At 41.1% G+C, this 57671-nt stretch carries 45 protein-coding genes (2 of these 45 only partly in view); 18 read left to right on the top strand and 27 right to left on the bottom strand.

Going from position 1 to position 57671, the window contains the following annotated elements:
- On the bottom strand, positions 1 to 1479 hold the 5' portion of the coding sequence (locus EHW67_RS17065; protein WP_126163599.1) for an aldehyde dehydrogenase (NADP(+)). Its footprint begins 105 nt before the window's first position; only the first 1479 of its 1584 coding nucleotides appear in the window; its start codon is at positions 1477 to 1479; its stop codon lies beyond the left edge, outside the window.
- Between the two features lie 518 nt (positions 1480 to 1997).
- On the opposite strand from EHW67_RS17065, the gene EHW67_RS17060 reads away from it, so the two are divergent.
- The 5 genes from EHW67_RS17060 to leuB all read left to right on the top strand — a co-directional run bounded on the left by EHW67_RS17060 (position 1998) and on the right by leuB (position 8697).
- Complete coding sequence (locus EHW67_RS17060) at positions 1998 to 3560, top strand: M28 family metallopeptidase (protein ID WP_126163598.1); 1563 nt, start codon at positions 1998 to 2000, stop codon at positions 3558 to 3560.
- A gap of 311 nt (positions 3561 to 3871) precedes the next feature.
- Positions 3872 to 5278, top strand: a complete 1407-nt coding sequence (gene leuC, locus EHW67_RS17055) for a 3-isopropylmalate dehydratase large subunit (protein ID WP_126163597.1) — start codon at positions 3872 to 3874, stop codon at positions 5276 to 5278.
- 70 nt (positions 5279 to 5348) lie between these two features.
- Positions 5349 to 5945 (top strand): 3-isopropylmalate dehydratase small subunit, encoded by a 597-nt coding sequence (gene leuD / locus EHW67_RS17050; protein WP_126163596.1) that lies wholly within the window; start codon positions 5349 to 5351, stop codon positions 5943 to 5945.
- A 117-nt stretch (positions 5946 to 6062) separates the two neighbouring features.
- Positions 6063 to 7580: an alpha-isopropylmalate synthase regulatory domain-containing protein gene (locus EHW67_RS17045; protein WP_126163595.1), complete on the top strand. Its 1518-nt coding sequence runs from the start codon at positions 6063 to 6065 to the stop codon at positions 7578 to 7580.
- A 61-nt stretch (positions 7581 to 7641) separates the two neighbouring features.
- Positions 7642 to 8697, top strand: coding sequence for a 3-isopropylmalate dehydrogenase (gene leuB, locus EHW67_RS17040; RefSeq protein WP_126163594.1), 1056 nt, complete (start codon positions 7642 to 7644; stop codon positions 8695 to 8697).
- Positions 8698 to 8810: 113 nt separating this feature from the next.
- Here the strand turns inward: leuB and EHW67_RS17035 are convergent, their stop codons facing one another.
- Positions 8811 to 10010: an MFS transporter gene (locus tag EHW67_RS17035; RefSeq protein ID WP_126163593.1), complete on the bottom strand. Its 1200-nt coding sequence runs from the start codon at positions 10008 to 10010 to the stop codon at positions 8811 to 8813.
- Positions 10011 to 10445: 435 nt separating this feature from the next.
- On the opposite strand from EHW67_RS17035, the gene EHW67_RS17030 reads away from it, so the two are divergent.
- Together EHW67_RS17030 and EHW67_RS17025 are read left to right on the top strand one after the other, a co-directional pair.
- Complete coding sequence (locus EHW67_RS17030) at positions 10446 to 11573, top strand: FIST signal transduction protein (RefSeq protein ID WP_126163592.1); 1128 nt, start codon at positions 10446 to 10448, stop codon at positions 11571 to 11573.
- Positions 11570 to 13333: a PAS domain-containing hybrid sensor histidine kinase/response regulator gene (locus tag EHW67_RS17025; protein ID WP_126163591.1), complete on the top strand. Its 1764-nt coding sequence runs from the start codon at positions 11570 to 11572 to the stop codon at positions 13331 to 13333. Before EHW67_RS17030 ends, EHW67_RS17025 begins: the two co-directional genes overlap by 4 nt.
- A 119-nt stretch (positions 13334 to 13452) precedes the next feature.
- Here the strand turns inward: EHW67_RS17025 and EHW67_RS17020 are convergent, their stop codons facing one another.
- The 11 genes from EHW67_RS17020 to EHW67_RS16970 form a co-directional block, all read right to left on the bottom strand.
- Positions 13453 to 15039 (bottom strand): NADP-dependent glyceraldehyde-3-phosphate dehydrogenase, encoded by a 1587-nt coding sequence (locus tag EHW67_RS17020; RefSeq protein ID WP_126163590.1) that lies wholly within the window; start codon positions 15037 to 15039, stop codon positions 13453 to 13455.
- 157 nt (positions 15040 to 15196) lie between these two features.
- Positions 15197 to 16450, bottom strand: a complete 1254-nt coding sequence (gene ilvA, locus EHW67_RS17015; RefSeq protein WP_126163589.1) for a threonine ammonia-lyase IlvA — start codon at positions 16448 to 16450, stop codon at positions 15197 to 15199.
- Positions 16451 to 16518: 68 nt separating this feature from the next.
- The gene (gene ilvC, locus EHW67_RS17010) at positions 16519 to 17994 is read right to left on the bottom strand and encodes a ketol-acid reductoisomerase (protein ID WP_126163588.1); all 1476 of its coding nucleotides are present in this window, start codon (positions 17992 to 17994) and stop codon (positions 16519 to 16521) included.
- A gap of 45 nt (positions 17995 to 18039) precedes the next feature.
- The gene (gene ilvN, locus EHW67_RS17005; protein ID WP_126163587.1) at positions 18040 to 18564 is read right to left on the bottom strand and encodes an acetolactate synthase small subunit; all 525 of its coding nucleotides are present in this window, start codon (positions 18562 to 18564) and stop codon (positions 18040 to 18042) included.
- Positions 18565 to 18626: 62 nt separating this feature from the next.
- Positions 18627 to 20360, bottom strand: coding sequence for a biosynthetic-type acetolactate synthase large subunit (gene ilvB, locus EHW67_RS17000; protein WP_126163586.1), 1734 nt, complete (start codon positions 20358 to 20360; stop codon positions 18627 to 18629).
- A 79-nt stretch (positions 20361 to 20439) separates the two neighbouring features.
- Positions 20440 to 22116 carry a dihydroxy-acid dehydratase gene (gene ilvD, locus EHW67_RS16995; protein WP_126163585.1) on the bottom strand — a complete coding sequence of 559 codons (1677 nt, stop codon included), beginning with the start codon at positions 22114 to 22116 and terminating at the stop codon, positions 20440 to 20442.
- Positions 22117 to 22535: 419 nt separating this feature from the next.
- Positions 22536 to 23375: a 5-oxoprolinase subunit C family protein gene (locus EHW67_RS16990; protein WP_126163584.1), complete on the bottom strand. Its 840-nt coding sequence runs from the start codon at positions 23373 to 23375 to the stop codon at positions 22536 to 22538.
- Positions 23368 to 24105 (bottom strand): 5-oxoprolinase subunit PxpB, encoded by a 738-nt coding sequence (gene pxpB / locus EHW67_RS16985; protein WP_126163583.1) that lies wholly within the window; start codon positions 24103 to 24105, stop codon positions 23368 to 23370. The genes EHW67_RS16990 and pxpB overlap by 8 nt, the downstream gene beginning before the upstream one ends.
- Entirely contained in the window at positions 24102 to 24839 is a 738-nt protein-coding gene (gene pxpA, locus EHW67_RS16980) for a 5-oxoprolinase subunit PxpA (protein WP_126163582.1), read from the bottom strand. Before pxpA ends, pxpB begins: the two co-directional genes overlap by 4 nt.
- A 9-nt stretch (positions 24840 to 24848) precedes the next feature.
- The gene (locus EHW67_RS16975; protein ID WP_202912001.1) at positions 24849 to 26042 is read right to left on the bottom strand and encodes an Nramp family divalent metal transporter; all 1194 of its coding nucleotides are present in this window, start codon (positions 26040 to 26042) and stop codon (positions 24849 to 24851) included.
- A gap of 1 nt (position 26043) precedes the next feature.
- Entirely contained in the window at positions 26044 to 27144 is a 1101-nt protein-coding gene (locus EHW67_RS16970) for a DUF2891 domain-containing protein (protein ID WP_126163580.1), read from the bottom strand.
- Positions 27145 to 27375: 231 nt separating this feature from the next.
- Between EHW67_RS16970 and EHW67_RS16965 the strand changes: the two genes are divergently transcribed.
- From EHW67_RS16965 to EHW67_RS16955, 3 genes are all read left to right on the top strand, one after another.
- On the top strand, positions 27376 to 27819 hold the full coding sequence (locus tag EHW67_RS16965) for a hypothetical protein (protein ID WP_126163579.1): 444 nt from the start codon (positions 27376 to 27378) through the stop codon (positions 27817 to 27819).
- Between the two features lie 100 nt (positions 27820 to 27919).
- A complete protein-coding gene (locus tag EHW67_RS16960; RefSeq protein ID WP_126163578.1) occupies positions 27920 to 28462 on the top strand; it encodes a hypothetical protein in 543 nt (180 codons plus the stop codon).
- 151 nt (positions 28463 to 28613) lie between these two features.
- The gene (locus EHW67_RS16955) at positions 28614 to 29702 is read left to right on the top strand and encodes a Gfo/Idh/MocA family protein (RefSeq protein WP_126163577.1); all 1089 of its coding nucleotides are present in this window, start codon (positions 28614 to 28616) and stop codon (positions 29700 to 29702) included.
- Positions 29703 to 30073: 371 nt separating this feature from the next.
- Here the strand turns inward: EHW67_RS16955 and EHW67_RS16950 are convergent, their stop codons facing one another.
- Positions 30074 to 30901 carry a sialate O-acetylesterase gene (locus EHW67_RS16950; protein ID WP_126163576.1) on the bottom strand — a complete coding sequence of 276 codons (828 nt, stop codon included), beginning with the start codon at positions 30899 to 30901 and terminating at the stop codon, positions 30074 to 30076.
- A 58-nt stretch (positions 30902 to 30959) separates the two neighbouring features.
- On the bottom strand, positions 30960 to 31430 hold the full coding sequence (locus tag EHW67_RS16945; protein WP_126163575.1) for an OsmC family protein: 471 nt from the start codon (positions 31428 to 31430) through the stop codon (positions 30960 to 30962).
- Between the two features lie 269 nt (positions 31431 to 31699).
- Between EHW67_RS16945 and EHW67_RS16940 the strand changes: the two genes are divergently transcribed.
- The 5 genes from EHW67_RS16940 to EHW67_RS16920 all read left to right on the top strand — a co-directional run bounded on the left by EHW67_RS16940 (position 31700) and on the right by EHW67_RS16920 (position 39815).
- Positions 31700 to 33004, top strand: coding sequence for a serine hydrolase domain-containing protein (locus EHW67_RS16940; RefSeq protein WP_238389976.1), 1305 nt, complete (start codon positions 31700 to 31702; stop codon positions 33002 to 33004).
- A 365-nt stretch (positions 33005 to 33369) separates the two neighbouring features.
- Positions 33370 to 34638 (top strand): sialidase family protein, encoded by a 1269-nt coding sequence (locus EHW67_RS16935; protein WP_126163574.1) that lies wholly within the window; start codon positions 33370 to 33372, stop codon positions 34636 to 34638.
- A gap of 45 nt (positions 34639 to 34683) precedes the next feature.
- Complete coding sequence (locus tag EHW67_RS16930) at positions 34684 to 35259, top strand: DsrE family protein (protein WP_202912000.1); 576 nt, start codon at positions 34684 to 34686, stop codon at positions 35257 to 35259.
- A gap of 314 nt (positions 35260 to 35573) precedes the next feature.
- Entirely contained in the window at positions 35574 to 36776 is a 1203-nt protein-coding gene (locus tag EHW67_RS16925) for an exonuclease SbcCD subunit D (protein ID WP_126163573.1), read from the top strand.
- Positions 36777 to 36779: 3 nt separating this feature from the next.
- Positions 36780 to 39815, top strand: a complete 3036-nt coding sequence (locus tag EHW67_RS16920) for an AAA family ATPase (RefSeq protein WP_126163572.1) — start codon at positions 36780 to 36782, stop codon at positions 39813 to 39815.
- A 114-nt stretch (positions 39816 to 39929) separates the two neighbouring features.
- Here EHW67_RS16920 and EHW67_RS16915 read toward each other — a convergent pair whose 3' ends face one another.
- From EHW67_RS16915 to EHW67_RS16870, 10 genes are all read right to left on the bottom strand, one after another.
- Positions 39930 to 40217, bottom strand: a complete 288-nt coding sequence (locus EHW67_RS16915) for a type II toxin-antitoxin system RelE/ParE family toxin (protein ID WP_126163571.1) — start codon at positions 40215 to 40217, stop codon at positions 39930 to 39932.
- On the bottom strand, positions 40210 to 40449 hold the full coding sequence (locus EHW67_RS16910; RefSeq protein WP_126163570.1) for a ribbon-helix-helix domain-containing protein: 240 nt from the start codon (positions 40447 to 40449) through the stop codon (positions 40210 to 40212). The genes EHW67_RS16915 and EHW67_RS16910 overlap by 8 nt, the downstream gene beginning before the upstream one ends.
- Before the next feature lie 195 nt (positions 40450 to 40644).
- On the bottom strand, positions 40645 to 42180 hold the full coding sequence (locus tag EHW67_RS16905) for a YifB family Mg chelatase-like AAA ATPase (protein WP_126163569.1): 1536 nt from the start codon (positions 42178 to 42180) through the stop codon (positions 40645 to 40647).
- A 212-nt stretch (positions 42181 to 42392) separates the two neighbouring features.
- Positions 42393 to 44789 (bottom strand): penicillin acylase family protein, encoded by a 2397-nt coding sequence (locus tag EHW67_RS16900; RefSeq protein ID WP_126163568.1) that lies wholly within the window; start codon positions 44787 to 44789, stop codon positions 42393 to 42395.
- 161 nt (positions 44790 to 44950) lie between these two features.
- Positions 44951 to 46771, bottom strand: coding sequence for a CocE/NonD family hydrolase (locus tag EHW67_RS16895; RefSeq protein WP_238390000.1), 1821 nt, complete (start codon positions 46769 to 46771; stop codon positions 44951 to 44953).
- Positions 46772 to 46937: 166 nt separating this feature from the next.
- Positions 46938 to 48920, bottom strand: coding sequence for a protein-disulfide reductase DsbD family protein (locus EHW67_RS16890; protein WP_126163566.1), 1983 nt, complete (start codon positions 48918 to 48920; stop codon positions 46938 to 46940).
- Entirely contained in the window at positions 48917 to 50224 is a 1308-nt protein-coding gene (gene tilS, locus EHW67_RS16885; RefSeq protein WP_126163565.1) for a tRNA lysidine(34) synthetase TilS, read from the bottom strand. Before tilS ends, EHW67_RS16890 begins: the two co-directional genes overlap by 4 nt.
- A gap of 32 nt (positions 50225 to 50256) precedes the next feature.
- Positions 50257 to 51096: an alpha/beta hydrolase gene (locus EHW67_RS16880; RefSeq protein ID WP_126163564.1), complete on the bottom strand. Its 840-nt coding sequence runs from the start codon at positions 51094 to 51096 to the stop codon at positions 50257 to 50259.
- Positions 51097 to 51185: 89 nt separating this feature from the next.
- Complete coding sequence (gene pabB, locus EHW67_RS16875) at positions 51186 to 52484, bottom strand: aminodeoxychorismate synthase component I (RefSeq protein ID WP_126163563.1); 1299 nt, start codon at positions 52482 to 52484, stop codon at positions 51186 to 51188.
- Between the two features lie 6 nt (positions 52485 to 52490).
- Positions 52491 to 53021 carry an NADPH-dependent FMN reductase gene (locus tag EHW67_RS16870; protein ID WP_238389975.1) on the bottom strand — a complete coding sequence of 177 codons (531 nt, stop codon included), beginning with the start codon at positions 53019 to 53021 and terminating at the stop codon, positions 52491 to 52493.
- 134 nt (positions 53022 to 53155) lie between these two features.
- On the opposite strand from EHW67_RS16870, the gene EHW67_RS16865 reads away from it, so the two are divergent.
- Entirely contained in the window at positions 53156 to 54352 is a 1197-nt protein-coding gene (locus tag EHW67_RS16865; RefSeq protein WP_126163561.1) for a heparan-alpha-glucosaminide N-acetyltransferase domain-containing protein, read from the top strand.
- A gap of 55 nt (positions 54353 to 54407) precedes the next feature.
- Entirely contained in the window at positions 54408 to 54644 is a 237-nt protein-coding gene (locus EHW67_RS16860; RefSeq protein WP_126163560.1) for a CDGSH iron-sulfur domain-containing protein, read from the top strand.
- A gap of 107 nt (positions 54645 to 54751) precedes the next feature.
- Here EHW67_RS16860 and lpdA read toward each other — a convergent pair whose 3' ends face one another.
- Both lpdA and EHW67_RS16850 read right to left on the bottom strand, forming a co-directional pair.
- Positions 54752 to 56158: a dihydrolipoyl dehydrogenase gene (lpdA, locus tag EHW67_RS16855; protein ID WP_126163559.1), complete on the bottom strand. Its 1407-nt coding sequence runs from the start codon at positions 56156 to 56158 to the stop codon at positions 54752 to 54754.
- A 112-nt stretch (positions 56159 to 56270) separates the two neighbouring features.
- On the bottom strand, positions 56271 to 56729 hold the full coding sequence (locus EHW67_RS16850) for an Lrp/AsnC family transcriptional regulator (protein ID WP_126163558.1): 459 nt from the start codon (positions 56727 to 56729) through the stop codon (positions 56271 to 56273).
- Positions 56730 to 56884: 155 nt separating this feature from the next.
- Here EHW67_RS16850 and EHW67_RS16845 point away from each other — a divergent pair, with 155 nt between their 5' ends.
- Positions 56885 to 57671, top strand: partial view of an aminotransferase class I/II-fold pyridoxal phosphate-dependent enzyme gene (locus EHW67_RS16845; RefSeq protein WP_126163557.1) — the 5' portion only. 434 nt of this gene lie beyond the right edge of the window; only the first 787 of its 1221 coding nucleotides appear in the window; the start codon lies at positions 56885 to 56887; its stop codon lies off the right edge, out of view.

Here is a 57671-nt window from a genome sequence, read left to right as displayed (position 1 = left end):
AGAAACAGGGCGCACCCATCTTTTTATCGCAGCAGTACCCACTGAGGTAAACCTGCTATCCGATGTAGCCGGAAACGGCCCACCGTGCAACATTGAAGGGCACACTTCCACCCCCGTAGGGACTCCATTAAAAATTATACGCCCTACCCTGTTCACCAATGCATCCACTACATCACTATAAGATTCCAGTTCAGACGAAGAGCCTAAAACGGTCCCAGTAAGCTGACCTTCCAAATGCTGCACTACAGTAATCAATTCGGCCTTGTCCCCACATTCTACAATTACGGAAAATGGCCCAAAGACTTCCCTATGCAATATGGGGTTGTCCAAAAAATCTGAAGCAGCGACCTTTAAAACCATTTGCTGGGCAAAATTGGGCGCCACCTCTTTGGTGTAGGTGGCAATTTCTTCGGTTTTTGGTTGTGTGGACAACTCCTTTTTCCCCCTTTCATAATTCTCATGAATATTTGGGTGCAACATACTGGAGGGCTCAATTTCCTCAATTTTCTCCCTCAACACAGAAGCAAAATCATCAAGAGCATCACCTTTAATTCCTAATATTAGCCCAGGATTAGTACAAAACTGGCCCGCACCCAGGGTAATGGACCCGGCGTATTGCGAAGCCCAATCAGCCCCCTTCTCCTCTAAGGCAGACGGCAAGAGTACCACGGGATTAATACTGCCCATTTCTGCAAACACCGGTATAGGCTCCTTCCGTTGTGTTGCCAGTCTATATAAGGCCATTCCTCCTGTGGTACTTCCTGTAAAACCAACCCCTTTTACTTTAGGGTGCATCACCAACAACTGCCCCACTTCCAGATCACTACTATTAAGGTTAGAAAAAACCCCATCGGGCATTCCAGTGCTTTTTGCCGCTTTCACCACTGCCGATGCCACTAATTCCCCGGTACCTGCATGCATGGGGTGACTTTTAACAATAACAGGGCACCCTGCTGCCAAGGCACTGGCCGTATCACCTCCGGCCGTAGAGAATGCCAAGGGAAAATTACTGGACCCAAAGACTACAATAGGCCCTATAGGCATTAACATTTTTCGAAGGTCCACTTTTGGCAAGGGTTGCCTATTTGGCTGAGCTGTATCAATGGTAGCCTCTACCCAAGAGCCCTCCTTCAACAAGGAAGCAAAAGCCCTGAGCTGTCCCATGGTCCTGCCCCGCTCACCTCTGGCCCTACCTTCGGGAAGTCCAGATTCCTCAACATAGGTTGTTACCAACTCATCACCCAATAATTCTATTTCGTCCGCAATTGCATTTAAGAAGTCAGCTTTTTTTTGACCCGAAAAATTGCGGTAGACCTCAAAGGCCGCTGATGCTTTTTGTACCGCCCCCTCTATTTCTTCATGGGAAGCCTCATAAAACGTCCATTTCGTTTGTAAATTCAATACAGGGTTGAAAGTAGTATATGTTTTGTTGCTTTTGGCAGACATATCGGTGCCAATAAAATTTTTGCCTGTTATCATTATAAATTACTTTTTTATATAATTCGCTGTTTTCCAATTTGGAATTTCACTACTAATTTAACACTTTAGAAATTTCTGACCCATTTTAGAAAGTACACCTTTGTGTTCACATACCCACCACTAAAGCAATGCATTAGCTGACACCAATCTTTAAAGTCAACTACAAAAATAAAGTCCACCCCCTTTTTTCTCTTTTCCCCTTGTTAATCCGTAACTCTTAAACAACACAAAATTAAGCTTTAAATAAAGCATTAACTTAAGGAATATTGACCATTAATAGGAGATTTTTGACACTAATTAAAGAAATCCCACAACCACTACAGATTGTCATTGACAAAATTGCAACATAGTTCATGTTTATTTTGCTTAAAACATTAAAAATCAATACCGTTGTCACCCCTAACTGCAAGCAGGGCCCAACTTTTAGCAGCAACCAATACAGTTTTATAAAAATAGTAAGATTGTTTCCTTGGGATTTCCCTATTTTTGAAAAATTCTGAATTATTTAAATATTACCAATGAAAAAAATATTGCTAGTTGCAGTAGGCCTATCCATGGCTTGCAACTCTTCACAAAAGACCGTCTCCCAACAAACAGAATCGGCAAAAAAAACGGTTAACCCAGAGGTTTACGCTTCCTCCATTACCGAAGCAGACCTAAAGGAACACCTATATATTTATGCCTCAGATGAATTTGAAGGCAGAAATACAGGAGAGCCGGGCCAAAAAAAGGCGGTAGAATACCTAAAGGCCAGATATATTGAACTGGGAATACCAGCGGCCAAGGCAGATGGCGACTATTTTCAAAACGTACCCTTGGTCATCAGCAAATTACCAGAAGGCAATGTAAGCATTAACGGCAAGGAATTTAGCAATGGAGATGGCTTACTTACTTTTTCAGCAGCAAAAGCCAACTTAAACAACATAGCTTACGTAGGCTATGGTATTGAGGAGAACAATTACTCCAATTATTCCGATGTGGACGTCAAAGGAAAAATTGTCTTGATAAAATCAGGAGAACCAATGAATGATGATGGCACCTATACACTCTCTGGAACCACTCAAAAATCAGTATGGAGCAATATGTCCGAGTCCTTAGGGAAAAGAATGGAACTGGCTGCAAGCAAAGGAGCTATTGGGGTGTTTTATTATGACGAAGACAACTTTGCCCGATTTAAGAACAGATTTAACCATATGAAAAAGAGGGACAATGGCAGTATGGTCCTTAAAGATGAAGTGGAGCAAGATTTTTTCCAATTCTATATAGACGCCACAGTTGCCAATCAACTTCTTCCAAATATTAAATCGGAAAACAAATCTAAAATTATCACCACAGATTTATCACTAAACATAGTGAGCAACAGCAAGGACGTTGTTTCCGAAAATGTTGCCGCTATTATCAAAGGTAGCGAAAAACCCAATGAGTACATCATTATTTCGGCCCACTTGGACCATGTTGGTGTTGGCAAGGACGGCCAGATATATAATGGTGCAGATGACGATGGATCCGGAACCGTTGGGGTATTGGAAATTGCAGAGGCCTTTAAAAAAGCAGCCGATCAAGGAGACGGTCCAAAGCGATCAATTGTTTTTCTCCATGTTACCGGGGAAGAAAAAGGATTATTGGGATCTAAATATTACGCAGACCACGATCCTATTTTCCCATTGTCTGAAACGGTGGCCGACCTGAATATTGATATGATTGGAAGGATAGACCCTAAGCGAGATGGCGACAGGAACTACATCTACCTAATTGGTTCGGACAAATTGAGCACCGAACTACATGATCTCTCAGAGGAGGTAAACCAAAAATATATGAATATAGAATTGGATTATACCTATAATGATGAAAACGATCCCAACCGCTTTTATTACCGAAGCGATCACTACAATTTTGCAAAAAACAACATTCCAATTATTTTTTATTTTAACGGAACCCACGAAGACTACCACCAACCTGGGGACACGCCTGATAAAATAAATTACGACCTACTACAGAACAGGACAAGATTGGTATTTTATACGGCTTGGGAAATAGCAAATAGGGAGGCCCGACTAAAAGTAGATAAGGCTGCCAAATAAACAAAGAGAATATTTAATGTGGTGCCAAACCGCTTCCTGTCCAAAAAAAAGGTGGCCGATAGAAAATCGGCCACCTTTTTTTTTGCCATTGACCCCTACCAAAGCCAGAAATTTACAGTGATTACGAAATAAAAAACAAATCAGGTTATATTCCCAACAATCGCTAATATTTCTGTTGAACATCGTAATTATTCCAATTATAATTTCAATGATTTCCAATATAGTCTTAATTTTGCATGCTAGTAAAAAAGTAGGTTTTTGCCTTTCTTTTGTAATATTTTTAATCAGATCATAAATCATAACCCTATAAAATGAAGAAAACGTTATTTGATAAAGTATGGGATTCCCATGTTGTTCATAAAATTGAAAATGGGCCGGATGTATTGTTCATAGACCGCCATATGGTGCATGAAGTTACCAGTCCGGTTGCATTTCTTGGCATAAAGAATAGGGATATTCCAGTAATGTACCCAGAGCGCACGTTTGCTACTGCAGATCACAATACCCCTACCATTAACCAGCATTTGCCGGTAAAAGACCCACTTTCAGCCAATCAGCTAAAGGCATTGGAAGAAAATTCCAAGGCCTATGGTATTTCTTATTGGGGGCTGGGACATGAAAAAAATGGTATTGTTCACGTTGTTGGTCCGGAATATGGTATAACCCAACCAGGGGCCACTATTGTATGTGGGGACTCGCATACCTCTACCCATGGAGCCTTTGGAGCCATTGCCTTTGGCATAGGTACCTCTGAGGTAGAAATGGTATTGGCCACCCAATGCATCATGCAGCAGAAGGCAAAGTCCATGCGGATCAATGTAAACGGGAAACTGAACAAAGGGGTTACCCCAAAAGATGTTGCCCTATATATCATCTCCCAGTTAACAACCTCTGGTGCCACAGGGTACTTTGTAGAATATGCCGGTGATGTATTTACCAACATGAGCATGGAAGGTAGGATGACCGTATGTAATTTAAGTATTGAAATGGGTGCCCGTGGAGGGATGATAGCCCCAGACGAAAAAACCTTCGAATATATAACTGGACGTGAATTTACGCCTGTTGGTGCCGATTGGGACAAGGCTATGGAATACTGGAAAACCCTTAAAACAGATGAGGGAGCCGAATTTGACAAAGAGGTAACTTTTGACGCTTCGGCCATAGAACCTATGATCACTTACGGAACCAACCCGGGAATGGGTATCGGAATTTGTAATGGCATCCCATCCGCAGAAGCCGTCGAAGGTGGGGTAAGCACCTATAAAAAGTCCTTGCAATATATGGACTTTAACGAAGGGGACAATATGATTGGCAAACCCATTGATTTTGTATTCTTGGGGAGCTGCACCAATGGTCGGATAGAAGACTTTAGAGCCTTCGCATCCATTATAAAAGGTAGAAAAAAAGCAGACAATGTAACGGCTTGGTTGGTCCCTGGGTCCCACAAAGTAGAAGCGGCCATCAAGGAAGAGGGAATATTGGACGTCTTGCATGAAGCAGGTTTTGAACTTCGTGAACCAGGATGCTCTGCATGTTTGGCCATGAACGACGATAAGGTACCGGCAGGAAAATACGCCGTTAGTACCTCCAACCGTAATTTTGAAGGTAGACAAGGACCTGGCTCCAGAACCCTATTGGCCAGCCCATTGGTAGCTGCTGCTGCTGCCGTGACCGGAAAGGTGACCGATCCTAGGGAATTGATGCAAGAACTGGTCTAAAAACAAACATTAAGTAAATTAAGTTAAACTCCGTTTGGCGTATTACGCCAAGCACATTTGTAACAACAACATGGCATACGATAAATTCAATATACTTACCTCCACGGCCGTTCCACTTCCTATAGAAAATGTGGATACGGATCAGATAATCCCGGCCCGTTTTCTCAAGGCTACCGAGCGTAAAGGATTCGGTGACAATTTGTTTCGCGACTGGCGTTATAACTCGGACGATAGCCCTAAGGAAGACTTTGTACTAAACAATCCTACCTACAGTGGAAAAATATTGGTAGGCGGTAAAAACTTTGGGTCAGGTTCCTCAAGGGAGCATGCTGCATGGGCCGTATACGACTACGGATTTAGATGTGTCGTATCCAGCTTTTTTGCCGATATTTTCAAAAATAACTGTTTGAACATAGGGGTATTGCCTGTTCAGGTAAGTGCTCCTTTCCTGGAAAAAATATTTGCAGCAATTGAAGCCGATCCTAAAACGGAATTGGAAATAAACCTTCCCGAGCAGACCATTACGCTGAGCACAACAGGAGAATCTGAAAGTTTTGATATCAACGATTATAAAAAACAAAACATGCTCAATGGCTTCGACGATATTGATTACCTATTAAATATCCAAGAAAACATTAGGGAATTTGCCAAGGACACCCCATTATAGTAAAATACACCTAGATTAATCCCAATTTCTGGAGAGATATTCCACGTTTTCATAAGAATAGGGTGCAATCAAGATTGCCTATTGGACACAATAATTGTTGAAACCAGCTCATCATAAATGGAAAGAAGAGACATAGAAATCATGGATACCACCCTTCGGGACGGAGAACAAACCTCTGGGGTATCCTTTTCTGCATCCGAGAAGCTGACACTGGCAAAATTACTGCTGGACGAATTAAAGGTAAATAGGATTGAAGTGGCTTCTGCAAGGGTGTCCGAGGGTGAATTGGCTGCCGTACAGCAAATTACGGAATGGGCCTCTTCCAAAGGGTATTTAGAACGCGTAGAGGTGCTGACCTTTGTAGACAAGGGGGTTTCCTTGGATTGGATGAAAAAATCTGGTGCCAAGGTACAAAACCTTCTTACCAAAGGTTCCATAAACCATTTAACACACCAATTAAAGAAAACACCCCAGCAGCATTTCGAAGAAATCAAGAATACTATCGCATTGGCGGCAGAGCAAGGAATTGCTACTAATGTATATTTGGAAGATTGGAGCAATGGTATGAGAAATTCTAAGGATTACGTGTTTCAATTCTTGGATTTCCTATCTACTCAACCCATAAAAAGGGTCCTATTACCAGACACTTTGGGAGTACTTACCCATACAGAAACATTTGCCTTTGTTTCAGAAATTGCGCAGGCCTACCCAAAATTGCATTTGGATTTTCATGGCCATAACGACTATGACCTAAGCGTTTCCAATGTCATGGAAGCCATTAAAGCTGGTTGTCATGGACTTCATTTAACCGTTAATGGTATGGGCGAGAGGGCAGGTAACGCCCCAATGGCAAGTGTAATAGCGGTCATAAATGATTTTATGCCCAATATAAAGGTATCCGTCAACGAATCCTCTCTCTACAAAGTAAGTAAGCTGGTATCTGCTTTTACAGGTTTTGGCATTCCCGCCAATAAACCAATTGTGGGTGAAAATGTATTTACACAAACAGCTGGTATACATGCAGATGGAGACAGCAAAAAGAACCTTTACTTTAACGACTTAATGCCAGAACGATTTGGCAGGAAGCGAAAGTATGCTCTAGGAAAAACTTCAGGAAAAGCCAATATCCAAAAAAATCTACAGGAATTAGGGCTTACGCTGAACGATGATGAACTCAAAAAGGTAACAGCCCGTATTATTGAGTTGGGAGACAAAAAGGAGAAAGTCACCAAGGAAGATTTACCCTATATTATTTCCGATGTACTGGATAGTGACACTTTTCAACAAAAGGTTTTTGTAAAGTCTTATGTACTTACCCACTCTAAAGGATTAAAGCCTTCCACTACCCTAGCCTTGGAAATTAACGGTGAACGCATTGAAGCGCATGCCCAAGGTGACGGACAGTATGATGCATTTATGAATGCATTGAGAAAAGTTTACGAATCCAAAAACATGGAGTTGCCTATTTTGGTAGATTATGCCGTACGGATCCCTCCAGGGAGCAACTCGGACGCCCTTTGTGAAACAATTATCACGTGGAAAAGTGGGGATACGGAATTTATTTCCAGAGGCTTGGATTCTGACCAAACCGTATCGGCCATAAAGGCAACCGAAAAAATGTTGAACATTATCTAAGAACAACAGAAACAATTATAACCATGCCAGTTGCAGGTCATCTGGCAAAAAGCAAAACTGAATGAAATTAAATATTGCCCTTTTAGCAGGAGATGGAATTGGTCCTGAAGTAATTGACCAAGCGGTAAAAGTATCCAATGCCGTTGCAAAGAAATACAATCATGAAATTAGCTGGTCACCAGCCTTAACAGGGGCTGCTGCCATTGATGCGGTTGGGGAGCCTTACCCGGATGAGACACACGCTGTTTGTGAAGCGGCAGATGCCGTTTTATTTGGAGCCATAGGACACCCTAAGTTTGACAACGACCCCTCTGCCAAGGTTCGCCCAGAACAAGGTTTGTTAAAAATGCGTCAAAAATTAGGATTATTTGCCAATGTGCGCCCTACCTTCACCTTTCCTTCGCTTATAGACAAGTCTCCTTTAAAAAGGGAGCGCATAGAAGGAACAGATTTAATCATATTAAGGGAGCTAACTGGCGGTATCTATTTTGGAAAAAGAGGCCGTGAAGATAATGGGGATACAGCTTATGACACTTGTACGTATACACGTGCTGAAATACAGCGTTTAGCAAAAAAAGGATTTGAAATGGCCATGTCCCGTTCCAAAAAACTTTGCTGTGTAGACAAGGCCAATGTTTTGGAATCCTCTAGATTATGGAGAGAGACCGTACAAGCCATGGAAAAAGACTACCCAGAAGTAACTGTCACCTATGAATTTGTTGACGCAGTTGCCATGAGACTGGTACAATGGCCAAATTCCTATGACGTAATGATAACGGAAAACTTGTTTGGGGACATCCTAACCGATGAAGCCTCTGTTATTTCAGGTTCCATGGGGCTCATGCCCTCTGCTTCGGTAGGCACCAAGACCAAACTTTACGAGCCTATTCACGGGTCTTATCCACAAGCTGCCGGGAAGGATATTGCCAATCCTTTGGCAACCGTTCTATCCGCTGCCATGATGTTCGAGGACTTTAACCTTAAGGAAGAAGCCCAGGCCATCCGAGATGTAGTAAACAAGTCCTTATCAGAAGGAGTTGTTACCGAGGATTTGGCCGAAGGCGGTAAATCTTATAAAACAAGTGAATTAGGCGATTGGTTGGCCAAGAACATTTAACCAATTCCATATAGCAGCTGGCTAAATGCCATAACTGAACTTCTAAAAACAAAATCCCCAATAATGACAATCATTATTGGGGATTTTTAGTTTGTATAAATATATCCATGCAATTAATTGAATGCCATCTTTCTTTTGGCATTCACAGTCCTTTTTCTGGAAACCACTATTATCAATAGGGCAATTCCTATACCTATACTAGCCATAAAAGCCCCCACTAGACTGGCAGAAGTAAAACCATACCCCATAGCAATTGGCAGTCCCGCAAAAAAAGCACCGGAGGCATTCCCCATATTAAAGGCACTTTGATTCATGGAAGATCCCAAGCTTTCAGATCCCTTTGATGCTTTAATAATAGCCAACTGTATAGGTGTCCCAACCATAAAGGAAACTATTCCAATTATGAAAGTAAGTATTAGAATGGCCACGGGATTGGCTGCAACCAAGGAATTGATCACCAATACCAACACCATCAATGATAGGCTGATGATGACTGCTTTTAAGGGTTTAAATATTTCAGCCATTTTAGCACCTATGAAGTTACCAAAAACCATACCCACACCTGCCAAAATCATAGCATAACTAACCATACTTTCGGAATGCCCAGATACTTTGGTCAACAATGGAGCTATATAACTATACCAAGCAAAGAACCCACCGGTACCTATAGTGGTTAGCAAAATCAACATCCAAATTTCCATTCGCTTAAATACTTTTAAATCCTTGAAAAATCCACCTGAGGACGACTTTCCAAGTTTAGGGATCCAGAAGTATATACTTAGCATAGCAAAAACCCCTACAACCCCTACCAACAAGAAGGAAAGGTTCCAATTGTAGTGATGCCCCAAATAAGTCCCAACAGGTACTCCTATTACATTTGCTATTGTAAGTCCGGCAAACATTGTAGCTATAGCTTGAGCCGCTTTCCCTTCTTTTGCCAGCTTTCCGGCCACAACAGCGCCAATACCAAAAAAGGCCCCATGAGGTAATCCAGACAAAAACCTAGCTATCATCAAGGTGGTGTAACTTGTGGAAAAAGCCGATAGTGTATTAAACAAGGTAAACCACACCATAAGATACAGTAACACTTTATGTGCAGGCCACTTACCACTTAAGGCTGTCAGCGTTGGTGCTCCAATCACAACCCCCAAAGCATAGGCCGAAATAAAATGGCCCGCCTGTGGAATACTTATCCTAAGTGAATTGGCCACATCCGGCAGGATGCCCATAATAACGAATTCGGTCATCCCAATTCCAAACCCTCCTACCCCTAGGGCAATAAGGGCTTTTTTGTTCGATTTGTCCGCTTTCATAACATTTTAATTTAGAAAATTATTACAGTACAATATTACAGCAATGCAAGTAGGATGTGATATGGAGAATTATCCTATTTATATTCATTTATATCCCTTAAAAAAGTTTGCAAAAGTAATACTCTTTATATAATAATAACGCCTAACTTCTATTGTTTACTGTATTTTGAAAATATTCAAAGTATTTTTCACCCTACATATCTTTATTATTTACCAATGTTATGTACACGCATATATACCTCTGGTCCTGTTATACCAATAATATTAGGGCCTTAGGCCAAAGCATGATCCCCTTACCCAGTCAAAGCATCTAAATAATTAACAATTAAATTGTTAGGGTCAATACGATTTTGTACAAAATACCGTTGTTTAATAGATTACAAACATAAAATTATAACCTACAATAGATAGAGTATTTTCTTACAACTAAATAAAATGAAGATTTACCAACATATAGTTCTCAACAGCAATGATGTTAAGGATCTGGCACTCGAATTTTCGCCGGATGTATTTTTTCTTTTTGCCTCTCCAAAATTTCAGGGAACCCAGGAATTCGTCAAGGCCTTGGCCCAACACTATCCTGAAGCTATATTATTTGGATGCTCCACTGCCGGTGAAATCCTGGGCAACCAGGTCATGGATTCGTCCATTGCCCTAACGGCAGTTCAGTTCAGCCATACCAAGATTAAATTCAGGGAAGTAGATCTCAACACCTACAATCATGATAGCTATGAGGCCGGAAAGGCCGTTAGCAACTCCTTAATGGCTGCCGATTTGAGGCATATCTTTGTACTGAGTGACGGATTGTTCGTAAATGGTGCCGACCTGGTAAAAGGCCTGCATGCCGATCTGGACAAGCAGGTAAGTATCACCGGTGGACTGGCAGCCGACTGTTCGGACTTTAAGGACACTTTTGTGATTGCCGGAGACCGCCTGGCCTCCAAAAAGATAGTGGCTTTAGGCCTATATGGTCCGGAGTTGCAAATTGGATTTGGTTCCAAAGGAGGCTGGGACAGTTTTGGAGTAGAACGCCTGGTTACCAAATCACAAAATAATATTCTCTATGAATTGGACGGACAACCCGCCCTAGCTCTCTATAAATCCTTTTTAGGCAATAAAGCCAAGGATCTTCCCAGCTCGGGGCTATTGTTCCCGTTAAGTATGAGAGACGAGGACAACCAAATTCCGGTTGTAAGGACCATATTGGCCATTGACGAAGAAATGGGAAGTCTAACTTTTGCCGGTAACATCCCCCAAGGCTCTTATGTTAGATTAATGAAGGCGAATATTGATAGGATAATTGGAGGTGCGGAACAATCGGCCATTACCGCTGTAAACAATAACGAAAAGCAAGGTCAACTGGCATTTCTAATCAGCTGTGTGGGAAGACGTTTAGTGATGAAGCAGTTAGTTGAAGAGGAAGTGGAGGCCGTAAACCAAGTACTGGGAGATGAAATCAACACCACCGGATTTTACTCCTATGGAGAGATAGCCCCATTTGATAAATTCTCTCCCTGCACCTTGCATAATCAAACGATGACCATAACCACTTTTTCCGAATGAACACTTATCACCGACTTCTAAAAAGGCAACTCAAAAAAGCCGATCTGGATGCTGGGACACTTCGTCTAATTGCGCCATTTTTGCTTCAAGTCAACGAAGCCTACACCACTTTTGACAGTGACTTACAACAAGTAGAAGGCATTCTTGAAAAAAGTTCCCAAGAGTTGTTTCAAACCAACCAGCAATTAAAAAACAATATAGAGTCCATTTCCGGTCAACTATCCAAAGTTGCCGGAAATATTAAGGATGTTATATTTGAAATGGACCTTGATGGCAACTGGTCCTACCTTAACCCTGCATGGTATACCCTTACAGGTTTTAAGGTAAAGGATTGTTTGGGTAAACCGTACCACACATTCCTTAGGGATGACCAAGGTAAGCCCTATACCAATTTAATTAACCTCAGCTCCCCAAACTTTAAGACCTTAAGCAAGATCTTTAAATCCCAGCAATTGGACGGTAAACACAAATGGCTGGACTTTTCGCTAAAAGTGATTAAGTCTGAAAAGGGTCAGAATGAAGGATATATAGGGACAATTGTTGACATAACTAAGATAAAGGAAACAGAGTTAGCACTAATTGAAGCCAAAGAAAAAGAATCCCACGCCAATAAAGCTAAGGATGAGTTCCTGTCCACCATGTCCCATGAAATCAGGACCCCTTTAAATGCAGTTATCGGAATTAGCCATTTGTTATTGTTGGAAAACCCCAAGCCAGAGCAATTGGAAAACCTAAATACCCTAAAACACTCCTCCGAGCATCTTTTATGTTTGGTAAATGACATTTTGGATTTTAACAAAATTGCCTCCGGGCAATTGGAATTGGAAGAAAGGGACTTTAACCTTGGCCAGGTACTAAATGGCCTACAAAGCATATTCCACAATACGGCAAAAGAAAAAGACTTGAGGTTAATCATTAAAAAAGATACTACCCTACCAAAGACTTTTATTGGGGACAGCACCAGATTGTCTCAAATCCTAACCAATTTGGTAAGCAACGCCATTAAGTTTACCGAGGAAGGTAAGGTAAGTGTTGACATTGAAGCAATAGAGGAGTCCAAAAACTACTGTGTACTGGAATTTATTATTACCGATACGGGTATTGGCATTCCTGAAGACAAAAAGGATAAAATATTCCTTTCGTTTGCCCAGGCCAATTCCGATACCACACGAAAATATGGAGGAACGGGATTAGGACTTGCCATATGCAAACAACTATTGGAACTAATGGACAGTGAATTACATTTAGAAAGTGAAGTAGGAAAAGGATCCACCTTTAGTTTCAAAATAAAATTAACCAAAAGCACCAAGGCAGATTATAAGGAAGAACTTAATATTTTTGACGTTAGTGCCATCCATCAACAGGACAACCTAAAAGGCGTAAAAATCCTGGTTGCCGAAGACAACAAGGTTAATATTATGGTCATAGAAAAGTTTCTTTCCAAATGGCAGGTAGACTATGATATTGCAGAAAACGGATTGCTGGCACTTAACAAGACTTTGGAAAACACCTATGACATGATTCTAATGGATCTTCAAATGCCGGTTATGAACGGTTTCGAAGCCAGTAAGGCCATAAGGGAATCCAACAATCCACTGCATAAAGTAATCCCTATTTATGCGCTCTCTGCTTCTACAGGTATGGATATCAAGAATCAATTGTGGGAATATGGAATAGATGGACTTATATGCAAGCCCTTTAATCCTACGGATCTGTTTAAAAAGTTAATTGGTATTCTACATCAAAAATATATCCATTAGACCTTTTTATATTATTTATATTCCCAGTTGTTCCACAGATACGAAATGTGATCATCACAATTAAAAAAGCCCGCCCAGTGTTAGTGGGCAGGCTAATAAATATATTCACCTTTAATGTACTACAAAATATAGTCGGTACTAATAAAATTCGACAATTTGGATTCCAGCAATTGCTCTACGGTTTCTGTATTAAGGCTATTATCTTTAAAGGCCACAAATGTACGTACCGAAAAAGAACGCAAGGCATCATGTACACTTAGGGTAGCCTGTGCAGAATCTTTTCTTCCTGTAAATGGATATACATCAGGACCGCGCTGGCAAGAACTGTTGAGGTTCACCCTACAGACCAAGTTCACCAAGGTATCTATTAATGGAGCTATGGCATACACATCCTTACCGAACAAACTTACCTGTTGCCCGTAATTGGATTCCGCCATGTCATCCAATGGTTCTTCAATATCCTTAAAAGTAAGAATAGGAACAACAGGACCAAACTGCTCTTCCTTATAAACCCTCATATCTTTATTTACCGGATACAGTATGGCAGGCCATATATAATTTTCTGAATGTTGCCCTCCTTTTTTATTCAATATCCTGGCTCCCTTTTCCCTGGCATCATCAATCAATTCCTGTATATAAGCCGGTTTTCCGGGTTCGGGCAAGGGCGTTAACTTAACCCCTTCTTCCCATGGATTACCAAATTTTAAGGCATCTACCCGTTTGGCAAAGCGTTTGTTGAATTCTTCGGCAATATCCTCATGAACGTATATCACTTTTAAGGCAGTACAGCGTTGTCCGTTAAAGGATAGGGTTCCCGCTATACATTCATCTACTGTAAGGTCCAGATCTGCATCGGGGAGTATAATAGCCGGATTTTTCGCTTCCAAACCTAATACCAAACGCAATCTATTGCTCTTAGGATGCTGATTCTGCAGTGCATTGGCCGACTTACTGTTGCCTATCAATGCCAAAACATCTACTTTGCCTGTTTTCATTATGGGAGCCGCCACTGCCCTACCTCGACCAAAAACTATATTGACTACACCTTTGGGGAAGCTAGACTGAAAAGCTTCCAGTAGCGGGGTAATAAGCAACACCCCGTGTTTGGCAGGCTTAAAAATGGTAGTATTTCCCATGATTATTGCAGGAATGAGCAGGGCAAAAGTCTCGTTCAAGGGGTAATTGTAGGGCCCCAAACAAAGTACTACACCCAATGGCCCCCTTCTTATGTGGGCATACACCCCATCGTTCTTTTCAAATTTGGCCGCATCGCGGTCCAATTGTTTATAATCCTCAATGGTGTCATTGATATATTCTACGGTACGATCAAATTCTTTTTGTGAATCTGGTAGTGATTTGCCTATTTCCCACATCAAAAGTTTTACGATCTCCTCCCTTTTGGACTGCATTTTCTTTACAAAAAGCTCCATGCATTCAATTCGTTCGTTCACCCTCATGGTTGGCCAAGCTCCTTTTCCTTTATCAAAAGCCTTTAGCGCCGCACCCAAGGCTTCCAAAGCCTCCTTTTCTTCCATATCCGGAATACTTCCCAATAAGGTAGGCGCATATTCATCAGTGCTGGAAATAGTGGAATATACCTCAGAAGTTTTTCCGTCCCAAGTCTTCAACTCCCCGTTGATCAGGTACTGTTTTTGGTGGATGACTTCTTTTATTTCGTATTCTGCCGGGATATTTGTTTTTACCATAGTTGTGTTTTATAATTAATAATGCGACTTGCACAGCTTAGGCACTAAATTAATAAAACGGCAATTGTAATTCTCCATAATTTTGGGGAAATATTCGAAATATCACTACAAAAAGGCTTACGCAAATAGGTATATCACAATAAACACAAAGGAGATATCATATTAAATACTGAAATAAATCGGGCTTATCGTTAATATAATCCCCATAAAAATTATTGTCTTTCATTCGTTTTATCAAGGGCGCCAAATCATCTGGGCTTTTTAGTTCTATACCCACAACGGCGGGGGCGTTTTCCTTGCTCGATTTTTTGGAGTATTCAAAATGTGTAATATCGTCTGTGGGTCCAAGAATTTCCGCCACAAACTGTTTTAGGGCTCCTGGGCGCTGTGGAAAACGTATTATAAAATAATGTTTTAGTTTACCATAGAGCAATGCTCTTTCCTTAATCTCAGCGGTACGGGTAATATCATTATTACTCCCACTAACAACACAAACAACATTCTTACCCTTGATCTCTTCCTTATAATAGTCCAGAACACTAATAGTAAGTGCTCCTGCTGGTTCTACTACTATGGCATCCCTGTTATAGAGGTCCAATATGGTCTGACACACCTTCCCTTCGGGTACCGTTACTATATCGTGTAAACACTCCCTACAAATGCTAAAGGTATAATCCCCCACACGTTTTACTGCGGCACCATCAATAAATTTGTCAATTTGCCCCAATTCGGTATTTATTCCATTTTCTATTGAAGTTTTCATGGACGGGGCACCGGCCGGTTCCACTCCAATTATTTTTGTATTGGGAGATAGGGTCTTGAATACAGCACAGAGGCCAGAAGCCAATCCACCTCCCCCAACTGCCACAAATACGTAGTCTATGGTCTTTTTAACCTGTTCCAAAATTTCAAGCCCTACGGTTGCCTGACCTTCAATAATCTTTGGATCATCAAATGGATGTATATACGTTTTACCCTCTTCCAAACAGAATTTCTTGGCAGCATCCGAGGCATCATCAAAGGTGTCCCCTATCAGCACTACGTCTACCCATTCCCCACCAAATAACTGGGTCTGTTCTACCTTTTGTTTTGGTGTTACCGATGGCATATAGATAGTTCCGCGAATTCCCAGATGGTGACAGGCAAATGCAACCCCTTGGGCATGGTTTCCGGCACTGGCACAAACCACCCCATTGACCAACTGTTCTTTGGTAAGCGAACTGATCTTATTAAAGGCCCCCCTTATCTTATAACTCCTTACCCTATGCAGGTCTTCCCTTTTCATAAGAATATTGGCGTTGTACTCCTTGGAATACCTAATACTCTGGGTCAAGGGCGTAACTTCGGCTACCTTTCTAATGGTTTCGGCGGCCTTTCTGATGTCTTCTATTTTAGGAAAATATGCTTTCATATCTATATATAAAGAAAAACCTGCCCAGGTTTTGAATCCGGGCAGGTCCTTTCAATAGTTCATTTCAATTATACTATGGGTTTCATAGCAGTCATGGATGCACGCAACCTAGCGCCCACTATCTCTACTGGATGCTCACGCAGCGCTTTATTAACCGCTATTAACTTTGCATTGTCCACACCAAGATGTTTTTCATCGCCAAAGTGCTTTCCAATCACATCGGTATCAATGGTCTTCATAAAGTCGGCCAACAAAGGCTTACAAGCATGATCAAACAAGTAACAGCCGTATTCGGCAGTATCGGAAATAACCCTGTTCATTTCAAACAATTTCTTTCTTGCAATAGTATTGGCAATTAATGGAGTTTCATGAAGCGACTCATAGTAAGCAGATTCTGCGATGATTCCAGATTCTGTCATGGCCTCAAAAGCCAATTCCACACCTGCTCTTACCATAGCAACCATTAGTACACCATGATCATAAAATTCCTGTTCCGAGATCTCATCAGACCCTGCAGGAGTCTTTTCAAACGCCGTTTCTCCGGTAGCTGCTCTCCAGCTCAATAGGTTTTTATCGTCATTGGCCCAATCTTCCATCATAGTTTTGGAAAAATGACCACTCATGATATCGTCCATATGCTTGTTGAATAGCGGACGCATTATTTCCTTTAATTCTTCAGATAATTCAAAAGCCTTAATTTTTGCTGGGTTGGACAAACGATCCATCATATTGGTTATACCACCATATTTAAGTCCTTCGGTAATAGTTTCCCATCCGTACTGAATAAGTTTGGAAGCATAGCCTGCATCCACGCCTTTTTCAATCATTTTATCAAAACAAAGAATAGAACCCGTTTGCAACAGCCCACAAAGTATGGTTTGCTCGCCCATTAAATCGGATTTAACTTCGGCAACAAAGGAAGATTCCAATACACCGGCCCTATGTCCTCCAGTACCAACAGCATAAGCTTTTGCCTGCGCCAAGCCTTTGCCCTCAGGGTCATTGTCCGGGTGAACTGCAATTAAGGTAGGTACTCCAAAGCCTCTTTTATACTCCTCACGCACCTCGGAACCGGGACATTTGGGAGCAACCATTATAACAGTTAGATCTTCACGGATCTGCATTCCTTCTTCTACAATATTGAAACCGTGTGAATAAGATAAAGTGGCACCTTTTTTCATCAATGGCATAATAGCCGATACTACGCTGGTATGCTGCTTATCCGGAGTTAGGTTAATAACCACATCGGCAGTAGGAATAAGTTCTTCATAAGTACCTACGTTAAAACCATTCTCTGTTGCGTTGATAAATGATTGTCTTTTCTCCTTTATTGCCGCTTCCCTTAGGGTATACGAAATATCCAATCCGGAATCGCGCATATTTAAACCTTGGTTAAGTCCTTGGGCACCGCAACCTACGATTACGATCTTCTTCCCTTTTAAAGCTGATACACCATCAGAAAATTCTGTAGATTCCATAAACCTACATTTCCCCAACTGGGTTAATTGCTCTCTTAGTGATAGCGTATTGAAATAATTTGCCATTTTTAAAACTGGATTTTTATCCCGACACTGGTCGGGGTTAACTATTTATTGATTAAATTCTTTAAGTAAGGCGGAAATCTGCATTTCGGCTTTGGAAACTGAAATCCTTCCTGAACGTACAAATTGCATGATTCCGTAGGGTTTTAACTGCTGGTACATATCATCAATTTCATTTCTTCTACCTGTTTTTGCCAAAACAAAATAGTCCCTGGATACGGTTACTATTTGCGAATTGCTTTCCTTGATGATATTCTGAATGTTTCTTTCATCAAACAATAGCGAAGAGGCTATCTTGAACAAGGCCGATTCCTGATAGATGGTCTCCTCATCGGTATGGTAAAACGCCTTTATCACTTCTATCTGCTTTTCTATCTGCCCCACAATATTGTTTACCCATTCATTGGTGGTATACACCACAATAGTGAATTTGGAAACATTTTCAATCTCCGATTTAGAAACATTTAAACTCTCTATATTTATATGACGCTTTAAGAATATCCCTGATATCCTATTCAGTAGTCCAACGCTATTCTCGGAGTATACTGAAATCGTAAACCATTTTTTTTCCATTTCCTAATCCCAGTCCCAGCCTTTCTAATAGTAGGCAACGGACTATTTAAATTATTAATTATTTATTTCAAACGTATATCCGATACCGATGCCCCTGATGGTATCATAGGAAAAACATTGTCTTCTTTCTCCACTTTCACTTCCAAAAAGTAGGCATCCTTTGAGGCCAGCATCTCCTGTACCGCTGCTTTTAGGTCTTCTCTCTCACTTACCCTTCTGGATTGGATATGATACCCTTCGGCAATCTTTACAAAATCGGGGTTTGTCATTACTGTAGAGGCATACCTACTTTCAAAAAACAGTTCCTGCCATTGACGTACCATACCCAAATGGTCATTGTTCAATACTACGATCTTGACCGGAGTTTTGTTCTGAAAGATTGTTCCCAGTTCCTGTATGGTCATCTGGTACCCTCCGTCACCTATTATGGCAACCACTTCCCTATCCATGGCCCCCATTTTGGCTCCTATGGCCGCTGGCAAGGCAAAGCCCATAGTTCCCAATCCTCCAGAGGTAACATTGCTCTTGGTTTGCTTAAATTTTGCATACCTACAGGCAATCATCTGGTGTTGCCCCACATCGGAAACAATAATGGCCTTCTGACCGCTGGCTATATTGATTTCCTCAATCACCTCGGCCATGGTCAGTTTTTCCTTGGTAGGGTACACATCATTTTTTATAACCTGATCAAACTCTATCTTGTATTTCTCCTTAAATTCATTATGCCATGACTCGTGCTTATTGGCATTTACCAATGGCAGCAATAGGGACAACGTTTCTTTTGCATCCCCTAGTACGGCCACATCGGCCTTGACATTCTTATTAATTTCGGCCGGATCTATATCAAAGTGGATTATTTTAGCTTGTTTGGCGTAAGTATCCAAACTACCGGTTACCCTATCGTCAAAACGCATACCAATGGCAATGAGGACATCGCATTCATTGGTCAATAAATTAGGGCCATAGTTACCATGCATACCCACCATTCCAACATTCAATGGATGTTCGGTATCCAGTGCAGAAAGTCCAAGTATTGTCCACGCTGCTGGAACACCCGCCTTTTCCACCAAGGCCTTGAGTTGCTCCTCTGCCTCACCTAAAATAACGCCCTGCCCAAAAACAATTAATGGTTTTTTGGCCGCATTGATCAATTCGGCTGCAATTTCAATGGACTTTAGGTTTGGTTTGGGATACGGATTATAACTCCTTACCCCTTTACAGTGTTCGTATGAGAAGTTGAATTCCTCAAATTGGGCGTTCTTGGTAATATCTACCAAAACTGGACCTGGCCTACCCGATCTGGCAATGTAAAATGCCTTGGCCAAAACCTCTGGTATGTCCGAAGCTTTAGTAACCTGACAATTCCATTTAGTGACCGGAGTGGAAATACCTATGATATCGGTTTCCTGAAAAGCATCAGATCCCAACAATTGACGTGGTACCTGCCCAGTAATACATACCATTGGAGTACTATCTATCTGAGCATCTGCCAAGCCCGTTACCAAATTGGTAGCTCCAGGACCCGAAGTGGCTACAGCTACCCCTACCTGTCCCGTTACCCTGGCATAGCCTTGGGCAGCATGGGTTGCCCCCTGCTCATGACGAGTTAAAATATGGGTTAGTTTATCCTGAAATTTATACAATTCATCATACAAGGGCATAATTGCACCTCCCGGGTATCCATAAATTAAGTCTACACCCTCTGCTAATAGACAATGGATGATAGCCTCGGCACCACTTATTTTGATTGTGCCTTGCTCTGTTGACGCTGCTTTTTCCTTTTTTAATGTTTCCATAATTTGTAGACCTAATCGGTTAACATACTTAGGTATAAAACCCTTTATAATTTTTGTGGACTATATTGTTGCCCGCTTCCTATAATTCATCAGTAACACAACCTTGGGAGGCCGATGATACCGTTTTGGCATATTTGTACAGACTTCCTCTTTTTACTTTTAGTGGTGGTTGTACCCAATTTGCCCTACGCGTATTTAATTCTTCTTCGCTAAGGTCTACCGAAATACTGTTTTTCTCTGCATCAATAGTAATGATATCCCCATCCTTGATCAATGCAATGGTTCCCCCATCCTGTGCTTCAGGACAAACGTGGCCAACCACAAAACCGTGGGTACCTCCAGAAAATCTACCATCGGTGATCAGGGCCACATCCTTTCCTAGGCCTGCTCCCATAATGGCTGCCGTAGGCTTCAACATTTCTGGCATTCCCGGGCCACCTTTGGGACCTTCATAGCGAATTACTACCACATCACCCTTTTGGACCAGACCTTTCCCAATGCCCTCATTTGCCGCAAACTCATCATCAAAAACCTTTGCCGGACCTGAAAAATGTAATCCTTCTTTGCCTGTGATCTTTGCAACTGCCCCATGCTCGGCCAGATTACCATATAAAATCCTTAAATGGCCTGTTTCCTTAATAGGAGCACTCAATGGCTTTACTATTTCCTGACCTTCTACAAGACCTGGCAACTCTGCCAAGTTCTCTGCAATGGTCTTCCCAGTTACAGTTAAACAGTCACCATGCAACATACCGTTATCCAACATAAATTTCATAACTGCTGGAGTCCCTCCTGCACGATGAAGATCCTCCATCAAATATTTGCCACTAGGCTTTAAATCTGCCAAAAATGGAGTACTATCGCTAATTTTCTGGAAATCATCCAAGGTGAAATCAACACCTGCCGCTTTGGCTATGGCCAAAAAGTGAAGAACGGCATTGGTAGAGCCTCCCAATAGCGTTAGCAGTCGCACCGCATTTTCAAAAGACTTTCTGGTAATAATGTCACTTGGCTTAATATCGTTTTCCAATAAATACCTTAAGGCGAAACCGGAATTTATGGCATCTTGCTGTTTATCCTTGCCAATGGCTGGATTGGAAGAATTGTAAGGCATGGCCATACCCAATGCTTCTATAGCGGAAGCCATAGTGTTCGCCGTGTACATACCACCACAGGCCCCTGCTCCGGGACATGCGTTCTGTATTACCCCTTTATAGTCATCCTCATTCATAGTTCCTGCCACTTTCTCGCCCCAGGCTTCAAAGGCAGAAACAATATCCAATTTTTTATCCTTAAAACACCCGGAAGCTATGGTTCCACCGTAGACCAAAACAGAAGGCCTGTCCAAACGTATCATTGCCATTAAAGCTCCTGGCATATTTTTGTCGCAACCTACAACCGTTACCAGTCCGTCATAATTCATGGCCTGAACCACCGTTTCCATGGAATCTGCGATAATATCCCTGGAAGGCAAGGAATATCGCATACCGTAAGTACCCATAGAAATACCATCACTGACACCTATGGTATTAAAAACAAGACCTACCAAGCCCCCTTTGTCCGTTCCCAATTTTACCTCCTGGGCCAGATCGTTCAAATGCATATTACAAGGATTCCCCTCATAACCTGTACTTCCAATCCCGATCAATGGTTTCTTTAAATCTTCTTCCTCCAGTCCTATGGCATATAACATTGCCTGGGCAGCTGGTTGGGTTGGGTCCTGTGTAACGTTTTTACTATATTTATTTAATTCCATTGATATGTATTCTTACAATTTTTATTACAATTCTATATACTACGACTTTCAAAGATAAAAGTTTAAAAACCCTTAAGTTTTTAACATAAAACATTGATTTAAATTCAATTTTAAAGTTTTAATTTTAACTATCTAAAAATCAAATAGTTAACCACTTAAACCATATCATATTCAGTAGGTTTTTATTCTTAAATAAACTTGTGGAAAGCCCAAAAAAAGACAGAAATCCTTACTAAATTCCCCAAAAAAACTAAAAAAAAGCCTGTATCAGATATATGTGATACAGGCTTTTTAAATCAATAGAAATCCGTATCATCCCTATCAAGGAATGACAATGACTAAATTGATTATAATGTGGTTTCTTTTCATCCGGATAAAATTAAAAATTAAAATTGACATGGCAAAGATTTTTTCTCCGTCTATTTTAATTTAAAGCTAATGTGATCTCCTGATCGTTTCTGCGCCAATATGGATATGGCCATATCCGAAAGCTGTAAAATTCTAGGGTAGCCTCCGGTTGTCTGTCCGTCTTTCATGAGAACAATCAATTTTCCCGAGGGTGTTAATTGCACGGTCCCTGGAAGTGTAGCAGAGGTTAACATGGTAAAATTGTTTTCTTCTATGGGCTCATTTAGCTGATAGGCCATTCTGTTGTTTTCATTGGCCACCGTAAAGTCCCTATAAAACAACTGCCCCAACTGTTTATCGGTCAACAGGTTAAATTCCGGTCCTTTAAAAACCTTCAATTCAGATTTATCCAATACGGAATCTACTTTAATTTCTGATATTTTGGGTTTAAATTCCTTACATTCCTTATACGGCAGCTCACCCATTTTTTTTATGGAAACGTGTTCCGTTATGGGTTTATATTGCGATCGGCTCCCCAATACCTCCAGGGAGTCAATACCTCCTTTTAGGGCCAGATAGCCCCTAAACCCCTTTTCCAATTTACCATAGGACAAAACATCACCCGCCTTAACCTGATAAACCCTATAATTTTCGATGGGTTTATCGTTCAAGGTCACCATCATTTCTGCACCTCCCAAGGCTATATAGGTATCCGCTTCGAAGGCTAACTGTGGTCCGGTCATGGTTATTTCCAGAACGGCCGTAGGTTCTTCGTTTTCCAGCAGGGAAGTTATTATAGATACGGAATAAGTATCCATTACCCCAGCTACAGGAACCCCTTTATCCCTATAATTAAAACGCCCATCATCCTGAATGGTAGTAAAAAAACCCGATTTTAAAATATTAAGCATCCCAAACAGATTTTTCTATATTATAAATACCTACCTCCGCCTCTATTTTATGTAATTCATATTCGGCCTTAGAGATAGGTTTGAATTTTATTTTATCCCCCACACTTACAAAGCAGGGGTTTTCTTTTTTTACATCGAACATAGGCACTGGACACTTTCCAATAATATTCCACCCACCTGGTGAATCCTGAGGATAGATCCCCGTTTGTTTACCCGCCAAACCTACAGATCCCTTGAGAACCTTTGGCCTGGGGTTAGGTTTACGGGCCACCTCCAATTCCTTAGGTACACCTCCCAAATACATAAAACCCGGTAAAAAGCCAATGCAATAAACCGTATAGGCTTGTTGTGTGTGCATGGTTATAAGCTTTTCTGTAGTTAACCCTAAAAAGCTGGAGGCCTCTTCCAAATCAAGTCCAAATTCTTGATCGTAACACACTGGTAGAGTCCACACATATCTGGTAACCCCTTTTATTTCACCTTTCAAGCTATACCAATCTTTTATTTGGGGCTTAAGTACATCAAAATCAAGAACCTTATCCTTACATATGAGGGTAAGTGAATTATAGGACGGGATAAATTCCCATTCCTTTTCATCTAACTTATGATTCTTTAGATACTTAATAAATTGTAAAATATCGTCCAAAATGGACTCCTCTACTTGATTGGGCCATTCCACCAAAACGGCGTGGACCCCATACTGCCTAACTGAAATATTAAAAGTGTTCACTTCTTTATAAAGATTTGCTTCTTGGGTAACTGCTGTGAAAGATACATTAATATTTGTAATGTTGATGGAGAATCTCCATGTATACAAAAGGTGTCCGCCAATAAGTGTATTTTGGCACCTGTAGCCGTTTTTACCATTCCCCTGTTCACCATAAGCAATATGTGGTCCAATACCTCTTGAGGATCATGGATCATGGCATTTGAAGCTTTACGGGACACCAAAGTAAGGTCTTGGTTATAATTCCTATCTGCAAAGGCCTCATATTTTATACGGTACCCTGCTTCTTTGGCCTGTTTGGCTATTTCAGAAGCATAAGGCACATATAAAACCACCTTTTCCTTATAAGGCGCTACACTTTCCAGAAATAACAGGGCCAGCCCCCTATCCTTTGCAATATCATTATACAGCGCGCCATGGGGTTTTATATGGTTTAATTCCATATTCCTGGCCTTAAGAATTGTTACTAAACTTTCTATTTGTTCTTTGATACTCTTTTTTAGGGCTTCTGCCGAAATTGGGATGCTGACCCTCCCAAAATTCTCTTTATCAGGATAGGAAGGATGAGCGCCTACCAAAACCCCATTTGCCATGGCCAGACCTACCACCCTTTCCATGGTCTCCAAATTGCCGGCATGTCCACCACAAGCAATGCTACAGGAGGAAATCATAGGCATGATATCAACCTCATTATCTATTCCTTCACCAAGGTCACAATTAATATCTATAGTAGGCATATATTTTTTTTAGATTAGTCCAAACACGGTTAATATACTTTTTACCCCAAGGAATACAGACAATAAAATAATGATAATTCCCATGATATTCTGAAATAAGGAATTCCTATAATGCTGCATCACCTTTTGCCTGTTAACTACCCATAATAAAAATATAGCGATAATAGGCAACAACATGCCATTGGCAACCTGGGCAAATTGAATTACTTCCATGGGTTTTATCCCTAGGGACATAAACAGCACCCCTACCCCAATGATCAACATCCAAACTAATTTAAAACGTATATCCTTCATACTGGCATTCCATCCAAAGCAACTGTTCACCACATAGGCCGCAGCCATAGGTGCTGTAATGGAAGAAGTGAGTCCTGCCGCAAAAATCCCGACCCCCATAAAGTATTTTGCACTGTCCCCATAAAGTGGCTCCAAGCCTTTGGCCATATCCATAATTGTACTTATTTCAACAGAAGGAATGGCAGCTGCCGCAACAATAATGGACATGGAGACCAGTCCCCCTATGATAATGGACCAAAAGGTATCCTGCCTTGCTGCTTTTAAGTCTGTTGAAGCCTTCCATTTTTCACGAACCAGGGAGGTATGAAGAAATAAATTATAAGGAACAACCGTGGTACCCACCATAGCGATAATGGTTAAAATGCTTCCTTTAGGTGCTCTGGGAAATATTATGGCGCGTACTACTCCAAGAATATCGGGCTTGGTGATCAAGGCAGTCAATACAAACGATATGCTCATTATAAGGACCAAGGATACCAATACTTTTTCCAACAAACGATAATTGCCAAAAAACAAAATAATAAAGGCAATAGAACCAACCACAAGAGGGTAATAGCGGGTGTATCCATCTCCAAAAACTGCCTCCAACCCCAAGCTGGCGCCTCCAATATTACCTCCTTCATACGCTGCATTGCCCAAAACTATAGCAGCTAGGATCAAGCCAATGATCAGGACTTTTATCCATGGTACGGCCATTTCCTCCTTTATTACTTCGGCCAAACCTTTCTGGGTAACTACCCCAAGTCTAGCTGCCATTTCCTGTAATACCAGAGTTGCCACAATGGACAACAACATGGCCCACAACAACCCATATCCAAAGCGCACCCCTGCCATGGTACATATGGCAACCGTCCCGGGCCCTATAAAGGCTGCGGCCACCAAAACCCCTGGACCCATTTTCTTAAACATATTAATGCGCATGGTTTAAGGCATAGAGGGCAAAACTTCCCAACCAATGGGTACCACTATAATTTTCATCTATTATATTGGGGAGGGAATATGTTATATGTTCGGAGGCAACACCCTTTAAATGTGCATATTCCGGAAGGGTTTCCGCTATTCCGTACAAACACCAAGCCCTGCTAAAATTTAGCCCGTCCAAATGTACCAGTTTACCATCTGTCCTATCCGAAACCCTACCTGGTTCCAGCTCAAATTGGGGATGGGACAACTGTGGAAGGAAATTGTTCAACCACTTTTTAAATTTGTCCTGTGGATATATTTTCCGAACCAAGTTAGCCTCTTCCAAACAGGGTGACAAAAAATCGAACCCACTAGGCTCCCATGTTATCGGACATTCGGCATCTTGGGAATAGAACCTATCAACACAACTACTAATAGCCTCTTTTAATTCCTGGTTGTTAAGAACTACCGCATAATCCCAGGCTAGGGACAGACCAAAAGCTGTATTGGAATGCTCCCCCACCCTTATTGGATAATTTAGCTTGGGCAAAAACTCCACATAGGAGGCTACAATATATTCTGTAAGCGGCCGTAGGTTTGCTGCCAGATCCCGCCCCAAAGGATCATTCCAGGTATGGAGCTCTTCCGCCAATTTAAGGATCCAAGCCCATCCATAGGTACGCTCAAAGGACTTATTTCCTGTCCATTTAAAATAATCTACCTCCGCCATTATATTTTTATCGGATATATTTTCTATCAATTTATTCCGAATGGTTGCCGCTTGATTCAGGCTGGGGTATTGCTTAAGCAATGAAACCAGGGACCAGTGCCCGTGTACAGAGGAGTGCCAATCAAAACAGCCATAAAAGGCCGGATGCAATTGCTGTGGACTGCCCAAATGGGTGGAGTCCTGCAAGGTTTGATTTAATTTGTTGGGGTATTCCGTTTGCAGACAATCCAAGGGTAGACGCACCAATCTATTGGCCTCACTAAAAGTAAGCTCCGGAGGGGGGACCTCCGTTAATGTTTGGGTTTCTGATTTTTTACTGTTTTTGCAGCCTACGATTAAGTAGAAAAAAAGAAGAATTAGGGATAACTTATGCCACATAATGCCGAATTGGTTAAATTGGGATTGGTTTTGATGAAATGTAAATATATAGGGATAATCCAAATTGATGAAAAAAATATCCGTTTAAAAGGCTAGGTGGTTTAAAAAGTAGGTAGTTCGTCTAAAAAGATGCAGTTCGTCTAAAAGTTTCCCATTTTACATTATGATAACATAATAATCCAAAAAATTTAAGGTTATAATAGTCCCAAATTAAACTTTTAACCTACTTAAATGACATGTTTAGATTGTAAGAAAGAGCTAAGTTATCTTGACCATAAAAGTGCCATGGATCTATTAGGATTAGAACTGTGTCCCCAGCACCGAAACAGAATGGAAAAGCTAATTAGACTCAAAAAGACCCCAAAAGAAGCCATACAATTATATTATGGTTTAAAAGATGCAGGTGTAAACCCCATGCTGGAATGGTGGGATGGAAAAAAATCTGTTGATATTGCTATATCCCGTGTAAAACTCAATATAGAAGTGGATACGGAATACAATGCCATAACCCACAAACAGGCCATTAATGATTTGGAAGAAGCCATGCATTCATTCAAAAACGGATTCACCACTATCCGCATCCCCCATGTGCTAATTAAATATTATTTAAAAGAAACCGTCAATAATATATTGGGAATTATGGAAGGTCTGCGAGCCAATATTAAAGTACTATAAGCTGGCCGTGATGGTATGAGGTAGGGAATGTCTTTCTTGGAGGACTACGAAGGTACTGAAGTCTTATAGACAGAATGCCCGGAATCTTAAAAGCTATGTTATGAAAACAGAAAAGAAGATTTTGAAGACTCCTTTAAGAATTGCTATTTCCCTACTATTTATTGGGTTTATTTGTAAAATTCTCCTTGTTCCCAAAATCGCAAGTGCGCTTATTGTCCTATCGCTTGGCGCTATATTCATATTATATAGTCTGCGCTTCTTAAAAAAAACAAAAAAAGGATTTTTGGAATATACCAAACTGGTGATGGTCTGTTTTTGGTCTTTGGACGGTATTTTTAAAATTCTTGAGCTATCCTTTACCGATTTCTTTCAGCTTGTAGGTGGCTTGGCCTTTATTATTTGGATAATAATGGAAGGTACCACCTACTTAATTGCCGATAAGGGAGACAGCAATAGCCTTAATAACCGACTTATTTGGAATACCATAATGGTGATTGGAATATTGGAGATTATTATAGGTAGTATCGGTAAAATTTTACAATGGGAATACGCTGTACCCATCATAATTCTGGGAACTATCACGGTTACACTCTATGTTTTCAAGGATACCCTTAGCCAAAAACTCCAGAAAAGGGAAAAATAACCCCCACCTCTTCCAGTATATCGAGATATATTATTTTAGTCCCAACGGTTTATTGAAGCATATTTACCAGAGGTAAAGATTACCCACTATTTTTGCCTTAAATTGATTTTTTCAAATTCTTGTTGTAATTTCTGTTCCTAAACACTACGTTATGGAAAAACAGAGAAGACAATTCATACAAAAAGCGGGAGTGCTTGCTGCCACAACCACCTTGGCCCCGCAAATACTATTACCTTTTTCAAAAAAACAAAACAAAAAATTGGGCGTAGCTTTGGTTGGGCTAGGGTATTACAGTACTGACCTCCTTGCTCCTGCCCTTCAGCGGACCAAAAATTGTGAATTAAAAGGAATTGTTACCGGTAGTCCCGAAAAAATTCCCATCTGGAAATCTAAATATGGCATTGAGGACAAAAACATTTACAACTATCAAAATTTTGATGATATTGCGAACAACAGGGATATAGACGTTGTCTACGTTGTACTACCCCCGTCAATGCATGCCGAATACACCATACGGGCGGCCAAGGCCGGTAAACATGTGTGGTGTGAAAAACCCATGGCCCCTTCGGTAGCAGAATGTGAAGCCATGATTAAAGCCTGTAAGGACAATAAGGTAAAACTGGCAATCGGGTATCGCTGTCAGCATGATCCCAATATACAGGCGTATATGAAGGTAGGCAAGGAAAAACCCTTTGGTAAGGTTAAGATGGTTACCTCTGCCGCTGGTTATTTTGATGGCAGGACCAACCATTGGAAACAAAGCAAAGAAATGGGTGGTGGTGCCATGGGCGATATGGGGGTATATGCCCTTCAGGGGGCACGCTTGGCAACTGGGGAAGAACCCATATCCGTTTTGGCTCGTGCCTCCACTACCAGACCTGAAATTTATCATGAGGTTGAAGAAACCATGATGTTCCTATTGGAGTTCCCCAGTGGTGCCCTGGCCTCTTGCCATACCAGTTTTGGGATCAGAATGAACCACCTTCATGTTAACTACGAAAAAGGGTGGCTAAAAATGGAACCGCATTCTTCCTATAATGGCAACAATGGCAGCATGTCCAATGGGGAAATCATTAACTTCAGCATACCCAGCCAACAAGCCAAACAAATGGACGAGGACGCCCAGGCCATAATGGACGGCACAGACTTAATTGTACCGGGAGAAGAAGGCCTTCGAGACATACGTGTTGTTGAGGCCATTTACAAGTCGGCCGCCCAAAATTGTGAGGTGAAATTGTAAAACCATGCCTTTTGGCCTTATAAAGCATCGATAAATGGTTGCTTTTCAAGGTTTTAATGTTTTGTGAGATTTTACTTTCATAGATGATATTGACGCTTTGTCGGAATTGGGGTCGGGACATCGAATTTATGCCCCATTCACGGGACGCCATATCCTTTTTTAGGTGTTTTCAGGTTCTATATACAAACCCAAATCCTATGAAAGAAAATACTACTTTAAACGATTTTTTATTCTATCTCTTTTGTGCTTTTTGCATTGCGTGGGCATTATATGTCCTTTGCTCTTAGCCAATTAGATAATTGGCACAGTTTAGCTATAAGATTTAAGCCCCATATTAGACCACTGGTCATACGTAAAAATATGTTCGTGATTTACTGACGGATTTTGAAATAGGCACGGGCATATCTTTCGCCCATGGTCCGTTGTGCCTCCGAATTAAAATGTACCTCATCGCCTTTATGCTCAAGGTCAGAGGTATTAATTAGTCCGGCATTGCTGTCCGAAGAGACATAGGCTTTAATTTGCTCGTTGATTTTTGGCCACCATTCATTTGTGGAATACGACCCTAATTGCCCTATTACAATAGGAGTATTTGGTTTTCCAACTATCTCTCTGAAGATGGTAAACAGTTTACGTAGTCTATCCTCATACCATGGAGCAGTTTCTGGCTTTGCATCGCTTTCCCCTTGGTGCCAAAAAATCCCTTTTATAGCTCCAAATCGTTTTCCTTGTTCTACTTTCTCCATAAAGTTACTCAACAGATTAACTTGCCTGTGCTCTTTACCCTCTAACCATTTGGAAATGGAACTCCCTCCTACCGCCGTAGGAATCAACAAAACAGAAATACTGTCCGGAATATTTTTTAGCATGGCCTTGCCAAGGGCCAAACCACAATCCAGTCCGGCCATAGAGGGTTCATAAAAATGCAATGGTTCTTTGGCCAAGATAATATTGCCCTGTCTATTTAGGGTCAATACCCTGGGATCTGGAATCGTATCCTTGGGTTCTACCTGTCCCCTACCTGCCATATTGGATTGGCCAGCCAATACAAAAACCCATACGTTGTCCTTTGGGGGCAGTTTTTGCACCCTCAATTCGGATTTTGGGAAATATTGGGTTCTTTGGTCCTTTTCTTGGGCCCTCATCCCAAATATAACCCCCAATGTTAGGAGAGATAACATTAACTTTTTTTGGCTCATTCTATTTATATAGTTGTTAATTGGTCTCTTTTATTCTCCAGATTAAGGTAACTTATTACTATTCCGCAGTAATGGTTGGATGGTGTTTTATCCCAAAATTACAAGAATTGGCAATAAAACACATTTTATTGGCTTCGATGTGCAACTGAGTGGCTTTTTCTATCATTTCGGGGTCGGTAATTTTGATTACCGGATTAAGTGTAACTTCCTTGAACTGTCCACTGCCATTGGTAGTTTCCTGCATAAGACCAACCGAATTGTCCGTGTAGTCCGTTACCACTATATTATTTATGGCACAAAGATGTAGGTACCAAAGCATATGGCATGCTGCGATAGATGAAACCAACAGATCTTCTGGATTATATCTTTTGGCATCACCCAAAAAGGCAGCATCGGATGAGGCTTTTATCAGATCGTATTTCCCTTTACAAGAGATGGTATGGTCCCTTTTGTAGGACTTAGGATTTAAGGTACCCTTTCCTTCATTGCCAGTCCATTCCACTTTGGCTTTATAGTAGTGATTTTTCATGTATTCAAAGATTAATGCTACTTAACAATGCCTACAATATATAGATTTAATGTGGGCATTTAATTATGACCTATATCTTTTTTGTAATTAGGTGCCCCCCCCATCTGCCATGATAAAAATAGAGCAACTGGCCTAGGATCAGCAATATAATAACTAAGGAACAGAGTGTTAAAAAAAAGATTAACATAAGAAATAATGCATTTCATCCGTTATTTAAGCATATCATCTTATATTTATCTTTTTATACCCAAATTAAACTCAATCTTCCTATGCAGAGAAGTACATTCCGGATAGGCGCTTCGCTTATAATACTAACACTCATGGCCATATGCCTTAATGGTTTATTTTCAAAAACGGAATCCGCCCCCAAGAAAGCCATTTCGGCCATTGATAAAAAAAAGGAATTAGCAATTAAACATGAGGCATATCTGTATAAAACCCATCAGCAGGAATTGAGTGCAGCCGTAAAGGCCTATTTTGATAAAGCCATTGCTGCCGGTGATATTGTTGGTGCTGGAGTAAGTATTGTTAAACAGGATTCCATAGTGTTGACAGAGGGTTTTGGAAAAAGAAATTTAAATTCCGGGGAAGCAGTAGATGGAAGTACGATATTTAGACTTGGATCGTTGTCCAAGGGATTTGCAGGTGTATTGGCTGCAAATTTAAAGCAGGAAGGTAAATTACATTGGAATGATAAGGTAAGTGATTTTATACCCGGATTTCAATTTGGTGATAAAAGCAACACGGAAAAAATAACCCTTGCCAATATTCTTTCACACACCTCTGGCACTCCTTACCATAGCTACACAAATCTCATTGAAGCGGGTTTGCCCTTATCGGATATAGCCCAACGTTTCAAAGAAGTGACCCCTATTAGCGAGCCAGGTTCTATGTATAGCTATCAAAATGCGATGTTCGCCCTTTGTGGGGAAATGGTACAAAAGGCTACGGGACAAGAATTAAAAACAGTCTTGACCAATAGATTGTTCAATCCTTTGGGTATGTGCTCTACCACCATGGACTACAATACTTTGGCCAAAACAGAAAATGTGGCCCTACCGCACGTTCATAGAGGTAGAGGCTATAAAACCTTGCCATTGACCAATAGGTATTTCAATGCTATAGCGGCTGGAGGGATAAACGCCAGTGCTATTGATATGGCTAAATGGATGCGTTTTTTAATGGGATACAATCCGGAAATAATGGACAGGGCCGACTTAAAGGAAACATTTACCCCCTTTATAGAAATAAAGGGAAGTAGAAAATATTACCAAAAATGGCCAGGACATAAATCCTCTTATTATGCCTTTGGATGGAGAATACACAAATATTTGGACAATGGCTCCAACAGTGAAAAAACAATTTGGCACCATGGCGGCAGTGTTAATAATTTTAGAAATGAAATTGCCATATATCCTGAGAATGAACTGGGAATCTGTGTTCTCTTGAACAGCACAAGCAAATTGGCTAAAACCGTTATCCCTGACCTGCACAAAATAGTGAATAAGAAGTATGGCAGACAAGCGGCACAAATTGCCTCCAATACGGATAAAAATACCAATCAGCCACTATAGGCTTTTACGCTTACATTACTCCTTGTAGTCCACCTTGGACTCTTTCCAGAAGATCTGCATGCATAGTCTTCCCACTTGCCCCTAGGGCCTCGGTTTGCCTTGCTTTTTTTTATTGGCATAGCGAATAGTCCCCTCTTTTTACAAGCTAGATAAAACTTTTAAGGTCGCCTCCCTTTGGGCGTATATATTCTAAAAGTATAGCACTATATACCAACTAGTTCATACATTGCAGATAAGACTGCATCTCAAAAGTTTATTTTAAACATCTTCCTACAATCACTATCTTGATTCCTATTTAAAAACCAGAGTAAAAAATGATCCTATTCACTATGCTAGGGTTATGCGACTTTAAATTTGATACGTACATGAAAGAGAATAGTACTGAATATTCTACAATTAAGAGACGGCAATTTTTAAAATCTACTTTGATAGGTAGTATTTCATTGACCTGTATTCCGCCCCTTTACAGTTATACACAAAAGAAATTGGATTATTCCCTAGAGTTAAATGTTCCCACCAAACTGTTTGATGGGGAAAGGTGTTGGTGCCATCCAAGGGCGGGAATTGTACCTGGATCTAAAGACACGGATACCCCCAGTATAGTAATGACCATAAACAAATTGGATCTTGCTGGGAGCGATGTTTTTTACGGAATGTATGGATTGCTTACCAATAATCTGGGCAAGGAATGGACAAACCCGAAAGAATTGAAAACATTGGCTCCAAAATTCGAAATAATTGATGGCATAAGGCGACCTGTTGCCGTGAGCGACTTCTGGCCTAAATGGCATAATACTACCAAAACCCTACTAGGGGTAGGCCATACTGTGGTCTATACGCCAAATTGGAAGGTAGCCAACCCAAGACCCAGAAGCACTGCCTACTCCATTTATGATATTGAAAAAGGAGAATGGGGGAATTGGCAAAAATTGGAAATGCCGGACAAGGAGAAATTTTACAATGCCGGTGCCGGTTGTGTGCAACGCTATGATTTAAAAAATGGTGATATATTTCTCCCAATATATTTTCGTCCAAAAGGAAAAAATTCAAGAGTTACCGTTTGTAAGTGTTCTTATGACGGAAAAAAACTGAAATATTTAGCGCATGGCACCGAACTGGAATTAAATAATGAGACCCGCGGGTTAGGAGAACCTTCGTTGACGAAATTTAAGAGTGATTTTTTTCTGACCATTAGAAATGATAAAAAAAGTTTTGTGGCTCGCAGTAAGGACGGGTTGCATTACGACACATACCAGACATGGAAATTTGACGATGGCACCGAATTGGGAAGTTATAACACACAGCAACATTGGCTTACCCATAGCGAAGGGTTATTTTTGGTTTATACGAGAAAAGGAGCCGATAACGATCATGTTTTTCGTCATAGGGCACCACTATTTATGGCAGAGGTAGACCCTGAAAAACTATGTGTAATTAAGGCTACGGAACAGATACTTGTACCGGAGAGAGGTGCCCGATTAGGAAATTTTGGTGTTACCCATATATCTCCCGGGGAGTCTTGGGTAACGGTTTCGGAGTGGATGCAACCAGAAGGGGTGGAAAAATATGGTAGCGATGGGAGTGTTTTTGTGGCAAAAATAAAATGGAATCACCCAAATTGCCTTTTTTCCTGAAGCCTTCTGTCTATATTTGTGAGTTTAAAAACATTACTAATCCTAATGAAAATCCTTGTGACACTACATAAGAACAATAAAAAATACCTATTGGCCATTACCTTTATGGGCCTATTTTACAACTACTGCATGGCACAAAGTCCAAAACCGGAATATGGACCTGTATTTAACCAAATAGGGGCTACCTTTAACATTGAGGATGTAGATTTTGCCCCAAATTCCGAAACTGTACTAAAGGCCATCTTTGATATTGACTACAAACCCAAGGACCCCTTGGCTTCCAACTCTCTAATTTCCAGTCTTCACAGATATCTTAATATGCATGTCAGAAATGGCGTGAAGAAATCCAATATCTCCCTAGCATTTGTTTTACACGGAGATTCTACCAAGGACGCATTAAATAATGAAGCCTATAAGAAAAGATATGGTTCCAACAATCCCAACACACAATTAATCAAGACCTTATCCGAACACGGGGTAGACATGTACATCTGTGGCCAATCAGCAGCATATTCTGGTATTTCCAAGTCCGAAATAATGCCCGAAATTAAATTGGCCTTGTCATCTATGACAGTGTTAACTATCTATCAATCTGAAGGATATTCACTTATAAAGTTTTAATGGTAGGGACTTTCGGAAACAGAAGGGTATGCATTATCAATAGGTAAAAAACCTTGGTGCCATTTTCCTAAGTATTGCAAACATCCTACAATCCGAAGCATGATTTTAAAAGGACTATGTCCCTATATTTGAATGATACCCATTGGCATAAACACCTATATTTATAGTGAACTGCGAGGGTGATGCTTACAGTTTGCAGATTATGTAATCAACGATATCTTCTATGGGTTGAAAAATAACTACTACAAGAAACCAGAAGTATTAGACCTTGGACTATTTTCTTGTAATTTTACAATTCATTATAAACGAACTGCATGAAAATCCTTCATACTTCCGACTGGCATATCGGGAAACAACTTCATAAATATGACCTGAGCGAAGATCTAGAATTATTTTTTACTTGGCTCATTGCATATATTAAAAGTGAAAATATTGATGTCTTATTGGTGTCAGGCGATATTTTTGATCAGGCCAATCCTTCCCAAGCAGCCTATAAACAGTATTACGATCTTTTAAAAAATCTTATTAGCCTAGATTGCAAAATTATACTTACCGGGGGAAACCACGATTCCCCTACGGTATTAAACGCACCTGCAGAACTTTTAAAAGCATTTGATATAAGTGTTACGGGAGGCGCCACGGAGGAGTTGACCGATATGTTTGTGACTGTAGAAAAGAATAATGAAAAATTAGTGGTGGCTACCATTCCCTTCCTTAAGGACAGGGATATTCGCAAGTCGGCCGCAGGGGAAAGTTATGCCACAAAAATTGAACAAATAAAATCTGGGCTACGTACATATTTTTCAAACGTGAATGCGCACTACGATAAAAATTATACCGAAGAGGTGTTTATAGTAATGGGGCATTTATATGTACAGGGCAGTGAGCTTTCCGAAAGCGAGCGCGATATTCAGATTGGCAACCAAGCTGGTGTAGAGGCCAATATGTTTGGGGAAACTCCTCATTATGTGGCCCTTGGCCATATTCACAAACCGCAAGTTATTTCACAAGCACAAAACATACATTATTGTGGCTCCCCAATACCACTGAGCTTTTCCGAAAAAGAAGATCGCAAGCAAATCAATGTCATTACCATAGAAAACAATAGCATTTCCAAGTTAGACCTTGTTCCTGTTCCCAAGCATAGAAACTTAGTTACTTTTGAGGGCAGCCTGCAAGAGGTAGCGCATAATCTAAATGCCTATTCCGAAAAAACCACCTTGACCTCCCTGGCTGAGATAATAGTAACGGAGGAGAATGAAAGTTTGGAACGGCGCCAAGCTTTTGAGGCGCTTATCAATTCCCAACCCAATGCGAATATCGAAATTGTGAAATCGCGACTTATCTTTAAAAGCATGGTTAGGGGCGCCAGTGATGCCTTTGCCGTGGGTACCGATGTAGCAGATGTGACCCCTATGCAAATGTTTGAAAAAAAACTGGAACTACAGACCAATTTGGAAAACACGGCGGATTTAAAAAATGCCTTTCGCGAAATTTTAGAGGAATTGAAACTATAGTCCATGAAAATTCTAAAAATTAGATTTGAAAATATCCACTCCTTAAAAGGGGAGCACCAAGTAGATTTTGGTGAAGGTATCTTGGCCGAAGCCGGACTATTTGCTATCACCGGACCTACCGGCTCTGGTAAGTCAACTTTATTGGATGTTATTACCCTAGCCCTTTACAATAGGATTGCAAGGGTAGACAAGGCCGTCAGCAACACTATTTTGGAGGATGATGGCGGTATTATGACCCGGAACATGAAGAGTTGTTATGCAGAGGTAGAATATCGTGTTAATGGTAAGGTTTATCGCAGCCACTGGTCTATAGAGCGCAATAGAAATAATAATTTAAACGCCCGTAAACAGGAATTGGTAGAAGTGGCTACCCAACAGATCCTAGAAACCGGAACCAAGACACCGGACAAAAACAGGGAGCTCATTGGCCTAAGCTATGAACAATTTGTAAAAGCCATGGTACTGTCGCAGGGTGAATTCAGTAAATTATTACAAGCACCTCGCAATGAACGCAATAAGTTGTTGGAAGACATTACAGGGGCCCGCTCCTATCGTGAAATAGGAAAGGCGGTATATTTCCGTTACAAACAGGTAGAAAAGGAAATAGCCCTCAAAGAGGCAGGCATGGAAACTATTGAACTGCTAACCTCTGAGCAAATAGCTGAAAAGAAAACTGAGCTTAAATCATTGAACCAGGCAAGGCCTAAAACCGAAAAGGCCTATCAAACTGCCGCGGAAAAAATAAACATTAGAAAGGAGCTGCAGAAAAAGAAAGCGGAACAAAAAGAACTACAGGCCCAACAACTTCAGCTAAAAAAAGATTGGAATATCTTTATCCCCTTTAAATCCGAGCTAGAACTACACGATAAACTGGCAAAACACGCTGCTACCTTAGTAGAATACGACACTGTTTGCCTTCAAATAAACCAACTTAAAGAAGAAAGTGGGAAACTTGACAAATCTAAATCAGAAGCCGCCTTACAACTTAAATCCTATTTGGATGCCGTTACATCACTACTTAAGGAAAAGGTAGATGTTACTTCCGCCAATGGGAAATTGGAAGCCTTCCGAAATAAAATTGTCCAACTTCAATCGGAAGAAAAAAAGAAACAGAGTGAAGCCTCTCAATATCAAACTACCCTCAATACCTTCGTAAGAAATGTAAATCAGTTGGGGTATCAGCTGCCATTAGCAGATAATCCAGCAGTATTTAAGCCCCAATTGGAATCTTTTGGCAAAACCGTTCAGGAAACCATAGCAGCTTCCGGTGCAAATTCACTACAACAATTAAATACGGAATTGGAGAATTACCGTGGTTTAAATGAAAAAGCAGGAGAATTGCTGGCCAGTAAAGAGCTATTTACCAAGGTACAAAAGACCCTTGAAACCCAAACCAATAAACTAAAGGCGGCCAAAGAACAATTGGAAAAAGATAACGCCACCATAGCATCTCTGGAAAAAGAAGTAGCAGAAGGAACAAAGGAGTTGGAAGGACTGGAACACACCTTGGTGCAACAGCGAAAGCATCAAAACTTGGCGGAATATCGTTTGCAGTTAGACCCGGAGCAACCTTGTCCGCTCTGTGGTTCCTTACATCACCCCTATGCTACGGAAGAACCTTTTTTTGACAGCAAGGAAGAACTACTGAAAGAAAAAAAGAAATCGCTCCAAACCAAGTCGGACTACCTTACCTCCCTAAGGGCTAAAAACAAATTCCAGATAAAGGAAATAACCGACCTTAACACCGCTCTTAAAACCCTTACAGAGGAGAAAGATGAGCAATTGGAATCACTTGGCAAACTAGCCAACCAATTACAATGGAATTACAAGGATGATTTGGAAACGCTAACAGCAAGTCGACTTCATCTAAACAGTCGGATTCAAAAAATGGAAAGGTCGAAACAAGCATTTCAGGCAGCTACCATTTTAAAGGATATGGAAACAGGCTTACAGCAGTGGGATTTAGCCTTAACAACCTATAATTCCATTAAAAAAGAACGTACTGCGCTTTATGACGGACCGGACATCAACGGAAGGGTCAATGTTCTATCTTCTTCCATAACACGGTCCCTTACCAGCCTTTCATCCCTTGAGGAGCAATTAAAAGAGCTCGCAAAAAAACTGGAAGCACACTTGGGCAATAAGGCAAAAAAAGAGGAAGCCCTAAATAGTATTGTTTTAAAAGAACAATTGGAAAGTATCAAAGCGCTGCGTTCTGCCATAATTTCAGAAGAACGGGCCAGTAAAATTAGAAAGCGCGAAAATGAACTAAAAGAGCTTAAAACACGACTGTCTGAAAAAGAAAACTCCTTAAAAAGAGTAGTATCGGAATTAACTCCAAAGGACAGCCAAGAACTTTCCTTGGAAGCTTTAACAACCCTATTTAACGAGGCCAAATCCAATTGGGATGCGCTTTCCGTACAAATTGGAAAAATCACCCAAAGTCTGGAGGATGATGAAAAGGCCAAGCTACGCCAGCAGAAAGTACAGGAACAAATTAACCTCTTAAAGAAAGACCTGTCGCTTTGGAAAACCATGAACGTTTTAATTGGTGATGCCACGGGCAACAAATTCTCCAACTTTGTGCAAGACCTTACCTTGGAACAGCTTATTGGGCATGCCAACAGGCGTTTATCGGAATTCAGCGATCGCTATCTATTGGATATCCCTACGGCCAATGAGGCCGAAAAAAGTGATACGCTCAAGATCTATGATAACTATATGGGCAACGTCCGCCGATCTGTACGCACCCTGTCGGGCGGGGAAACCTTTTTGGTAAGCTTGGCCATGGCCTTTGCGTTATCGGATATTGCCGCCAAAAATGTAAGGATAGAATCACTGTTTATAGATGAAGGTTTTGGCACCTTGGACCCAGAAACCCTTGACCAGGCCATTACCATTCTGGAGAAAATGCAAAACGAAGGGGACAAATCGGTGGGTGTCATATCGCATGTAAGTGCCTTAAAAGAACGTATTACAACGCAGATTAAGTTGGAGAAAGGCAGTTTGGGGTATTCAACCTTAAAGGTAGTACAGTGATTATAAAGCTTTACCGGTTGAAGGATACTACCATTTTTCGTCTTTGGGACATGTTGACGAAGATTTCACCTGTATTGCCGTCAAAGGCGGGATTGCGCCAGTTTGGGCAGGTGTTTAGAGAATATCCTCTAAATTTTGGCTCCCTACAATTGCCATTATTTCAACCATCTCATCGGTTATCCTAAAATAAATACTATCAGAACCACAGACACAGCGTCTATATCCTTTTTTGATATAATCAACCGATTCAAATGAAAATGGTTGTAAGGCTATCATGTCAAAATATCCAAAAAACGATTCAAAGTATTTGTCGGCCTGGGACATTCCAAATTTTTTGATACCGTAATGATGAATTCGAATTAAATCGTCCTTGGCTTCATTGCTTAGCTTATAATTAGCCATTAAACTTAGACTTTGATAGCTTTAAAATTTGTTCTTTACCCTCTTCGGTAAAACCGCTATTTTCAGCAGTTTCCAATTTAGCCCTGATCCAGTCAACTTGAATTTGCTGATTTCTCGCCTGTCTAATCAAATCATTGACAAGTTCACTTTTGCTTGCGTATTCTTTATTGTCTACCTGCTCCTTTAACCACTCATCATTAGGCTCTGTAAACGAGATACTTTGTCGTGCCATCTTTATCTATGTTTGATGTAAATTTACACCAAAAACGAATCAATAGCAAATTTCTCATATGGATCCATGGACTGTTGCCTCCCCAGCTGGCGCGAGTCTACCAATCGGCAGATAGGCGTCACGCCTGCCTGACGGCGAGGCAGGCTCGTGCCCTTGACATCTGTCAGGATAAACAAAAGTACTATTTTCGAATCCCTACCCCAACCAACCCTCTCGATCTAGCGACCGGTACTGGATGGCTTCGCCAATATGGCTACCGCCAACATTAGTAGCGTTTTCAAGATCGGCTATGGTCCTAGCAACTTTTAAAATCCTATCATAGGCCCGCGCCGATAGGTTTAGGCGATCCATGGCGTTTTTAAGCAGTTCTTTGGAGGCCTCGTCCATCCTACAATAGTTTCTGATCTGCTTGGTATTCATTTGGGCATTATAATGCACATTTTCCAACTCCGCAAAACGCTGGGTCTGTATTTCCCGGGCGGCCGTGACCCGTTTCCTGATCTCCACGCTACTCTCCCCCTTCCTGTCCTCGGACAGCTTTTCAAAGGGTACCGGGGTCACTTCTATATGGATATCGATACGATCTAGCAAAGGCCCGGAAATCTTACTTAAATACCGCTGCATCTCAGCCGGTGAGGAGGTCACCGGAGCATCGGGGTCGTTAAAATAACCTCCTGGACTGGGATTCATACTGGCCACCAACATAAAACTGCTGGGATAGGTCACGGTAAATCGCGCTCTGGATATGGTTACTTCCCTATCTTCCAAGGGTTGTCTCATCACTTCCAATACTCCTCTTTTAAACTCGGGCAGTTCATCCAGGAACAAGACTCCGTTATGGGACAGCGATATTTCTCCTGGCTGTGGGTAGGCGCCACCTCCCACGAGGGCGACGTCCGATATGGTATGGTGGGGACTGCGAAACGGTCTTTGGTTCATAAGCCCCATATTTTTGATCTTGCCCACCACAGAATGGATTTTAGTAGTCTCCAAGGCTTCATGAAGTGTCATAGGCGGTAAAATAGAAGGAAGGCGCTTGGCCAACATGGTCTTTCCTGCGCCGGGAGGGCCTATCAAAATAATGTTATGTCCGCCTGCAGCGGCTATTTCCATACAGCGTTTTATGCTCTCCTGACCTTTTACATCCGAAAAATCGAACTCCGGAAAATCCAGGCTTTTATAGAATTCCTTTCGGGTATCTATAATGGTCTGATTCAAAGGAATACCCTTATCAAAGAAATCGATGACCTCTTTAATATTTCCTATGCCATATACCTCCAAATCGTCTACGATTGCCGCCTCTTTGGCATTTTCCAAGGGCAGTATAAAACCTTTAAACCCTTCTTCCTGAGCTTTGATAGCTATGGGCAATGCTCCCTTTATAGGATTTACACTGCCGTCTAGGGAGAGTTCTCCCATAATAATATACTTTTCTATGGCGTCGGATTTAATTTGGCTGGAGGCCGCCAAAATTCCCAGGGCCAAGGTAAGATCATAGGCAGAACCCTCCTTGCGTAGGTCGGCCGGAGCCATATTAATGGTAATTTTTTTACCTGGAATTTTATAGCCATTGTTTTGAAGGGCTGCCGCAATACGGTAATTGCTCTCCTTAATGGCGTTGTCTGGCAAACCTACCAAATGATAACCTATACCTTTATTGATATTTACCTCCACAATAATGGTGGTAGCTTCCACTCCAAAAACGGCACTCCCATATACTTTTGTAAGCATTTACTTGTTATTTGTCTTAAATGTAAACAAATAAAATAAATATTTAGCACCGCTAACATGCTAATTTATGGGTAATTAGAGTCAAAACACTGCACTTTATCCAAGAAGGTGTGTCTATGAACCAACAATGACGGAAACACCTCACTAAAAAATGATCCGATTTCAGGGCTATTGGATATGTTTCTAGGCTTAGCTGTGTTCTTTTATCCGTATCACTTGGCAGATTCCAGGAGCAGTAGCGACTTCTGAGTACGAAGAATTTCCTCTTTGTTCATCAACATCTTTCTAAATTCCCCATTGTTGTACATTTCCGCCTGATCCCTGTAATGCTTACTAAAAGGATTGCCAGATTGGCCAGTGGGGAGTATACTACTGCTGCTATCTATATGGGAAAAGTTGATTACCCTTCTTGTTGAGGGACCTGAGGAAACTCGGTTAAATCCGGAATCATCATAGGGAAAATACATATTATTGATTACCTCCCGGGTTCCCGAAATGGGAAAGGGGCCTACATTGAAAAGGGAGCGTAAGGCTTTCATTTGCCCAAAAGGATGTGGGTGTTCCAAGGTATGTACTTTGCTCCAAGTCCATTTGTTGTAATCTACTCCAAAGTTATCTTCCAAGGATTTGTAAGCCATCTGAAAGGATAGGTTCACCCTTTCTTCCTTTGATTCTACACTGTCCTTGGTATTTACATTATCCCACCAGGGCGAATGCTCTTTTGCCGCCATTGGGCCAATAATCCGTTTATGAAAGTGGGTATCCAACATCTGCTCAAACAAATCGGATCCCAACTCGTCCTCAAATGTATTTTTTAGCAAGAAATAGATCCATCTGTGATATATGGTTGGTTCTATCTGGTTGAGTTGATTATCCCCATCCCAGCTGTTCAGTTTATCCATTACTGCAATTTGGCCCGAAGACATCTGAGCAACATCGATCCATTTTGCCAATTGGGTCACTACCTTGGCATTTACTTTTGAGGTTACATCCAAAAGCATTTGTTCTACCTCTTTTTGACTCCAATCGTCTTTTGGATCTAAAAGTGATTTAATTCGTTTGGCCCTATTGTCCGGTAAATAATAACCAGGATATATACTGCCATTAATGGAATCTGGTTGAGTATTGGCCGAATATACATAGTGGTCCGGAGGATTAACAGACCTTGGGTTTTCGGAAAAGTCCAAATAACGAATAGGTTCATCCTTCCCTTTGCTACCATCCAATATAAATTTGGTATGGGTACTATCTGGCATTTGATACAATTTTGCGGTAGCAAACCAGGCAATATTGCCCGTGGCATCCCCGTACATAACGTTAAGCCCGGGCGCATGGATATCTGCCAGAGAAGCCTGAAAATCCAGAAGATTTTGGGCGTGACACATGTTATACAGCGCATGTAACAACCTATTCCGTGTCTTGGTATAAATCCAAGACATGGCTATAGGCCTAGATTGGGGCAGCTGATCTGCAATACCGTTCATTAAAGGGCCGTGTTTGGATTTCTTAAAACCAAAAGCTACCTCTTCCCCACCTTTTACCTGGATGGTCCTATTTACGGTTTCATACTTTTCCCAACCTAAAGGAGTCTTGTAGGAGCTGGGATCCCCTGGGTCTTCCTCCTCGTAATAGAAGTCCACATCATCATTCTGGAACATGGTTAGTCCGTAGGCCAATTTCCTGTCATGCCCAAATATGGGAAAGGGAACACCAGCCAAATGGTAACCGTATTTTTTGTACGATGGCGTACTGATATGGGCCTCATACCAAACCGATGGCTGTGCAAAGCCGATATGAGGATCATTGGCAAAAATAACCTTACCGCCCTTGGTCTTTTGAGGGCCTATAACCCAACTGTTGCTCCCTTCCAGTTGTGGTGCCGGGACCTTCTTTAATACTTCAGAGATTAAACTGGACAATTGGTTCCCTATGGTATCCTGCGGTAGTGGCCTATAAGATTTAATAGTGCCAGCCCCAGAATTGGCCTCTATTTGTAAATCCTTTATGTATTCCATGCCTAATTTACCCTTAATATTGGTGAGCAATGGATCCGTTTTATGGGCCATAGCAAAATCAAAGGCCATATACCCCAGTATATTGTATATATCCTTGAGTAAAAACTCGGTTTTTTTCAGGCCGGTTAAATAGAATTCTATTGGTGTAGGGCCGTCTAGTATAAATTGGTTGATCCCGTCCAAATAGGCCTGGGAAAGTTTCACCGCAGGAGTATTTTTGTCCAAGGAATCAACCGTTGCTACCGAAGCATCATCTATTCCCAGGGCCAAAAAAAACTTATCGGTTTTCACCATTTCTTTCCCAAACACTTCTGATAGCTGCCCCTTACCTATTCTGCGCATCAACTCCATTTGCCATAATCTGTCCTGGGCGTGTACATAGCCCAGACTTCTAAAGGCATCTTCTTCCGTTTCGGCGTAAATATGTGGCACCCCATAGGTATCAAAATACACTTCTACTTTTTCCTCCAATCCTAGTAATTCCCGCTTTCCATCATAGTTGGGACTAAGGGAATAGATAAAAAGCCCTATACAAATAAAGAGGACAGCTACAATTCCCAATACTACCCAGAAAACCTTCTTAAAATTTATCACACTTATAGGTTTACCATAATTTATTTAGCAGCAATAACAAGGGTGGTTATAGTCCAAATAAAAATGAATCACTTGACTAAAGGTATAGTAATTAAAGAAATAAAAAAAGTACCCATGTGGGTACTTTGATGTTTTAGCAAAGTGGTTTATAAGGTATACGCTCAGTCCTTCAATACGGTAAATTCTATTGATGAAGTGTTGTAAACGCGGTGTGTTTGTTTTTTAAAGTCCTCTTCTTTGGCTTTAAATATATTCTCTACATAGGTTTGGGGATTAATATCTATATACGGGAACATGGTACTTTGTACCTGTACCTGCAGTTTATGTCCCTTTTTAAAGGTATGGAAGACATCCTGTAGCTTTATATTGACCTTGGTTTCCTTATTGGGCACAAAGGGTTCTGGTTGGGAAAAGTCATTTCTAAACCTTCCTCTAAGCACTTCGCTACGGACCATTTGATGATAGTTCCCCATTTTTAAATAGGCCTGGGTTTCCTCGTAGTCCTTATGGTCTGGCGGGTATACATCTATCACCTTAACAACCCAATCGGCATCCGTACCGGTTGTTGCTACGGTTAATTTTGCCATAATATCCCCTGCCAAGCTCAGTGGCTCCTTCAAAGGTTCGGTTTCAAAAACCAACACATCTGGCCTTCTGGCAGCAAAGCGTTGGTCATCTGTCATATATTTTCTGGGGGTAAAGACCATTTTAATGTCTTCTGAATAAGGAACCGGCTTTTTGGGGTCGCTGATAAATTCCTGAAAAGAATATTCCCTAGTGGCCATTTTCCCCAAACGCTGACCACGCTGCAGGGAATAGGTTTCCTTAACCGTGTTCTTTGGTGGCCAGGAATCAAAGGTTGCCCACTCCTTTTTGCCGGTATCAAAAACATATGCTTCGGGCAACCCACTGCTTTCCCCCTCCCCTTTTAAAAAGTGGTTAAAAAATCTGGTCTCTATATTTTCCTGATAAAACTTGGAGATATCGTCGCCAAAATAAACATTGCCTATGGCCTGCCGTTTGCTGTCTTTGGACCAATCTCCATGGCTCCATGGCCCCATCACCAGTGTATTATAATTATTGCTGTTTTCTTCAATGTGCGAATAGGTATTTAACGGACCATAGAGGTCTTCGGCATCAAACCACCCCCCTACTGTCATTACTGCGGGCTTAATGTCTTCCAAATGTTGTATAATGCCCCTTTTCTGCCAAAATTCATCATAATTGGGATGATCCTTGAGTTGTTGCCAAAAAACATTGTCTGCCCCATAATACTGGTCTAAATTGGATAGCGGACCTGCATCCAAAAAGAATTGGTACTGGTCTTTGGTTCCCAATTCCGGAAAACTATACCATGCTTCCTTTGTGGGTTGGTCTTTCATATATCCAAAAACGGCGGTGGCCCTCCAATAACTCAATAAATAGGCTCCGTTATGGTGAAAATCATCAAAAAAGAAGTCGCCTATCGGGGCTTGTGGAGAAACGGCTTTCAAAGCAGGATGGGCGTCCAATAATGAATAGGTAGAATAAAAACCTGGATAGGAAATACCCCAGACCCCCACCTTTCCATTATGGTTTTTAACATTGTTTATCAACCATTCTATAGTATCATAGGTATCAGAAGCCTCATCTATCTCTCCTTCTTGTTTATTGGGTATATAAGGCCTCATATTGTCATATACGCCTTCACTGTTCCACCTACCGCGTACATCTTGGTATACCACTATATTGCCCTCCTTCATCATCCTCTTATTGGGGGAAATCTTAGCTTTGTATTCATTGCTGCCATAGGGCCTACAACTATAGGGGGTTCTAGACATAAGAATGGGATACTCTTTGGAAGTATCCTTTGGCGAATATATGGTAGTGTGCAATGCTATACCATCCCTCATGGGTATGCTCACCTCCATCTTGTTATAATGGTCCTTGGGATTGTAGGTTTCCACCTCGGACGTATTGGTCCTATTGGATGGCAGGTTCATACCTATACGCCCGCAGGAAGTAATAATTAGAGCGATAGCAAAAATTAAGATTCTGTTCATGTAGCTGTTGTTTTTTGTTTCTTACATATGGGGAACATAAATTGGGTAGGGTTATTTCTCCACCACTATTCCCTGCAACTACCAAATGTAGGTAGCGCCCAGATGATTATTTAAGTTGCCCCAATTGTTTAAAATTACTGACTCCTTTTTGCAACCATTCCTTATAGGTGTCCCTGTCCGTATACTGCACTGCTGTGTTCAACACTTCCAACTCTGGCGATAAGAGCACATAATAAGGCTGGGAAGCCGCATTAAAGTTCAAAGTTTGGAAGGTACCCCATTTTTCGCCCACAGTCTTTATTTCCTTCACTCGGCCAGACTCATACTTAAAACTAAACTGCTGGGCTTCGGGAAGCTCCTTTCTATCATCTATATACAGTGAAATAAGTACATATTCATCCTTTAGAATTGGATATATATCCGGTTCGCTCCAAACGGTTTCTTCCATTTTTCGACAATTGACACAGGCCCAACCCGTAAAGTCCAACAATATAGGTTTATTAACTTCCTTGGCATATGCCAAGCCTTTGTCAAAATCCTTAAAACAGTCTATGCCCAACGGGCAATCGCTTTCGGTTTCCACCAGGCTGTAAAAATCAGGTGGGGGAAAACCGCTCAATAATTTTAAATTGGTAACATTGGACAACCCAAGGATTAGGTAAATGGCAAAGCCTGCACTGGCCAAACCTACTATTTTCCTACCCTTGGATAGCGGTTTTTTAGGTCCGTCATGTGGGAATCTAAATATTCCGAACAAATATAGGGTCAGCAGAACAAATAGCAGTATCCACACCCCTAAGAACAGCTCCCGCTTAAACAAACCCCAATTGCCAACCAAGTCCGCATTGGACAAAAATTTAAAGGCCAAAACCAATTCCAAAAAACCAAGGGTTACCTTAACCGTGGTCATCCATCCACCGCTTTTGGGAAGCGAATTCAACCAGGCCGGGAACAGTGCAAACAATCCAAAAGGCAAGGCTAGGGCCACACCAAAACCGATCATACCGGCCGACAAGTTAGTGGCTACATCCCCGTCAGATAATGCAGTACTGCCCAACAATCCCCCTAAAATAGGCCCCGTACAGGAAAAGGACACAATGGCCAAGGTAACGGCCATAAAAAAGATACCAAAAGCCCCACCTACCTTGGAGGATGCAGAGTCCATCTTATTGGCCCATGAACTTGGCAAAGTGAGCTCGTAATATCCAAAAAAGGAAAAGGCAAAGAATATAAATATGATAAAGAAAAAAAGGTTTAACCACACATTGGTGGCTATCGTATTCAATATTTGGGAATCTACGGAATCGAATAAATGAAAAGGAAGACTTAACAAGAAATAGATCACCACTATAAAAAATCCGTACAAGAGGGCATTTGCTATTCCCTTGGACTTATTTCCTCCTTGTTTAGTGAAAAATGATACGGTCAATGGTATCATCGGAAACACACAGGGGGTCAGTAAGGCTATTAGGCCGCCCAAAAACCCTAATACAAAAATGGTCCACAAGCCAGATTTTTCCTCCATCACACCCTCCCTTGCCTGAGCTAGCTGGTCTTTGTTCTTTAAATTGAGTACCATATCGGCACTCATTTGTGCACTTCGCTCATCTACAGTCTCCTCTATCACAACAGCCTTTTCCCCAGTAAGGGATATATGGAATACTTCGTCCTTTGGAATACACACCTCTTTACAGATCTGATAAAACAACCCAATGGATACCTGGGTAACTTCCGGATTTAAAAGTTTTATCTTTTGGGTAAATACCGCCCTATCTTTAAAAAAGGTTTCATTTACCTCAAAGATTTCCGAATATTCGGTAAGCGTGGCACTTTCAGAGGTAGTCCCAACCAATTCATAATCCTCACCCGCCTTTTCAAAGGTAAATTCACTGGGCAAGGAGCCGTTTTCATCGGTGAATTGGGAATAGATATGCCAGCCTTCATGAATATCGGCCTTAATCTTGAGGGTGTATTCTGCATCAGAATCTTTTTGTACCTCATAGGTCCACACTGCAGGGTTATCATCGGACTGGGAATACCCCGTCACAAAACTGAATACCAATAACAATACTCCAAATATATTTTTCATTGCAGCAAACTAATCTTTATAATATTTTTTGTTTTGGGGGTGATCTTAAATCGATCATCCGCCCTTTTTCCTATAATCCAAACAATATCGTTGGCAGAGCAGAGCAGCCATTGGTTTTCTTTTGAAAAAATATCCATTTTTTGATCCTTAAAAAATTTAGATACCTTTTTCCTACCCTTCATACCAAGTGGATAAAAATAGTCGCCTTTTTTACATTTCCTGACGATTAGGGGGTATTTTAACGTTTCTTTATCCACATATAATATATTTTGGGAAGTTTCCCCCAAAGCATCTACCTCCATTAATTCCAATTTAATTGGGTGTCCCAAATTATTTTGTCCTTCATGGATACTGTATTCCACCACATCTTTTTTCTCCTTGGGCTTGAGCATTAAAAACTCCCTGTTCTTTAGCAACCTATGGGTAGCAGAATGCACTTCCTTTCCACTAATCGTGGTAAGTAGACCATATATGTCCTCCCATTGGGTAAAGCCATAATCCTTAAAGAAATAATACAAATAAGCCTTGGTAGGGCTGAGGGCCAATAAAGTAGCCACCCCTACCTTTTCCACTCCATCCTCTTTTATGAAAATATTATCCCTTATTTGGTTGATATGGTATAGTGATAGTTGCTGGGTTTGACCAAGATACTCTTGTGTTTTTAGAAAATTATCCAAAAAATTAGGGTGTAACTCCATTAATTTTGGAACAATATTATGACGGATATTATTCCTGAGGTATTTTGTGTTTTCATTACTGGCATCCTCTCTCCAATCCAAACCGTTCTCTTGGGCATAGCTGAGGATATCGGCCCTGGAAAATTGCAATAGGGGTCTGGACAAGTTGTGGGTATGGGAAGGTATACCGCTAAGCCCCTCTATTCCCGTACCCCTGGACAAATTAATAAGGAAAGTCTCCAAACTGTCATTGGCGTGGTGTGCCGTTACCAATGTTTTTATGTCATTATCCTTCATTATTTTGGAGAACCAAGTGTAACGCAGTTCCCTAGCGGCCAGCTGTACATTGGTCTTGTGCCGGGCAATATATCCAATGGTGTCAAAATGGGTTACATAGAAATCCCTATCCAAGTGTTTGGCCAGTCCCCGGACCAACTCTTCGTCCTTGTCACTTTCCTCTCCCCTTAAATTAAAATTACAATGGGCTATGGAAAAGTCCATTTTACAACTAGCACATAAATGGGCCAAGACCACACTGTCTACCCCTCCGCTACAGGCCAATATAAATTTACCTTCCTGTAGATGGGGGAAAAACTTTTCTATGTGTGTTTTAAATTGGTTTAGCACGGCGCTAAATTACGGAAGAAAAATGATAGCAGCTAAACGGCAACGCTTTCCATTTGCATATTTATCCAAACACCAATCATGTTCAAGGTATCATTACAACCTACATCCTTATGCAACTCGTGATAGCCACCTTCTATCAACCGCAACTCCGCCCTTTTGGAGTTTTTATAAAAACGTTCTGTTCCCCTATAATCTATGACATTATCCCCGGTCCCGTGTATCAGCAGTACATGGGTCCTAAGTTTATGGGCATTGTCAATGGCCCAATCCCCAGCCTCTTGGATAGGAAAAGTAAACATGGGACTCACCTTATCATGCACCAAAGGATCTTGTTTATACTTGATCACTTCTGTCGCTATACGGGAAAGATCCTCTGGGTCCAGACCGGAGGACATGGTAAAACTGGGCCAAAACCTCAACAAGGCCCTACCAATTATCATTTTCCATTTTGGGGGCTCAAAGGCTAGCCTTAGGTATGGACTTGTAGCTATAATCCCTGCTAGATCGGACCTAAACCTCAAAGCGTAATTCAGCACCAAATTACCACCCAGACTGTGCCCATAGAGAAATACGGGATTATTGGGAAAATGCATCCTGGCCTTCGCTATTATATTGTCCAGCAATTGTAATAAAGCATCGTAATCAGGGCAATGACCTCTTTTACCCCCAGATTTTCCATGCCCAAAATTGTCATAGGAAAAGACCACCAAATTGCAATCTAATAAACGGGGAACAACATCTGATAGGTAGCGCTCGGAATGCTCTCCCAAACCGTGCACCAGTACAGCAATACCTGCTACCTCCTTTGGTTGAACGTGCCAACCATAAATTGGAATGTTTTTATATTGAAATTTGTGCTCTATCAGTTCCATAATTCTTTAAAAACATCAATTCCCACTATTTTTGATCGGGTGTAAAATATAAGATAATGTGAAATTAGGTTATAAACAACAATAGGGCGTTAATTTTCCAATACCTGCCTCATGGCCTTGGCCTTTAGCAAACATTCTTCATATTCCTTTTCCGGAGACGCCTTGGCAGTGATGGCACTCCCTACCGAAAAAGAAACGTACTGGGAAGATTGGTTATAGAGGATACTGCGAATAACAACGTTGAAATCAAAATCACCGTCAGGGGTAAAATAGCCAACGGTACCCGAATAAAGTCCCCTTTTTGAGGCTTCCAACTCTTCTATTATACGCATAGCGGAAAGTTTTGGCGCCCCTGTCATGCTTCCCATAGGAAAGGTTTCCTTGAGAATCTCTACCGGGTTTTTGTCATGGGATACCTGGGCCACCACCGTAGAGATCATTTGGTGCACCTGATCAAAAGAATACACCTTACAAAGCTCCTCTACCTTAACACTGCCCTTTTCCGCACTCTTGGACATGTCATTTCTTACCAGATCTACGATCATAATATTCTCTGCCCGTTCCTTTTGGTCCTTTTCCAAATTTTGTAGTAACCTAAGGTCTTCCTGTTTATCCTTGGATCTCTTGGCTGTACCCTTTATAGGCTGTGATATTATTTTGTTTCCACTTTTTTTGATATAACGCTCGGGCGAAGCGGACATAAGGTACTTATCATTTACCTTCATATAGGCCGAAAAAGGGGCCCTGGATATGGAATTAAGCTTCTTGAAGGTCTTTAAAGCATCTATTTTAGTGTTTTCAGCATAGAATTCCTGACAAAAATTTGCTTCGTAGATATCGCCCCTATGGATATGCTGTAACATTTTGCTTACACGCTTAAAATAGTCATCCTTAAAAATTCTAAGTTTTATTTTAATGCCCTCAGTATGTTCCTCATCAGACAACCTTGAGAACATAGTGCTGCCAATGGCCTCAAAATCAGATTCAATTTCGTCATCTACCATATTCAGGTATTGAAAAGTGACCCTATTCCCATTGATACTGATAATCTTCTTGGGCTGAAAAAAATAAAGATCCGGAAACCTTAACCCATCATAGTTGGAGGAGGAAAGTTGCTCTATATCATTTTTTAAATCATAGGACATATAACCAAATAACCAATCCTTGGTATTATTTTGATAAGTCTTTAAATCCTCAAAGGCATTCTCGGTATCCGTAACTATTGAAGTTAGGGCATCTACCGCCAATATTCCATTGAAAGCTGTATACTTGCCCTGGTGCCCATTACTATCCAACCAAACTGTCTCATAAAATTGTTGGGACCAATTTAATAGGGCTGTTTTAAAATCAGGAATATTTTGGACCGTAAAAGAGACCTTTTTTCGCAAGGATAACTATATTTTAGATAAGAAAGATTTTAGGGCCTTTTTATGCGCTTCGGAATGCTCGGCATCCGTAATGCCCTTCTGTTCGTCAAAGGTATGGTTAAATGAAGGCAGGGAGAAGGTAGCGACCGTCTCTCCGCCAAATCGTGGTATCACTGCTTTCACCACTTCCAAGGAGCCCATAGCCCCCCTTCTTCCTCCGGAGGTGGACATCAACAATATCTTTTTGTCTGCCAAGAAATTCCTGTCTACACGCGACAACCAATCCAATACATTCTTAAAATAGGCCGAGGGGTTGCTATTGTGTTCATTCACCGAAATAATCAATGCATCGCTTTGCACAATCTTATCCTTTAATTTCACCAAAAGCGGACCGTATCCTTCCTGCTTTTCCAAATCCTCGCTAAATACCGGAAAACTATAGTCTGTCATATCCAACAACTCCACCTCATGTTCAGAGATAAGTGTAGCAGTGTACTTTACTAATTTATAGTTAATTGAGGTACTGGAATTACTTCCAGCAAAGGCTAATAACTTCAATGCATTTCTATTTATCGATTCCATCTACGAAAATACCTTAAAATAGATTGAATTGCGAGTATTTTGCATAATTTTGCAACTCACAAGATCCAAAGAAGCTGTTTATCAAGTATATAGGTCTACATAAAAATAAAATGAACAACAACCTTCGACTTTATTTTATTGACGCCATTAGGGCATGGGCCATTCTAATGATGCTCCAAGGGCATTTTATAGACGGCCTGCTAGACAACTCCTTTAGGGACAATTCCAACACCTTCTATTCCATTTGGAAATATTTCAGAGGGGTTACTGCACCAGTTTTCTTCACGGTATCCGGTTTTATTTTTACCTACCTGCTTATTAAGGGCGACCAAGTGGGACTGAACAATCCGAGGGTAAAAAAAGGGCTTAAAAGGGGACTGCAGCTTTTAGCAATTGGATACCTGCTGCGCACCAACTTTTTTGGTCTCCTTAATGGACAGCTATACGATTCCTTTTACCTTGTGGATGTACTGCACTGTATTGGGCTTTCTATTTTGGGCATAATAGGCATTTATTTGATTACCATAAAAAGAAACAAGCTGCTGTTCCCTGGCATTTTATTGGTCAGTACATTGGTCCTTTTTGTAATGGAACCCCAATACAAACAATATACACATTATTACCTGCCCGAGCTTTTGGCAAATTACCTTACAAAGACAAATGGATCTGTTTTCACCATTATTCCCTGGTTTGGATATGCCAGTATTGGTGCCTTTTTGTCGGTTTTGTTTAGTAGATTCAAAAATAGCACCTACCTCTACCCTATTGCGATTGGCAGCCTAAGCATTCTGGGATTTGCGCTTTTGACCTATTCTTCTACCTTTTTTTTAAAGCTCTATGAGGTTAGCGGTATGCTGATATTCTCTAAAATTTATTTTAACAATTACCTATTTATTCGCTTAGGTGATGTCTTCTTGGTTTTTGCCTTATTTATGTTATTTAGGCGTTTTATGAACAACAGGACCATCCTGAGAATTGGGCGGAGCACCTTGTCTATCTATGTAATACACTATATTATTTTATACGGAAGCTTTACAGGCTTGGGGCTTTATTACTTCCTCAACCACAGCCTTTCACCAACTATGGCCATTGCAGGAGCTTTTGTATTTATACTGATCACCACTGTACTGGCTTTAAGATATGAGGAAAACAAGGCCCTTTTAAATCAGCAACTGTACAAGGCCTTAAAAGTAGGTCAAATGAAAGTTGAAATTTGGCTAAACCAGGAAGGGCAGCCCATACTAAAATCGTTAATCCTCAAAACCAAGTTTGGCCTGATGCGCTTATTTAGAATGGTAAAGAATTAGTATCCCCTGTTTTTATCTTTGGGAATTCTATTATTTTCGTTCAAAATTATAAAATATGGGTACTACCAATAAAAAATTCACTCCCATTGCAGTGGAGTTGGAAAAAGATAAAAAATATTCATGGTGCAGCTGTAGTCACAGTAGTAATCAACCGCTATGTGATGGCAGTCATAGGGCCAAAAAGGCTTCCCCACCCATCACCTTTGTTGCGGAGGAGAGTAGAAAGGCATATTTGTGCACCTGCAAATTAACAAAGAATCCGCCCTTTTGCGATGGCAGCCACAAAATGTAAAGGCAGTTTATTTTGTTAGAATTAAGTCATAAGAAATTACCGTCACAAAAAAAAGCCCCGTTAGGCAAATCCTAACGGGGCTTTGGTTTTTTTAAACCCAGTTTTATCTAAACATGCAGGGCCCTATTATCGGTGGCTGCCAGTGCTGCCTCCTTTACGGCCTCCGCAAAAGTAGGGTGGGCATGGCTCATCCTGGAAATATCCTCTGCCGAAGCCCTAAATTCCATAGCGGTTACCGCTTCGGCAATTAGATCGGCTACTCTGGCTCCAATCATATGGACGCCCAATACTTCATCAGTTTCCTTATCAGCCAATATTTTTACAAACCCGTCCAAGTCCATACTTGCTCTAGCTCTTCCCAAGGCACGCATTGGAAACTGTCCCACCTTGTATGCCACACCGGCTTCCTTTAATTCTTCCTCGGTCTTGCCCACTGCGGCCACCTCTGGCCAGGTATAGACAACTCCTGGAATTAAATTGTAATCTATATGAGGCTTTTGTCCGGCCAATATTTCAGCCACGAAGGTTCCTTCCTCCTCGGCCTTGTGTGCCAGCATAGCCCCCCTTACTACATCACCAATAGCATAAATATTAGGAATATTGGTCTGCAAGTGCTCATTAACGGCAATAGTACCGTTCTTTTCCATCTCAACCCCTGCAGCTTCAATATTTAAACCATCCGTAAAGGGGCGCCTCCCAACGGAAACCAAACAATAATCACCAGTAAAAGTAACCTCTTGCCCTTTCTTATCCTCTGCCTTTACAACTACTTCGTCTCCTTTATTCTCTACCGAGGTAACCTTGTGCGAAAGGTTAAATTTTACCTTTTGTTTTTTCATCACCTTGGTAAGCTCTTTGGAAAGGGCTTTATCCATCCCAGGAACAATTCGGTCCATGAATTCTACAACCGTCACTTCGGCCCCCAGGCGCTTATACACCTGTCCAAGTTCCAATCCAATTACTCCACCTCCAATAACAATAAGGTGTTTGGGAACTTCTTTTAGTTCCAAGGCCTCTGTAGAGGTTATAATACGTTTCTTGTCCAATTTAATAAATGGCAAGGTAGATGGTTTGGAGCCCGTAGCAATAATTATGTTTTTGGCCTCTATAGTCTCGGTCTTGCCATCGTTCTTCTTAATATCTATATGTGTAGCATCCTTGAAGCTACCAATCCCTTCGTAGACCTCTATCTTGTTTTTGTCCATCAAAAACTTAACACCTGCACAGGTCTGATCTACAACAGACTGTTTTCTAGAAATCATTTTTTTTAGATTCACCTTAACATCCCCCGGTATCTCGATTCCATGGGTATCAAAATGCTTAATGGCATCCTCATAATGATGGGATGAATCCAATAAAGCCTTGGAGGGAATACAGCCCACATTAAGGCAGGTACCGCCCAAGGTTGAATATTTTTCTATTATCGCCGTTTTCATTCCTAATTGGGCGCAACGGATTGCCGCAACATATCCGCCAGGACCTGAGCCTATAATGGCTACATCATATTGGGTCATATTATATCTATATTGAAAAGATTAATTTTTAATTGTAGTCACAAAAATACGAATGTTTTGCTGTTGGGCAACATTCAGATTTTTAGGATATTGATGTTTTTTTCCAACTTTGTTAAATACTGATTTCCGTAGTACACTTTACCTCATTGATAACAAAGGAACTCTGAGTACTGCCAATATGGTTTATGGCCGTTAACTTGGTAATCATAAACTCGCGATAATCATCCATATCGCTCACACATACCTTTAGTATATAATCATAATCCCCACTGGTATGATAACATTCCACCACTTCCTTTAACTTAAGCACCTCCCGTTCAAATTGCAATACAAATTCCTTATTGTGCTGCACCAACCGCACGTGACACAGGACAACAAAAGATTTATTCACCTTCTTTTTATCTATCAAAGCCACATAATTGGTAATCACCCCTAATTTCTCTAACCTTTTAATACGTTCATACACTGCCGTAACCGAAAGATTGAGCTGAAGGGCATATTCCTTGGTTGTCTTCTTACTGTCCTTTTGTAATAGGGCCAACAATTTAGTATCTATTTCATCAAATTTCATGTGATATATTTTCTTTGGCAAGGCCAAACCTAATAGCATAACGCTAAAATAATCTATATATGTCTTTTTACATAGTTTTATTATCTATATATAATCACATATATTGATTTAAAGACTAATTATAAGTATTTTTATAGTGAAAAAAATACACTATTATGGACTTTAAGGCAGCTGATGATTTACAGGATTTACAATACTTTGGTGAATACGGAGGCGTAAACCCCTCTATTTCGGATTCCTCCACCTATACCTTTTTATCGGCAAAAACCATGTTCGATACTTTTGAGGGCAATACCGAAGGTTGTTACTTATATAGTAGGCACTCCTCTCCTTCCAATTTATATCTTGGCGAAGCCTTGGCCGCATTGGAAGGTACCGAAACCGCCAATGTCACCGCTAGCGGCATGGGCGCTATCAGTGCAGTAATTATGGAATTATGCCAGGCCGGTGACCATATTGTATGCAGTAGGACCATTTACGGGGGCACCTACGCTTTTATGAAAAACTTCTTAAAGAAATTCAATATCAGTATTTCTTTTGTAGATACCACCAATCTACATGAGGTGAAAGATGCCATTGACCCGCATACCAAAATGATCTATTGCGAGTCTGTCAGCAACCCTTTATTGGAAGTAGCAGACATCGAAGCCCTGGCCAAGATTGCAAAAAAACATAGGCTTCCGTTGGTAGTGGACAACACCTTTTCCCCTTTATCCATTTCCCCTTCCAAATTGGGAGCCGACATTGTTGTGCACAGTTTAACGAAGTTTATCAATGGAACAAGTGACTGCGTAGCCGGTGTTGTATGCGGCACTAAGGAATTCTGTCTCTCCCTAAAGGATGTAAACCAGGGAGCCGGAATGCTCTTGGGAAGCACTCTGGACAGCCTCCGGGCCTCATCTATCCTAAAAAATATGCGAACCTTGCACATCAGAATAAAAA

The organism is Arenibacter aquaticus (assembly GCF_003957295.1).
Classification (GTDB): domain Bacteria; phylum Bacteroidota; class Bacteroidia; order Flavobacteriales; family Flavobacteriaceae; genus Arenibacter; species Arenibacter aquaticus.
This window is presented reverse-complemented; position numbering and strand designations above follow the sequence as displayed.

Excerpts from the sequence above, each read along its gene's own strand:
- EHW67_RS16950 (WP_126163576.1), bottom strand. The coding sequence starts at position 30,901 with ATGAGCCAAAAAAAGTTAATGTTATCTCTCCTAACATTGGGGGTTATA.
- EHW67_RS16925 (WP_126163573.1), top strand. The coding sequence starts at position 35,574 with ATGAAAATCCTTCATACTTCCGACTGGCATATCGGGAAACAACTTCAT.
- EHW67_RS16920 (WP_126163572.1), top strand. The coding sequence starts at position 36,780 with ATGAAAATTCTAAAAATTAGATTTGAAAATATCCACTCCTTAAAAGGG.
- EHW67_RS16880 (WP_126163564.1), bottom strand. The coding sequence starts at position 51,096 with ATGGAACTGATAGAGCACAAATTTCAATATAAAAACATTCCAATTTAT.
- pxpA (WP_126163582.1), bottom strand. The coding sequence starts at position 24,839 with ATGCCTACTATAGATATTAATTGTGACCTTGGTGAAGGAATAGATAAT.
- leuB (WP_126163594.1), top strand. The coding sequence starts at position 7,642 with ATGAAATTAAATATTGCCCTTTTAGCAGGAGATGGAATTGGTCCTGAA.
- leuC (WP_126163597.1), top strand. The coding sequence starts at position 3,872 with ATGAAGAAAACGTTATTTGATAAAGTATGGGATTCCCATGTTGTTCAT.
- EHW67_RS17025 (WP_126163591.1), top strand. The coding sequence starts at position 11,570 with ATGAACACTTATCACCGACTTCTAAAAAGGCAACTCAAAAAAGCCGAT.
- EHW67_RS17045 (WP_126163595.1), top strand. The coding sequence starts at position 6,063 with ATGGAAAGAAGAGACATAGAAATCATGGATACCACCCTTCGGGACGGA.
- EHW67_RS16990 (WP_126163584.1), bottom strand. The coding sequence starts at position 23,375 with ATGCTTAATATTTTAAAATCGGGTTTTTTTACTACCATTCAGGATGAT.
- EHW67_RS17020 (WP_126163590.1), bottom strand. The coding sequence starts at position 15,039 with ATGGTAAAAACAAATATCCCGGCAGAATACGAAATAAAAGAAGTCATC.
- EHW67_RS16895 (WP_238390000.1), bottom strand. The coding sequence starts at position 46,771 with ATGAACCTGCCATCCAATAGGACCAATACGTCCGAGGTGGAAACCTAC.
- ilvB (WP_126163586.1), bottom strand. The coding sequence starts at position 20,360 with ATGGAAACATTAAAAAAGGAAAAAGCAGCGTCAACAGAGCAAGGCACA.
- EHW67_RS16890 (WP_126163566.1), bottom strand. The coding sequence starts at position 48,920 with ATGAAAAATATATTTGGAGTATTGTTATTGGTATTCAGTTTTGTGACG.
- EHW67_RS16940 (WP_238389976.1), top strand. The coding sequence starts at position 31,700 with ATGCAGAGAAGTACATTCCGGATAGGCGCTTCGCTTATAATACTAACA.
- EHW67_RS16865 (WP_126163561.1), top strand. The coding sequence starts at position 53,156 with ATGAACAACAACCTTCGACTTTATTTTATTGACGCCATTAGGGCATGG.
- EHW67_RS16935 (WP_126163574.1), top strand. The coding sequence starts at position 33,370 with ATGAAAGAGAATAGTACTGAATATTCTACAATTAAGAGACGGCAATTT.
- EHW67_RS16970 (WP_126163580.1), bottom strand. The coding sequence starts at position 27,144 with ATGTGGCATAAGTTATCCCTAATTCTTCTTTTTTTCTACTTAATCGTA.
- EHW67_RS16960 (WP_126163578.1), top strand. The coding sequence starts at position 27,920 with ATGAAAACAGAAAAGAAGATTTTGAAGACTCCTTTAAGAATTGCTATT.
- EHW67_RS16945 (WP_126163575.1), bottom strand. The coding sequence starts at position 31,430 with ATGAAAAATCACTACTATAAAGCCAAAGTGGAATGGACTGGCAATGAA.
- ilvN (WP_126163587.1), bottom strand. The coding sequence starts at position 18,564 with ATGGAAAAAAAATGGTTTACGATTTCAGTATACTCCGAGAATAGCGTT.
- EHW67_RS17060 (WP_126163598.1), top strand. The coding sequence starts at position 1,998 with ATGAAAAAAATATTGCTAGTTGCAGTAGGCCTATCCATGGCTTGCAAC.
- EHW67_RS16915 (WP_126163571.1), bottom strand. The coding sequence starts at position 40,217 with ATGGCTAATTATAAGCTAAGCAATGAAGCCAAGGACGATTTAATTCGA.
- ilvA (WP_126163589.1), bottom strand. The coding sequence starts at position 16,450 with ATGAAAGCATATTTTCCTAAAATAGAAGACATCAGAAAGGCCGCCGAA.
- ilvC (WP_126163588.1), bottom strand. The coding sequence starts at position 17,994 with ATGGCAAATTATTTCAATACGCTATCACTAAGAGAGCAATTAACCCAG.
- EHW67_RS16955 (WP_126163577.1), top strand. The coding sequence starts at position 28,614 with ATGGAAAAACAGAGAAGACAATTCATACAAAAAGCGGGAGTGCTTGCT.
- lpdA (WP_126163559.1), bottom strand. The coding sequence starts at position 56,158 with ATGACCCAATATGATGTAGCCATTATAGGCTCAGGTCCTGGCGGATAT.
- EHW67_RS17035 (WP_126163593.1), bottom strand. The coding sequence starts at position 10,010 with ATGAAAGCGGACAAATCGAACAAAAAAGCCCTTATTGCCCTAGGGGTA.
- leuD (WP_126163596.1), top strand. The coding sequence starts at position 5,349 with ATGGCATACGATAAATTCAATATACTTACCTCCACGGCCGTTCCACTT.
- EHW67_RS16930 (WP_202912000.1), top strand. The coding sequence starts at position 34,684 with ATGAAAATCCTTGTGACACTACATAAGAACAATAAAAAATACCTATTG.
- EHW67_RS16860 (WP_126163560.1), top strand. The coding sequence starts at position 54,408 with ATGGGTACTACCAATAAAAAATTCACTCCCATTGCAGTGGAGTTGGAA.
- EHW67_RS16905 (WP_126163569.1), bottom strand. The coding sequence starts at position 42,180 with ATGCTTACAAAAGTATATGGGAGTGCCGTTTTTGGAGTGGAAGCTACC.
- EHW67_RS16975 (WP_202912001.1), bottom strand. The coding sequence starts at position 26,042 with ATGTTTAAGAAAATGGGTCCAGGGGTTTTGGTGGCCGCAGCCTTTATA.
- ilvD (WP_126163585.1), bottom strand. The coding sequence starts at position 22,116 with ATGGAATTAAATAAATATAGTAAAAACGTTACACAGGACCCAACCCAA.
- EHW67_RS16965 (WP_126163579.1), top strand. The coding sequence starts at position 27,376 with ATGACATGTTTAGATTGTAAGAAAGAGCTAAGTTATCTTGACCATAAA.
- EHW67_RS16850 (WP_126163558.1), bottom strand. The coding sequence starts at position 56,729 with ATGAAATTTGATGAAATAGATACTAAATTGTTGGCCCTATTACAAAAG.
- EHW67_RS17030 (WP_126163592.1), top strand. The coding sequence starts at position 10,446 with ATGAAGATTTACCAACATATAGTTCTCAACAGCAATGATGTTAAGGAT.
- EHW67_RS16910 (WP_126163570.1), bottom strand. The coding sequence starts at position 40,449 with ATGGCACGACAAAGTATCTCGTTTACAGAGCCTAATGATGAGTGGTTA.